Genomic DNA, 57,671 nt, shown 5'->3' on the forward strand with positions numbered 1-57,671 from the left:
GGTTATGATGGCTCGATCACGCTCACGCCGGCGCAGCTCGCGATGCTGATCGAAGGCATCGACTGGCGCGCGCCAGAACGCGTATGGAGGCCTGCGATTGCAGGATGATCCGCCAAAACCGGTGCTGAACTGAGTTGCGATTCTTCTACGAATCAGCGTGTTCGAGTACCATCGGACATGCAGCTCGATCTCGCCAATCTTCCCTCTGATCCTGAGCTTCTGCAGCGCCTGGTGCGCGACATTGCGGCCGCCATCGACCATCGCGACACCGAGATCGAGCGTCTCAAGTCCATCATCAAACAGCTGCAGCGGATGCAGTTCGGTCGTAGCTCCGAGCGCATCGATCCCGATCAGCTTGCACTCGGTCTGGAGGATCTCGACAGCGACATCGGCCGCGTCGAAGAAGCGCAACCGAAGGTCACCCCGGAATCCAAATCTCCGCCGCGACGTCGTGAGCTGCCTGATCATCTGCCACGCGAAGACGTTCTGCTTGACGTACAAGACCGCGTCTGCGTCTGCTGTGGCGGTGCTCTCCATCTGATCGGTGAGAGCGTCAGCGAGATGCTGGATTGGGTACCAGCTCAGCTTCGCGTCCTGCGAACGACCAGACCCAAATACGCTTGCCGAGCCTGCAAAAAGGTCGTGCAAGCCGGTGCGCCCGAGCGGTTGATCGCTGGCGGTCTGGCGACGCCAGCGCTGCTCGCCCACGTGTTGATCAGCAAGTACTGCGATCACCTTCCGCTCTATCGGCAGTCGCAGATCTTCGACCGTCATGGCGTCGATCTCTGCCGCTCGACGCTCGCTGGCTGGGTTGGCGGGGCGTGCTGGTGGCTCGAGGCCTTGCACGAACGGCTGTGCAAGAACGTGTTCGCCTCCAACCATCTCTTTGCCGATGACACGCCGATCCCAGTACTCGATCCTGGCCGCGGACGAACCAAGACGGGACGGCTTTGGGTGTACGCGCGTGAGCAACGGCCCTGGAGCGGCCCCGAACCTCCGGCTGCCATCTATTTGTTCGCTCCGGATCGCAAGGCAGAGCGACCGGTCGCACATCTTGCCGCCTTCAAGGGCATCCTGCATGTCGACGGATATGCTGGCTTCGAGCAGCTGGCCGACAAGGAGGGTATCACGCTCGCAGCTTGTTGGAGCCACTCGCGACGCAAGTTCTACGATGTGGCCGAAGCCACGGCGTCTCCCGTGGCAACAGAAGCCCTGCGCCGGATCGGCGAGCTCTATGCCATCGAGGCGCGCATCCGCGGCCAGTCGCCGGCCACCCGACTTGGCGAACGCAGGACGTTCTCCAAGCCGATCGTCGACGCGCTGAATGTCTGGTTCGATGCCCAGCTCCGCCTGGTCTCCGGCCGCAGCACGCTGGCTGAGGCGATCCGCTATGCGCTCTCGCGCTGGCACGGACTTACACGCTTCCTGAACGACGGCCGGATTGAGCTCGACACCAATCCGGTCGAACGGGCGATCCGTCCTGTCACGCTCGGTCGCAAGAACCACCTGTTCGCCGGCAGCGACGGTGGCGGACATCGTTGGGCGGTCATTAGCTCGCTGATCACGACATGCAAGCTGAATGACGTCGAGCCCTACGGCTACCTGCGAGACGTACTGCAGCGGATGATCGATGGACATCCCGCCAACCGTCTCGACGAATTGCTGCCGTGGAGCTGGAAGCTGACTGATCATGTCAAGCCCTGAGGCATGTGCGGCGGCCGGACGCTTACCCGCCTCTGCTCGGCCATCTGCAATCCCATCCTGAACCGCGCTTACACAACGCCCGATAGCAACGCGAGCAGCGCTTGTCAGGCAGCATCGTTGCGAGATTTTAGATGGAGCCGTCGGCATTCGCGCGCGGCCTCCTGGCGATCAATCTGCATACATCGGAACAGTCGAACAGCATCGGCGATGCTCATTCGTCCGCAAATTCGATGCAGAAGGTCGGACGGCCGGCCAGCATCAGTTCAACATGGATCAAGCGAAAATTGAGCAGAGCCAATGCTCAGGTTAATGCAAGTTTGCAATACGAAAGGCTGAGCCAAGTGGCGGTCGGCGCCAGGTGCTCTGCAACTGTGCGCATTGCGGCTGTGACAGGGCGGGCTGCCGCGTGCAACATCGCACTATTCGGCCGTTCCACTTTGGTCTCGGGCATGCCACCTTCGCGGCACAGTGCGCAGTCCGTGGCCGCGGGGCTTAATCCGTTTTCGCGGGGCAACGGCAGAATGCCCTCCTGTCGGCACCACCGCCTCCGGGCATCTCGCTGTTTCTCTCCAGGTAGGAGTAGGCAGGATGCGCGATTCCAGTCCGGGTAGAAAACTCCTCCTTCCGGCCACTTAGGAAGAATGACCGGCCTTTCGGTCGCCCGTGCTTGAGCGGCGGGAACGCATGGAGCAATGCCTATGATGACCGGGTCCATTCCGCCTCATCCCTTCGATGATATGGAGGCACTCGCCTGGCTACGCTCGCAGCCCGACGGACACGTGACGGTAAGCGCCGCTGAGCTTGGACGCCAATGGGGCTGGAATAGGATGCGGACCAGTCGTCGCCTAAAAGCCTGGGAGCGCGCCGGCCTTATTCGCCGTAACGCTGAAGCGATCATCGTAACGGGGGCAGTAACACAGACCGTTACAGGTCCGGGCGCCGTTACGGAGTTGGCCGGCTTCACGGAGAGGTCCGAAGCGCAGGGAGCTCATCATCCCACGACACGGGTCAAGCTCGCTGCATTCGTTGTGGCTCTCGCCCTGGCGTGTGTCTCGGCTGCCTTTTCCATTGACGGGCTGACGGCGATTTTTGCCGGCGCCTTCTGGCCCGTCATCATTATGGGTGCCGTACTGGAGGCAGGAAAGCTGGTAGCTGCGGCCTGGCTCACCGAACACTGGAGCTCCGCGCCGCCCCTCCTTAGGTTCGTTCTCGTTTCGATGATTGGCCTGCTAATGGGTCTGAACGCCATCGGTGTGTTCGGCTTTCTCACCCGTGCCCACCTCGATCATATGGCATCAGTAGATCTTGCCCTCGCCGACAGAACCGCAGATGTCGAGGCCCGCTTCGGGATGCAGAGCCGAATGGTTGCCGACATTGACCGACGCATTGCCCAGATTGACGCGGCCGTCGACGAGGCAACGCGCAGTGGTCGGCCAGTCGGAGCGATGACGCTTGCCGACCAGAAACGCCGTGAACGTGCGGATATCGTGGCTGAACGCCAGCGCGAGTCCCAAGCACTCGCTAGTCTACAGATCGAAAAGGCCAAAATTGACGCGCAGCGCAGGCGTGCCGAGGCTGAAGTCGGACCGATACGGTATCTCGCCGAGCTGCTCGGTATACCTGCAACGGACTTTGAGCGAGCGGTCCGGCTGCTCACGCTGGCGCTCGTCGCTGTGCTCGATCCGATGGCCGTGGCGCTCCTTCTCGCTGCCGGCGTTCACGCTAGGCGTGTGGGGTCATCTTGACCAAATCCCGGGCCGTGTTGGAGCAAGCTCGGCAGGTCAATATAATCCGGCCGCCCCATAACGCATCGCGCCGGGCGAGCCCATGCATAATCACTTCATCGAGCTTCAACGGCCGGGTGACGGATGCAATGCTGAAAGAGGCGCTATCGCCGCCCAGCCCCGCCATCGCGTCCGATGGTAGCCAAGCCGGTTATAACAACGCTCGGCCACACTCCAGCTGGCTAGAAGACGCCATCTCAATTCGCCAATACCTGAAGTAAGCATGGGGATTAGCCAATGCGCCCGAGGGGTCCGAGCAAGGCCCGCTGCTATAGCGTTCTGTTCATGGTCTCGGTGGGGCTTCTCGAGTAACGGAAGACGTCCGCACACGAACGGTGATGCAGGCATCAGGCAGAAATCGGTCAGTAGACCAGGATATTTATGCTAAGTTGCTCCGTCGCCCAGCTTGGATTGTGACGAGGACATTTTCCACAGGGGTAGGGATGATCGAGGAACTGCGCTATCGCTGGGAACTGAAGAAGTATCTTCAGCAGTATAAAGCAACGAGCAGAGCGTTCGAAGAAATGCCTGAGGACGACCCTGCAAAGCTCGGTGAGGAGCCTCGATACAAGTGGGCGACGGGCCGCGAGCTTCAATGGCAGGAGTTTGCGATCGCCCGGTTTAGATCCAAATGGCTAATCGAACAGGCGCATAGATATCACGTGCCGGTCCCGAAGGACGAGGATAGCTGGGAGCAGGGCGCTCGAACGGATGAGACCGTTTTGACTGCGGCTGCCGCACAGAAGCTGCGCGCCGACATTCGGGCCGAGCAGAAGGCTGATTGGGATTATTGGGCATCTCGGGTAACTCTGGGTCTGGCGCTTATCGGAAGCATCTTCGGCGTTCTAGCATTTTTCAAGAGATAGGCTCCACATGTGCCAGGATTGGTTCTCTGTCGTCGGGCAGATCCTCGATTTGATCGGTTTCTATATCATTGCCTGGGAGTGGTATCACCAACTCAGGCGCGAACATGACCGGCGCATAGGCGATCTGCAAAAAGCTTACGAACAGCAGATTGCAGAATTGGATGGTAGAGAATATTTTGACCCTGATTCGGATAAAGAGAACTGGCGTATTTACCAGCCACTGTTTTTAAAAGAGTGGGCGTGGCGCCGAAAGATGTTCGTTATCGGCGCCACTTGCTTCACTCTGGGCATCGTCGGGCAGGTGATCGGAAGCTGGCCGGGTCTTATTGCGAAGTGCAACTAGACAGGCAAATAAACGTTGTCGCGCTCGCGGCTCGACACAGCGCTGCACTCGGGGGCTCCATAGCGCTCTCAGCGCAAGCGTCTCGGCCTATCTATCTGAGTGTCTTGGCCTTTGAACGAGACGATGTTTTACCATTTCCCAACGTCGGTGTTTAATCATCTGGGAGAGTTGATTTCCCAAGACGATGGTCGTCCCTCAGGTCGGAGGCAAGAGGTCTTTTATACTGGCGCTTAAGTTTGCATTCACGGTGAAGCGATTTATGAGCTTAGAGATCAGGCTCTCGCGGGGCCTATACTTCAGGACCATGCGAGTGGTATGGCCGATGGGAGAAATCTCGACGCCGTGTTCTCCCTCGGCGAGGTATCCCATTTCGCCTAAGGCACCCAGCAAGTCGGGAATCGAGGTGATAGCTGGCACTATTTCGGAGTCGCCTAGAGGATGTCCCATTCTCTGGCACTCGGTGACGGCACGAATGATGTCTTCGCGGACAGTCAGCCCTTTATCCGTGACACCTAGGGCGACTTGGTCAGGGGCAGGGAAGAAATACTGGTAAATATCCAATTCGCGCAAGCGCCGCCGTATCTCGTCTGGTCGGTCGCCCCGCAAAAACAGCTCCCAATCCACAGGGCTGAACTCATAAAGAGGGACGGGGCAGACCCCGTATTCGCGGTCGATCGCCGTATTGTCGATTTGTAGTAGTCGTTCGAAGGAGATCGTTGGATCGTCGTTACCGTTCGTCAAATTTTCAAAGATGCCTGACCAATCGAGGTTGGCGGCTTGCTGAATAACATCCATGATCTGGTTGAGCGTCGGCAATGTTACATGCTTGAATGCCAGGACGGCGGGCTGCACAACTCTGTTGAGTTGACGGTTAACGTAGCGCTGACTGCGGGCCGGCTCGAGCTTTTGGAAGCGTTCCATCCGCGATTTGAACTCATTGATGTTGATCCGGGCGTCTTCAACGTTTCTGAAGACGTTTCTCGCGATCACACCAAGGTCTAAGACCACAGGGCGTGCGACCAGTACCCGCACATCAGGCATGGTACTTTGGACGTCGACCTGCATAAGAGCTGCGACTCTAGCGTTCTGTTCGGCAGAGACGATGAGGACACGCTTGCGTTTGTCATCCACCGCAATGGCTTGAACAGGATGTTCGAGGCCCGAGATGCCGCGAATCGATTTTGCCGGCCGCAATTCCGTGCCTACGGCGACGCTAAACGATGCCCAAAGCCTAGTTTGGTCCTTTTCATTGATCGGCGCGCTCTCTGGCGCGTCTGCAACGTGCAGGTTCATCGGAGTCCCGTCGGTAAGCTGCCCGAATCAGTTCCCAGTAGTTCCTGTATCGGTATAGCTGGTATGTATTTCAAGGTCGGGGAGCGGGAAGCTGATCTGAATGCGGTAATATATTGCAGGTTGTCCCCGACATTCCATGAATCCGTGACGAGGTGAGAACCTCAAGTGGGTCTGGATGGAAGAGCAGTACAATGTGGACGTCCTCGAACAAGTCTCGAAGCCCTCTTAGCCTGCTGGGAGAGACATCATGCCCACACTCAGCCGCGTCGGACTTGCCGTGCAGCCGGCGACGCGACCGTCTAGCCACGCGGTAAGAAGCTCGATCCTCTCGATGCCCGATTTGCGGGTCAAGAAGGACCGTAGGCGCTGTTTTCGGGCGCATTTTGTCCTTCGACGAAAAAGCCGGCTTGGTCTGGGTGCGGCCGATGGCGGAAAGGAAGGCTATCGGACGCTCTTGTAGCGGTCTCGATAAGGTCATCGCCGCCGTCGGTGCCAATGGCTGCGTGGTGGTGACGAACAACGAAACAGTCTTTGCTGGGCTTTAGATCATCAATCCATTGCGAGCAGGCTTTTAGGGGAAAATGCATGACTGGAGGGGCGCCTGAACCCATCGAGTATCAGCTCATCGGTCTGACTGAGGACGGCAATGCAGGCGACCTGCTGCTTGGGCTTGATCAGAAGCAAGGGCGCATTCGCCTCCAGGCCCTGATCTCCGAGTGGTTGCGTATGGAGAACCTAATCGTTCTGACGGGATCCGGCACGTCGGTTTCGGCTGGCGGGAAGACCATGGTGAACCTTGAAACCGCTGTTTTCGAGACGATTGAGGCTCTCTTCGACGCGCCGGCTTCTATCGAGCCTATCATCAAGGCGCGTCGGGATGCCATATCATTGGCCGACTTGCTCGATGAGCCCAGTATGGGGTTCGAGCAGTGGCTATCATTTGTTGCCAATTCCCTTGTTATTGGTAACTCAAAAGACGCACCTTTTTCTGGCGTCACCTGGCCGGGCACGCCAGCTCCAAGTCTTGATGACCTCCAATGGTTTGTTGATCGATTGCGCATGTCCATCTTCTCGGAGTGCGCCCTGTCCTTGCCTGACACCGCCAAAGCGAAGTCGGCAAGCGAGATCGCGCCGCAACTAGCTTTTTTGTCCAAGCTCGTCGCGCGTGACAGCAATCTTGGCCGAACCCATCTCTTCACGCTGAATTATGACACTCTGTTCGAGCAGGCGTTGGAGTTGCTAGGCATCCAATATTTCGACGGCTTCACCGGCCGAGCAAACGCTCGCTTCGATCCATCGGTTTATGGGCTCGATGTCTATTATCCAGGTGAAGTTGCCGAAGGACGGGTGCGGCGATTCGACAAGTTTCTGCACTTTTACAAACTACATGGATCAATTCATTGGTTTGAACAGGATGGTGAGATGCGCGCGCGGCACCCAAACCTTGTCCCGTTCCGAACCTATGCAGGTTTGAAGCCGGACGAGAAGGCAGCTGTGCTGGTCAAATTGACCGACGGAACGCCATCGGTTGGAATCCTGCCGACTGCCAACAAGTTCGCGCAGACTCTGACGATGCCCTATGCTCATCTCTTCCGGTCTTTTCAGGTGCGCCTCAGTGTGCCCCAGACGTTCCTGCTCGTTCTCGGGTACGGTTTTGGCGATGATCACGTTAGCCGTATTATTGAGAATGCACTCATGAATCCGTCGCTTGTGATGCTCGTGGTCGAACCCAATCCTGCCAGCCCGGTCATCGAGCGGGTGCGCCGCTATAAGGACCTCGGCAAGCGCGCCTTCGTGTTGTGCCCGACGGATGCCGCTTTTGCTGCTAGCAAGTTCAAACACGCGACGTTTGACGATTTCGCCCGCTCGATAATGCCCGACGTGCAATGGCTGGACGACTTCCTGCGCCTGCGGCGATTCGAAAAGCAAATAGCTTCGTCCGCATCGCCCGCTGAGCCAGCTTCGGGGGCGTAAGATGGATAATCCACGTCTCATCGGCCATATTGTTTCGGTTCAAGGCTTCCGGGTGAAGGTGGAATTGCTGCCTGAAACCAGATCGGCTCTGCGCGCGACTCTTGACGGGGTTCAGGCTGCGATTGCGATCAACGCGTATCTGACCTTTTCATTGGGGGCGGGCCAAACCGTCATCGGCATCATTACCGATCTTGAGGCACGTGAGAGCTTCGACCCCACCAGTGGCGATGAACTCAACCTGGAGCTCATGAAGCCGCGCCGGACCGCCAGCGTGCAGTTGCTGGGCACCATTGAGCATGCCGACGATGACCCGTCTTTCAGTCCGGGTATATCCATCCTGCCAACACTCGATACACCGGCAGAAATTGGCTCGCCTGCCATCTTGCGCGCCGTGTTCGAAATCCCGCCCCGTCGCAATAGGCCGGAGGGCTATGATTCGAGGGACTTTGACTGCGACTTGAAGATAGGATTTCCGACCGGCCAAGCGCGTAACGTCGTCCGAGCGTCCTACAATGACCTGTTCTCAAGGCCCTTGGCAATTGTAGGCAACACCGGGTCAGGCAAGTCATTCTCGGTGTCTAGCCTTATTCAGAAGGCCATGAAGGTGCTCGACGGCACCTCAGAAGAGCCGCATGTCTTCATTCTCGACATCAATGGCGAATATGCCAAAGCCTTTCCTGCCGGAAAAGCGGCGGTTCGCATGCCGGATCGCATCTATCTCAATGGCACAGAGTTCGGTCTCCCGCTCTGGTTCCTGAACGCGGAGGAGATTTGTGCTTGGCTAAGCGCGGCGGAACAGACACAGGAACCCGTGTTGAAGGACTGGTGGGCGATTGCGAAGGGCGGCAATGCCACAGCTGCGGCCAGTCTCGGTTCATTGCAGAATGCAATGAGTGCGCTCGATCAACTTCTCAGCGAACTTACAAAGATCAAGAAGAAGGCGGCCGGCTCTTATTGCGACGCCATTTCTGGCCATCTCGCGAACACCGATATCGATGTCACGGCGTTCGACAGGCTGTTTACCTCACACCGGTCCGCCAACGACTATAACACCGAGGTCATGAACAATCAGGCTGCGATCGCGGCCGAAGCAGAGAGGCTAAAGGACGCCATCCGATCCAAGATTGTTGGCGGGCGCGATACAGCGGAGGCTGGCGCTCGCACTGCGGACTCTCCACTTCCGATTGCGCGCTCGACATTAACTGATCCATCACTAATTAACCGCGCCGTATCGAAGGAGGACACCTTCCGTGTGGAGGCCCATCTCACCACGCTTAAGCTGCGTTTGAAGACGCGCCTTGATGACCAAAGGTGGCGTGCGTTTCTCAACTATGAAGACGCTGACACTGCTATTGATAGTTTGTTCGCCTGGTTCGCTCGTTTCGGATTGGGGGGCGCGACGGGTCCAAAGGTGTCGGTTCTTGATCTTTCGATGCTGAGCAACGAAGTGTTGCCCTATGCGTGTGCCGTAATCGGGCGTGTGTTGCTGGAGGCGCGGGAACGCTTGCCCGCTGGGTCACGCTACAAACATCCGTGGGTTCTCGTCCTCGAAGAAGCGCATAACTATGCTCGACCGGCTCGTGCGGACGAGGATCGAGGTCATCGGCTGGCGCGACTGACCTTTGAGCGTATCGCAAAGGAAGGGCGCAAATTCGGCCTGTCGCTCATCGTCGCCAGCCAACGTCCGAGCGAGATTAGCCAGACCATTATCAGTCAGTGTGCCAATTTCATCAGCCATCGTCTGCAAAATCCGGACGACATCGATCACTTCCGTCGCATCATCCCGATGCAGGCCAGGCGCTTGCTTGATCAGGTAACGATATTGTCGTCAGGCGAAGCGATAGTCTTCGGCAGCGCGTTCCACATCCCGACGCGAGTGCAATTCGATAGGCCCGATCCTAGCCCTTACAGCCAGACCGCGGCGCCTTTCCATGAGTGGTCGAAGGAGAAAGCCCCGTTTCCGCTCGCACAAGTTATCGATGCTTGGGGAGCCTAGATCAACGTTTCTGGATCCCGTTTACGGAGCTTGTCACATATCGACTATGCAGATCTGTTCTCCGTAGCAGTGATAGTTGAAGTAACGTGTTCGACGCGCTTTCCGTTGGATCTTAAAAGCAACACCTGTCAATCAGTGGCGAAAGTGTTCTATTGGGTCAACAAGCGGGCGGCCCAGATTGGAGCGCGTGGGTCAAGTAGGTCGACTGATCTCACTTGCTGTCGAAGTCTCGCGTCCTTGAGCTGCAAATCTAGCGCGGTCATTTCGACGTCCTTTTGACCCGCTAACACGAGCCTCGACCAGATCCTCGGTGGCGTGAGCGTCGTCGACGGCGGTCCAAATGTCGTACCGCACAGTTCCAAGAATTCGCTGCGAAAATGGTCCGCAGGGAACTGGTCCAGCGCTTCGGCGGCGCAGACCAACGCTTTGGGTGTGTCTCGTTGCCCTCCGCGCGGGCCATTAGCCTCTGGCGCCCTTGCTGATTTCAAGCTCCTCCGGCTTCCGCAGGAGCGCCTCGCGGTTGGTCGACCCGTTTCGATCGGAGTCCGGCGTGCCATTGGAAGTGGGCGGTTCGACAAGCTACTCCTGCATTACGGGATGCTCACAGCATCAGGCGAGGCGTCACCCTTAGCCTCGCAGCCCGGCACAAGTACCTCAGCAAGCCCGCAGACTGCTTCAATTAGCGAACGCATAGCTCGCGCGTCCCATTCGATCTGCTCGATAGGTGCCTCCCAGTAGTGGGACATCACATAGGCCGCATGACGGGCCTTGACGCCCAGTCCCTTGATTGTGCCCGCTGGGGTAGTCATGATTGCTCTCTCAATCGGGTAAAGACGAGCTAAGACGGCCTCCGTCTTTTCCGTTCGGTCTTCGTCATTCGTGTAAGACACGATTCCCACTTGAGCATCGGATCCACCGCGCGACCGGCCGTCGGGATCAATTGCTGTTGTGTCGCTTGCGTTCTGTGCAGCGAGCAATTCTGCGACAAGGCTGTCGAATTGAGCCTCAAGGGCGAGGAGAACTGCGTCGCTGTCCGTCGGCGGGTGGAGCGAACGTTCGGAATGCGGCGAACTGAAGATAATGCCATCTTGAGAGAACTGCTTGTCCTGCATCTTGCCCCCTGGTTCGATAACGCCGCGAAGGCTGGCGTACCGGCATCGTGGTTAAGTCCGTTCACGTTTCGGACCATTCTGCCGGCCATTTTTGTCTGTTTAAAGCGGTGGGTCAATAACAGACATCAATGTCTTCTTAGACATGGATTACCGCCATGTCTTCGCCACGAATCTCCGTCGATTCAGGACTGAGAAAGGATACTCTCAGGAAGCGTTGGCACATGAGGCGGGCGTAAACCGGACCTATATGAGCAAGTTGGAAACGGGCGGTAGTTTCGTGGGTCTCGAACTTATGGTGAAGCTCGCCAAAGTGCTTGAAGTCGAGCCTGCAGACTTCCTACGAGTTCCTTCGCGGAGACCGCGCAGGGGCTAATCCGGCCGACCAAGAAAACCGCTGCATCCGATTGACGTCGCGAGTCTAGAAGTCCGGCAACAATCAACAGGAGTTCTTGCCTAGCCCGCGGAAGCCTACGTGGGGCTGATGGCGTAGGCTGCCTCGAGCGGTCGCGGCAGGCCCATGTCTCTCAACCTCTAGGCTGCCGGGCGGTGCGCTTTTCTCGCGAGCAGCGAGCGGATGAAGCGGTCCCATGTGGCCATACCGGCACGCTTCTCGCGCATATAGTTCCAGCGGTCATAGCTCTTTGAGCTAACATCGTGAAGCGCATGATTCTGAATGCGATCGCGGATCTCTTTGGACACTCCGGCCTTGCCGGCTAGCGTCTTCCAGGTGCGCCTCAAGTCGCGATTGGTGACGATCGGGATTACCTCCCGCTCCCGCTGCCTCCACATGAACGAGTACAGTGTACCCGCACTCACGGGTCTTGTTGGATCCGTCGCGGACGGGAAAAACCAACCGTGTTCATTCGGTTCAATGCTCTCGATAAGATCAGCAGCCACCGAAGGAACGGGGATAGCGTGTGACTTTCCGTTTTTCGTTCTGGACCAATCGATGATGTGTTCCTGTGCGTCCCACTGATGGACATGCAAGCGCGCTATCTCCTCGACGCGCTGTCCGGTAAGCATTATGATGCGGACTGCCTGCGTGTACGGCGGGTGTACTGGCGCGTCAGGACATTCGAGCCAGCGGTAGAGCCGCAAAAATTCATCTTCGTCGAGCCAGCGCGTTCCGGCGACCTTTCGCTCAGTCGGTATGGCGACGGCAGGATTTGACACGAGATTGAACCGGCGCGGAGACGAACTCCGATAGTCGTGCTCCGACTTGAGCGCCCAGGAGAACGAGGCCCGAATATAGCAGCGGACGTGATCAGCCATCGATCGCTTGCCGCGCGCGTAAATCGGGCGGAGTACGGTGAGCACGTCGTCGGGCGTCACCTCGCGGGCCGGCACATGGCGCCCAATAACATCGGCCGCCTTATTGAGCTGCTGCTCCACGTCGGACCACGATGGTTTGTTCTCGCTCTTCAGATACGAAACGTAGCCAGCGAAAAGATCGGCAACGGTACCGGGGCGTTTATCTCTCGCGACCTTGACGCTACGCCCGTCAAGGATGAGTTGAGCATAGTCACGATCGAAGATTGCTCTTGCATCGGCGAGAGACATTGCCGGGTACCGTCCAAGCGTCGTTTTGATCCTGCGGCCATTGCGCCACTGTTGTGCCATCCAGGTTGCTGTGACGCGGGTAGGCATTGGCTTGAGGATGAGAGCCAGGCGGCCAGTGCCGTGGCCCTCGCCATCGACTAGCAGCCGCTGCTTGCCCGCGCTCCGTACTTCCTTCAGCGCACGCCGAATGATGCTCTCGGTGATGTTCGCCATCTCGCGCCGCACGCTCCGACTGGGGACGGTAAGTGGGGACGGTTACGTTCCCGTTCCTTTCTCCGAAGGTACTTCGGCCCAGACCCCGCAATCAAGAAATACACAATGATTTTAGGTGATTAAGCGTGACCGAACATGCACGTGGAAACGTGAGTGGGGTGGTTGTGCACCAGGATGATCGCAGTGGCGGACAATTCAAGCGCGCGCTTGATCACCTCGCGCGGATAGACCGGCGTGTGATCGACGGTGCCGGTCTGCTGCACCTCGTCGGCGATCAGCTGGTTGCGCTTGTCGAGAAATAACAGCCTGAACTGCTCCTTGTCGGCGAACGCCATGCTGGTGCGGCAATAGGTGATGACGTCCTGCCATGACGCCAGCGCGTGCTTCTGCCGCACCTCGCCCTTGGCGATGCGGTGCGCGGCGGCGGCGATCAGCTTGAGCTGGGTGATCGAGGCGTCGCCGACGCCGTCGATCTCGCGCAGCCGCGGCTCCGGCGCGTGGATCACCTCGGCGAACGATCCGAACGTCTTGAGCAGCGCCTTCGCCAGCGGCTTGACGTCGCGCCGCGGCAGCGCGGCGAACAGCACCATCTCCAGCAGCTCGTAGTCGTTGAGCGCGTCGGGACCGGCGCTGTGAAAGCGCTCGCGCAGCCGCTGACGGTGGCCGTGATAGTGCGGCGTGTCCCGCGGCGTATCGTTGGGAGGAGGGGCTTTCTCGGGCATCGGCGTCAGCATGCCGTGACGCCGCATTTTTGCAACCTCGAAGTGCTCGCGCCCCGCAGGGCGCGCCTTGCTAGGCCGCGCGTCCGGTCAGCACGATGGCGAGGCCGACGATGAGAGAAAACGCGGTGGGGTAGAAGGTGAGCGCAAAGCCGAAGGCGCGGCCCGCGCCGCCGCTGGCATAGCCGAGCCAGAACAGCACCCGCCCGAGGCCGAACAGGATCACGAGCGTGAGCAGCACCGGACGACGTCCTTCTCGTCCGTCGGGCGATCCTGCTTATGGCTGCAGACTGCCGATGAAGGCGTCGATGCTGGCGAGGGCCGGCCTCTGGTCGCCGGCGAACATCCAATGGTCGGCGCCGTCGAGCTCGACGAAGCGCGCGTGACGGATATGGCTGGCGAGATGCCGCCCGGCCCCGACGAGCACGGCGCGATCGTGGCGACGGTGCAGCACCAGGGTCGGTGCAGCGACCCGGGCGAGCAGGTGGCGGACGTCCGTATCCCTGAAGGCTTCGAGCAGGCCCTTGATGGCGCCGGGGCTGGATGCCGCGCGAAGCAGTCCGGCCCACCAGGCGCGCGCCTGGGGATCGCCAGCCAGACTCGGTGCGAATGTTTCGATGCCGGCGGGGCCGCCCCATTCGGCCACCAGCTGCCGCAGCCAGATGCCGTACTGGCTGGCCTGCAGCGCATGCGGATAGCCGGGCGCGGCGCTGCCCTTGGCGAGCGAGGCGAACAGGATCAGCCCGGCGACACGTTCGGGATGGTCGGCCGCGAAGGTGATGCAGGCCGGTCCGCCCTCGGAGGCGCCGAGCAGCACCGTGCGCCGGCTGCCGGCGGCGTCGAGCACGGTCGCGATGTCGCGCGCCGTCGCCTCCACGCTGGGGCTGAAACCGACCCGGTCGGAGAGCCCGATGCCGCGGCGATCGAACAGGATCAGGCGGCCGATTCTGGCGAGCGCGGACAGCAAGGCCCGGCAGTGCGGCTCCTCCCAGATCCGCTCGACATGCGAGACGAAGCCGGGCAGCAGCAGAATGTCCTGCGAACCTGTGCCGTAGGTCTGATAGGCGAGATGAACGCCGCCGCCCAGGACATAGCGCGTCGGCGGTGCGCTGTCGCCTTGCGCCGCAACGCCCTGCGCCAGCAGCGCCAGCGTCTCCGCTTCGGGAGCGACACCGAGCTCGTCGCGCAGGCGCTGCGTCAGGGCGTCGAGATGGCGCTGGGCGGCGGCGCGGTCGCCGGCCAGCATCAGGCTGCGGATCAGGGCGCGGCCATAGACCTCGCTGAGCGGGTCGAACGCGACGAGGCGTCCGGCGTGGACCGCAGCCGCGGCATGGTCGCCGGCCGCGCTGCGATCCCGCACCACGCGCTCCAGCGCCTGGACCGCCCGGCCGCGCAAGGCTTCACGCCGGAAGAACGCCCATTCCTCGAACTGCGGACAGTCGCCGGGCGCGAAGCCGTCCAGGAAGTCACTGGAATAGAGGCGGCAGGCCAGCTCGAATTCGCCGTGGTCGCACGCCGTTTCGAACAGCGCCGATTGGACCTCCAGCTCGACCGCTTCCGCCCACCGAATCGTCGCGCGATCGATGGTGAGGCAGCCGTCGCCGAGTGTGAGCTGGAGCCGGTGCAGCAGGCGGCGCAGCCGCGCCCGCGCGACCTCCTCGGAACACTCCGGCCAGAGCATCGTCGCCAGGACGTCCCGCGCGACAGGGCCTTTGGCCTCCGCCAGATAGACCAGCAGAGCGAGGCCCTTGCGCAGCGCCAGCGGGCACGGCTGGCCGTCGCGATGCAGCTCGGGAAAGCCTAATGTCCGGACGCGGAACTGAACCATCGGGGGTGCGACCTGGGTGGCTGCGTCCGGGGGACGCTCGGGGGACGGTCGATTGGTAAGGGCTCAGGCTCGCGCGAGACGCGACCGATCCCAGGATCTGGCGTCTCGATCACGGCCACGCCGTCCTCGCAGCAACAAGGAAACCTTCATGTCCGGGCGTCTCCTCATCATGCTCTACGCCGTCGCGAGCTATGCCGTCTTTCTTGGGTCGTTCGTGTGGGCGGTCGGTTTCGTCGGCAATTACAACTATCTCACGGCCAAGTCGATCGACGTGGGCGTGTCCAGCGCCGTGACCGAGGCCGTCGTCGTCGACGCGCTGCTGCTGGCGCTGTTCGCGATCCAGCACAGCGTGATGGCGCGGCCGGCGTTCAAGCGCGCGTTGACGCGCATCATTCCGGCGGCGGCCGAGCGCAGCACCTATGTGCTGCTGTCCAGCCTGATCCTGCTGCTGCTGTTCTGGCAATGGCGTCCGATCCCGAGTCCGGTCTGGCACGTCGAGGGTGTCGCAGCGGGCGTGCTGACCGGCGTGCATTGGCTCGGCTGGCTGATCGCGCTCTCCTCGACCTACATGATCGATCATTTCGATCTGTTCGGCCTCCGCCAGGCCGTGCTCGCCCTCCGCGGCAGCGCCGGGACGGCGCAGCCTTTCAGAACGCCGCTGCTGTATCGGCTGGTGCGCCACCCGCTGATGCTGGGCTTCCTGCTCGCCTTCTGGGCCACGCCGGAGATGTCGGTCGGCCACCTGCTGTTCGCCGCCCTCAGCACAGCCTACATCCTGGTCGGGCTGCAGCTCGAGGAGCGCGATCTGATCGCCCAGTTCGGCGACACCTACCAGCGCTACCGCCGGCGGGTGCCGATGCTGCTGCCGCGACTGATCGGCGGCCGGCGGACCGCCGAGACGGAGACGGAGGCGGAGGCGCGCGGCGCGCAGTAGCCGGCGCCGGCTCGACGTCCGCAGGGCTCGTCGGGCACGCTCGCTTTTGATCACGGCTTGCCCGGTGCCGCGCCCACGCAGACGTGAATTGGTGCGGGGACCTCAGCACCTATGTCGGGCTTGAATGCTGCGATGCAAAATCACAGCTCGACAGCCTCCGTTCTCATAAGGCCCTATGGCCTGCCTGTTCAGTCCGAGAGAGATCCGCGTTGACCACCATCACGTCCGATTCCGGCGACTCGCTGTCGGCCTGGATCACGCTGTTATTGGCCTTTTCCTGCGGGCTGATCGTCGCCAACATCTATTACGCGCAGCCGCTGATCGGGCCGATCAGCGCCGACCTCGGGCTGCGGCCGGCGCTCGCGGGACTGCTGGTGACGATGAGCCAGATCGGATACGGCGCAGGTCTCTTGTTCGTGGTGCCGCTCGGCGATCTCATCGAGAACCGCAAGCTCGTCATCATGACCATCATCGTCGGCGCGGCCGCGCTCGGTTGTGCGGCCCTGGCGACGAGCCCGTCGACATTCCTGCTCTCGGCGCTGCTGATCGGCTTCGGCTCGGTCGCGGTGCAGATACTGATCCCCTATGCCGGGCATATGGCGCCGGAGGCGATCCGCGGCCGCACCGTCGGCAACGTCACCACCGGCCTGATGCTCGGCATCATGCTGGCACGGCCGCTTGCGAGTTTCGTCGCGGCGCATGCCTCCTGGCACGTGATCTATGCGGCCTCGGCGCTTGCCATGGTGATCCTGGCCGGGGTGTTGCGCCTCGCCCTGCCGCCGCGTGAGCCGCAGGCGCGGCTGAGCTACGGCCAGCTGCTCGGCTCGATGGTCGAGCTCTATCGCGACACGCCGGCGCTGCGCCGCCGCGCGCTCTACCAGGCCGCGCTGTTCGGCGGCTTCAGCGTGTTCTGGACCACGTCCCCGCTGCTGCTGGCCGGGTCCGATTTCCGGATGTCGCAGACCGGCATCGCCCTGTTCGCGCTGGCCGGCGTCGCCGGCGCGATCATGGCGCCGGTCGCCGGCCGCATCGCCGATCGCGGCTGGACGCGACCGGCGACCGTCGCATCGATGCTGATGTGCGCGATCGGCTTCGCGTTGACGCTTTCGGTTCCACTCGGAACGAACGGGTCGCTGGCCACGCTGGTGATCGCCGCCATCGCCATCGATTGCGGCGCGCAGCTCAGTCTCATCCTCGGCTATCGCGTGCTGTTCGTGCTCGGCGCCGGCCAGCGCAGCCGGCTGAACGGGCTCTATATGACCACCTTCTTCGTCGCCGGGGCGGCGGGCTCCGGGATCGGTGCCTGGGCATATGCGCATGGCGGCTGGACGGCCGCCGCCGCGCTCGGCACGGCGCTGCCGCTCGCGGCGCTGGCCTATCAGTTCACCGAGCCGAAATGATCAGAACGGGCTGCGCTTGAGCCCGGGCACCAGCGCCGCCAGCCGGTCCTTGATCCAGGGTGCGGGCGGCAACTTGCCAGTGGGCATCTCGACCGCGGCGGCCGGGTTGCGGCTTACGGCCAACCTGAGGGTCGCCAGATAGTGATCGCGCTCCTCCTTCACCGCGCAATGCGCGCGGTGTTCGGGATCGGCCTCGGTCGCGACGCGGTCGTTGGCATTGATGACGAGCCGTTGCTTCGGCCGTCCCGTGTAGTCGGGCACGTTGGTGTAGATGAACTCGTTCAGCGCCTCGGGAAAGAAGGTTTGTCCGGTCAGCACCGTGGCCTCGTCGACAAACACCCTGAAGTGGATGTGGGTGGCGCGGCCGGCATACCAGCCGGGATAGATGGTCCTGAAGCCGGCCCAGCCGGCGGCGTCGGCCATCTGCGTGCCGCGCAGGAACGTCTTTCCGCTCTGGTCGAGCTTGTGAGTGTCGCTCTGGCCGGGATAGCCCGAATAGATGCCGCGGGCATCGCAGTGCCAGATGTCGACGCGCGCGCCGGGGAGTGGCGCGCAGGAGCCGGCCTCGATGACGCAAAGGCGCAGCCTGAGCGGCACGCCCGGCCGGTCCTCGGCGATCTCGGCGCGCACCAGCTTGGGATCGAGATAATAGGGACCGGATTCCGACTGCGGCGTCAGGATGCAGGCGTCGTCGGCATTCGCCGATGCGGGAGCTGTCTCCGACGCGGCGCGCGCCGGCGGCGTCAGCAGCGCTGCGCCCGCCGAGAGCAGGCCGAGAACGCCACGGCGTGTTGCGTTGGTCAGAGCAGCCTCCCGCAGTCGAATGCGACGGAAGCGGCAGTCGATCAGCCGGGCATGGCAACAATCGGACGCCCGGCGGCCATTCGGCCAGGAGCCCGCTCACACCTGCGTCAGCGGCTTCTCTCCATGGCGCTCCGAGAGCGTGAAGATCTCGACGCCGTCGGCGGTGACGCCGACCGAATGCTCGAACTGCGCCGACAGTGAGCGGTCCCGCGTCACCGCGGTCCAGCCGTCGGACAGGATCTTCACATGCGGCTTGCCGAGATTGATCATCGGCTCGATGGTGAAGAACATGCCGGGCTTGAGCAGCACGCCCTCGCCGGGACGGCCGACATGGATGATGTTCGGCTCGTCATGGAACAGCCGGCCGAGACCATGGCCGCAGAAGTCGCGCACCACGCTCATGCCCTGCGGCTCGACGAAGCTCTGGATCGCATGGCCGATGTCGCCGGTGGTGGCGCCGGGCTTCACCGCGGCGATGCCGCGCATCATCGATTCGTAGGTGACCTCGATCAGCCGCTCGGCCTTGCGCGCGATCGGGCCGATCGCATACATGCGGCTGGAATCGCCGTACCAGCCGTCGACGATGAAGGTGACGTCGACATTGATGATGTCGCCTTCCTTCAGCGGCCGGTCGTTCGGCATGCCGTGGCAGACCACGTGGTTGATCGACGTGCAGGTCGAGTAGCGATAGCCGCGATACATCAGCGTCGCCGGATAGGCGCCGTGGCTGAAGGCGAAGTCCCGGACGAAATCGTCGATCCGCGAGGTCGGCACGCCCGGCTTGACGATGTCGGTGAGCGCATCGAGGCACTTCGACACCAGCGCGCCGGCCTTGCGCATGCCGGCAAAGCCGCTCGGGCCGTGCAGCTTGATCTGGCCGTTCTTGCGCGCAGCGGTGTCGGTCGCTTCGATATAGTTCATGGGCCTGTTTCGTTCTCAGGGGTGTCGCAGGGTGATCGCCTAATTTAATGATCGTGCCGGCCGGTGCAAGCCGGGTGTGCACGGCCGGATCTGCCGCCTAGCCGGTCGGCACCTCCAGCGTGGTCTCCACCGGCAGCGCACCTCCGCGAACGCGAAGCTCTCGCACCGGATACGGCACCCTGATGCCCTCGCGCTTGAAGGCCTCCCACAGCGCCAGCATCACCTCGCTCTTGACGCTGTCCATGTAGCTGGGGTCGGCGATCCATGTGGTCAGCGAGAACTTCATGCCGGCCTCGGTGAACTCGGTCAGCAGGCAGTTCGGCGCCTTCGATTTCAAGGTGCGCGGCGTCTCGGCCGCGATCTCGGTGGCGAGCTTGCAGACGACCCGGGGATCGGCGTCGTAGTTGGTGCCGAAATTGACCTTCACCAGCGTGTTCTTGTCGGTGTAGGTCCAGTTGGTCACCTTCTGGGTGACGAGGTCCTCGTTCGGGATCAGGAACTCGCGGCCGTCGCCGGCGGCGACCGAGATGTAGCGCGTGTTCATCGCGCTGATGCGTCCCGAGCTGTCGCCGATGGTGACGAGATCGCCCGGCTTCACCGATTTGTCGGCCAGCAGGATGATGCCGGCGACGAAATTGGCGACGATGCGCTGCAGGCCGAGGCCGATACCGACACCGGCGGCGCCGGAGAAGATCGCGAGCGCCGACAGGTTGATGCCGACCGCGCTGATCGCAATCGCGACGCCGAGGATCATCAGGCCCATGCGGACCATCTTGATCAGGAGCACCTGGATCGACGGCGTCAGGTCGGTCGAGCGCGTGATGCGGCTCTCGACGAAATTGCTGGCGATGTTGGTCAGCCACAGCACCGCGAGCAGCAGCACGCCGAGCTTGATCACCAGCAGCGGCGTCAGCCTGAGGCCGCCGAGCACGACCGAGATGGAATCGAGCGCGTCGACGACGTTGTCGAGCTGGCCGATGATGCTGAGCGCGGCAACCAGCCAGGCCGAGATCGACACGATCTGCACGATGAAGGTGCTGCGGATCACCGAGGTGATCAGCCGGATCACGAGCCAGGCGAGCGCCAGCTTGAGCGCGACGGCGAGCAGGTAGCTGCGGCTCGGCCAGGTCCACAGCAACATGCCGGTGCGGGCGATCCGCATCAGGATCACGAACACGACCGTGGTGACGCTCTCCAGCAGCACCCGTAGCAGCTGCCGCAGCGGGCCAGGCCAGCCCATCGCCAGCGAAGTCAGGTCGATGCGCGCACGCACGGCGGCGCTCGCCGCAAAGGCGATGCCGGCGCCGCTCAGCACCAGCCCGAGTTGAAGATAGAACCACGGCGAGGTGACCTCGGCGCCGATCGAGCGGCCAACGGTCTGCAGGAAGTCGAGAACGTCTTTCAGGTCGAGGTCCATCAGCGGGGTCTCGGAGGGGAACAGTGGCGCCGGTTTGCCGGATCAGCGGAATTTAGTTCGTTTTCGTCACAGGCGATTGCCGCGAAATATACCCCGAACGCGGGCAAGGATGGAAAAATGGGCATATCGCCGCGATAAGAGCAAATCCGGTTGGCGTGCAAGTGTGGCGACGATAAGGATGTAAAACTCGGATCCATCAACGTTTTTTCATGTCATCCCTCGACGCCGTCAGCATTGCGATCCTCCTCGGTGCGGTCCTCGTCATGGCCGGCATCCTGTCGAGCCTGCTGGCGTTGCGCTTCGGCGCACCGCTGCTGCTGGTGTTCCTGGTGATCGGCATGCTGGCGGGCGATTCCGGCCCTGGTCATATCGAATTTCAGGACGTCCGTACCACCTATCTGGTGGGCTCCGTCGCGCTGGCGCTGATCCTGTTCGACGGCGGTCTGCGTACGCGCTTCCAGAGCATCCGCACCGTGCTGGCGCCCTCGATGGTGCTTGCGACCGTCGGCGTGCTGATGACCGCCTTCATCACCGCGCCCGTGGCGAAATATGCCCTCGACCTCGGCTGGACCGAGGCGATGCTGGTCGGCGCCGTCATCGCCTCGACGGATGCGGCGGCCGTGTTCCTGCTGGTCCACGCCCAGGGCCTGCGGCTGCGCCCGCGTGTCGGTGCCACGCTGGAGGCGGAGTCCGGCAGCAATGATCCGTTCGCGGTGTTCCTCACCCTGATGCTGGTCGAGCTGATCTCGGTCGGTCACGGGTCGTTCGGACATTTCGTGTTCGAGCTGATCCGCGAGGCGGTGCTCGGCACGCTGTTCGGCATCGTCGGCGGCCGCCTCGTCGTCATCGGCCTCAACAAGGTCGCGCTGCCGCAGGGCCTCCACGCGCCGTTCGTGACCACGGCCGCGCTGGTGATCTTCGGCATGGCGCAGATCGCCCACGGCTCCGGCTTCCTCGCGGTCTATCTCGCCGGCCTCATCGTCGGCAACCGGCCGACCCGCGCGCACAACTCTGTCGTCACCTTCCTCGATGCCGCGACGTGGCTCGCCCAGATCGTGATGTTCGTGCTGCTCGGGCTCCTGGTGTCGCCGCAGCGGCTGCTCGACAGCCTGCTGCCGGCGATTGCTGTTGCGCTGATGCTGATGCTGGTGGCGCGACCCGTTGCGGTGTTTGTCTGCCTCTATCCGTTCCGCTTCAACTGGCGGGAGAAGGCGTTCATCGCCTGGACCGGCCTGCGCGGCGCGGTCGCGATCTTCCTCGCCTCGATCCCGCTGCTGGTCGGCCTGTCCAGCGCCTATCTCTATTTCGACGTCGCGTTTGTGGTCGTGATCATCTCGCTGCTGGCGCAGGGCTGGACGCTCGGCGTGGCCGCGCGCAAGCTGCACGTGGCGCTGCCGCGCACCGATCGGGGCCCGCGCCGCATCGAGCTCGATCTGCCCGGCCAGCTCGAGCAGCAGCTGGTCGGCTATTCGATCCGCTCCAAGAGCCTGTACTTCCGCCGCGGCCTGATCCCGTCCTGGTCGAAGCCGACCCTGGTGATCCGCAACGAGCAGATTCTGTCGCCGCCCGAGGCCGAGCCGATCGCGCCGGGGGACTATCTCTATCTGCTGGCGCCGCCGGAAAAGGCCGAGTCGCTCGACCGCTTCTTCGTCGACATGCCGCCGTCGGCCGCGCCCGACCCGCATCTGCTCGGCGACTTCATGGTCTCGGCCGAGCATACGCTCGACGAGGTCGCCGGCATCTACGGCGTCAAGCTCGGCGAGGGCGAGGACAAGCTGACGCTCGCCGACTATTTCGACATCCATCTCGACAACGCGCCGAAGGAAGGCGCGACCGTGGCGCTCGACACCATCGTGCTGGTCGCCCGCTCGATCTCCGGCGGCCGCGTCAACGTGGTCGGACTGCGTCTGCCGGAGGACGAGGAGGATGTGCCGGTGCTGACGCGCAAGGAGCGGATGAAGCGCAAGCTGGCCAGTGTCTGGTCGTCGGTCGCAGGGGTGTGAGCGTCATTCTGCCGCCGGCAGGACGGCGATCGAGATCGCATTCTCCGGCGCGCCGCTGACCTGCAGCACGAAAGGCTTTGATCCCAGCTCGTACTTCATGGTCTTGCGAATGCCGTCGCAATCGGTGGCGCCGCTGAAGCCGGCCGGCTTGAGGATCTTGCCGTCCTGCACCACGTCGATCCAGGCCGCGGCCGACAGGCTGATGGTGTAGACGCCGGCCTTGGGCGCTCCGGCGATCCGCGTGAGGCCGGCGAAGCTGCCGTCCCTGGGCGCGCGCTCCGGCGGCATCGCCAGCTTGGCGTCAGCCGTCGGACGCAGCTCCAGCACAATCCCGGTCGCGGGAATAACGGCCATCTCGGCGCCAGATACGAGCTTCTCGCGGTCGGCTGCGGTCAGCGCGGCGTGCTCGCGCGCGATGTCCCATTTGAACTTGTCGCAGCCGCTCGGTTCGGCGGCAACCGCAGCCGAGCTCGCGGCCACCGTAACGAGGAAGGCGGTCGTGGCGGGACGGATCAGGATCATGACGGACTCGCGACTGTTACGCCGCGCAGCGGCGCGCGGCATCTTGATACCGCGATAACAGGAGGTGGAGGGACCGTCATCCCCTTCGATCGCCGCGCTGACGGCGCGAGCAATATCATCCTATGGCAATCGTCCCGCCGCTGCGACTCCCAATCACGCCAGCGTCGGCCGAATCAATTCTTGGCGTCCGGCGCATGCAGCACCGCTCGGCAGCCAGGCGGCAGTTGCGCCATCGTCAGCGGTTGCGGCGGCTTAGGGGGCTCTTTCGGCGGCAGCGGATGCAGCACCGCATCCGAGAACCAATAGTCGAGGTCGCCGCAGCCATCGCCGCCTTCCTGGTTGGTCTGGCCGTGGCAGTCCGGATTGCCCGGCGGGCACACCATGCGGATGTGGAAGTGATAGTCGTGGCCCCACCACGGCCGCACCTTGGTGAGCCAGCTACGGTCCCCCCTCGCGTCCCGGCACAGCGCCTTCTTGATCGCGGCGTTGACGAAGATGCGCTGCACCGACGGCTCCTGGGCCGCGGCGCGGATCACGGCGACGTGGCCCTTCGTGAACACCCGCGGATCGACATCGAGGCGATCAGGCCGAACCATCATGACCGCCGACATCTCCTCGCGCTCGTTGCGCGACAGCCTGTGGTCGGGCATCGGCGTCAGCCAGATGTCGGCGTCGAGCCCGATTTGATGGCTGGCATGGCCGGACAGCGCTGGTCCGCCGCGCGGCTGGCCGATGTCGCCGACCAGGATGCCGGGCCAGCCGGCATCCTTGTGCGCGCGGGTCGCCAGCCGCTTCAGCAGCGCGATCAGGTTGGGATGGCCGAAATTGCGGTTGCGCGACAGCCGCATCACCTGCCAGCCCTCGCCGTTGACCGGCATTCGCTCGGCTCCGGCGATGCAGCCGCGATTATAGGTGCCGATCACCCTGGTCGGTTGCGCCGACGGCAGGATCCTCCGGGCGAACAGCTCCTTGGCCGGCGTATTCGGATCGTCCGGATGCGCCAATGGCGGCAGAGCCTTTGGCTCGACGCTGCCCTTGTCCTGGGCATGGGCCGGAGCCGCCGCGGCAATGACGGCCGAACTGATGATGGCGACCAGAATCAGGCGGACATGCATGGCGCCAGTGTAGCGTCTGCCGACCGGCCGAGTTGCCCAATTCTACGTCAACAGCGGGTCATTCGAGCCGTTTTAACCTGGCTCTAACCCTGCTGCCGGATTGGCGGAACCGGCTGAACACGGCTCAATTGCGTGAGTTCGTTCGGTAAACGAACAATAAGTGCAGGGCCATTGCACGGTATGCGGGTATTTTCTGGCCCGTGGCAACCGACGTCACTTATCGCTGGTTGTACAGCAGCCCTTGGTTGATCCTCCGCGCAGGTCTCAACTCTCCAAATGCGCGAGTGCATCCACCTGTTCCCGTAACCAGTGGCTGTCGCGCCCTGCATCAAGATACCATTTTTTCAGAAACGTGGCCGAAAACTGCCGTTCGAGAAGGAGAGTGAGGCACGCGATGCGGCCCGTTCGGCCACCCACGGCAAAAAAGCGCAATCGCGTGCCAAGCGCCCGCGATGCAGTTCACCCGGTCAAGCCAAGCCCGAGATTGCGTCGGCCCAGTTTGCGCAAGCTCGCCCCCGTCGATGAGATCGGCGGCAAGTGCGCCGAAGCGGCGATGGCCGAGGCGAAGAAGGCGCATGATCGGCTCATCGAAGCGATCGACATTCTTCCCGAGGGGATCGTGTTCCTCGACGCCGACGGCCGCTACATTCTCTGGAACAAGAAATACGCCGAAATCTACAACCGCAGCTCGGACCTGTTCGAATCCGGCGCCCGGCTGCAGGACACGATCCGGATCGGCGTTGCCCGCGGCGACTATCCGGAAGCCGCGGGCCGCGAGGAGGAGTGGATCGCCGAGCGGCTCGAAAAGCTGTTCCATCCGAGCGGTCGCCACGAGCAGAAGCTGTCGGACGGCCGTACCATCCTGATCGAGGAGCGTCTGACCGGCGATGGCGGCATCGTTGGCCTGCGCGTCGACATCACCGAATTGAAGCAGCGCGAGGAGTCGTTCCGCCTGCTGTTCGACGGCAATCCGGTGCCGATGATCGTCTGCGCGACGGATGATGGGCGCGTGCTCGGCGTCAACGAAGCGGCGGCCCAGCATTACGGCTATAGCCGGGACGCCTTCGAGCGGCTCAGCATCCGCAGCCTGCAGGCCTATGATAGCGAGCCGCCCTGGGCAGGCGAGCAGTCCAGCGAGGAGCAGGCGGCGCGCACCTGGAAGCATGTCCGCGCCGACGGCGCCCTGATCGATCTCGCGATCTATTCGCGCCATCTCGTCCACAATGCCCAGCCCGCGGTGCTGCTGGCGCTGATGGACATCACCGAACGCAAGCGCGCCGAGGCGCGGCTCGCCTTCCTGGCCCAGCACGACGCACTGACCGGCCTGCCGAGCCGCAACCTGCTGCGCCAGAAGATCGATGACAAGCTCACCCAGATGCGGCGCGGCTCCGAGAAGATCGCCGTGCTGGTGCTCGGCCTCGATAATTTCAAGTCGATCAACGATACCCTCGGCCACGCGGTCGGCGACCGGCTGTTGCGCGGGGTCGGCAAGCGGCTGCGCTCGGTCCTGCGTCAGGAGGACATCGTCGCGCGACTGAACTCCGACGAGTTCGCGGTGGTGCAGGGCGGGCAGGCGCGGCCGGAGGATGCGGCCCAGCTCTGCCGCCGGCTGCTGGAGGCGATCGCCGATCCGTATCTCATCGACGGCAGCTCGGTGACGATCGGCGCTACGATCGGAATCGCCATGGCGCCGAACGATGGCGACGACGCCGAAAAGCTGCTCAAGAATGCCGACATGGCGCTGTCGCGCGCGAAGAACGAGACGCGCGGCTCCTTCAGCTATTTCGAATCCGGCATGGATGCGCGGGCGCAGAGCCGGCGTAAGATCGAATCCGAGCTGCGCGAGGCCATCCAGCGCGACGTGCTGCAGCCGCATTATCAGCCGCTGATCGACCTCTCGACCGGACGCATCACCGGTTTCGAGGCGCTGGCGCGCTGGCCGCATCCAGAGCGCGGCATGATCCCGCCGTCGGAGTTCATCCCGGTCGCCGAGGAGACCGGCCTGATTTCGGCGCTCGGCCGCGCGATGTTGCGGCACGCCTGCAACGACGCCGCGAAATGGCCGGACGACGTCCGTGTCGCCGTGAACATGTCGCCGCTGCAGTTCCGCGTCGGCAACGTGCTGTCGCTGGTGATGGACGTGCTGAAGCAGTCGGGCCTGCCGCCGAGCCGGCTCGAGCTCGAGATCACCGAGACGCTGGTGCTGGAGAAGAGCGGCCAGGTGCTGGCCACCCTGCATGCGCTGCGCGCGCTGGGCGTGCGCATCTCGATGGACGATTTCGGCACCGGCTATTCCAGCCTCAGCTATCTGCGCAGCTTTCCGTTCGACAAGATCAAGGTCGATCAGTCCTTCATCCGCGGTCTCGCGGCCAATCGCGAGGCGCAGGCGATCGTCCGCTCGATCGTCAGCCTGGGCAAGGGGCTCGGCGTCATCATCACGGCCGAGGGCGTCGAGACCGAGGCGGAGCTGCGCTGTCTGCGCGCCGAGGGCTGCCATGAAGGGCAGGGCTATCTGTTCAGCCGGCCCCGGCCCAATGTCGACATCGTCCGGCTCTTGCAGGCGCAGCGGGATGCCATGGACGGCACCTCACCCGGCAACGCGCTGGTGGCTTGAGCGAGCGACGTTGGCCGCTGTTGGACGCGCCTCGAAGCGCCGCCGATAGGCCGCGGGCGACGTTCCGACGATGCGCCGGAAAGCGACGCGAAACGTTTCGAGCGACCGGTAGCCGCACTGCGCCGAGATGTCCGCCAGGGAGAGCGTCGCATTCTCCAGCAGCTCCCGCGCCCGCGTCATGCGCTCCTGCTGCAGCCAGGCCGTAGGGCTCGCGCCCGTGCTGTCCTGGAACGCCCGCAGCAAGGTCCGCTCGCTCATCCCGGCGCGTTTTGCCATCGCGCTGACCGCAATCGGCTGCTCCAGTCGCCCCCGTGCCCAATCCATGACGGCGCCGATCGTCCGTCCCGGGCGGGCCTGGACCGGTGCGACGACGTATTGCGCCTGCCCGCCGTCCCGGTGCGGCGGCATCACCAGCCGCCGGGCAACGCTGTTCGCAACCTTGCTGCCGAAATCGCGCCGGACCAGATGCAGGCAGGCGTCGATGCCCGCAGCGCTGCCGGCCGAGGTGATGACATTGCCCTCGTCGACATAGAGCGTGTCCTCTTCGACGCGAATATTCGGATAGAGCCGCTTCAGGTCGGGAATGTGCCGCCAATGCGTGGTGGCGCGCCTGCCGTCGAGCAGGCCAGCGGCGGCCAGAACGAACACGCCGGAGCAGATCGACAAGCACCGCGCGCCGCGCGCGGCCGCCTGCGCGATGGCGCGCAGCAGGCGCTCGGGCGGCCGCTCGGTGCGATCGCGCCATCCTGGAACGATGATCGTGCTGGCTTGCTTCAGGCGTGACAGGGGCGCGCCGGCCTCGACCACGATGCCGCCGGTCGCGCGGGCACGCCGCGCTTCGGCAGAGACCACCGTGAACCGGTACCAAGGGAAGTCGAACTCCGGCCGCGGCAGCCCGAAGACTTCGACCGCGATGCCGAACTCGAACGTGCACAGGCCGTCATAGGTGATGACGGCGACCAATCCCGGATTCGGGTGTGGAGCATGGGTTGCGGCGCGGGGCATTGGCGGAAACTTACCGAACTTTGTCCGATCCGTCACTTGGGTCGCCCCGGGTAGCGCGCGAGATTGGAGGAGCTCACGCAACGTCGCAGGAGAGAGACGATGACGACCCATGTCACCGAGGTGCCCGCAGCCCCGTCAGCCCAGGCGCTCGCCCATTTCGAGGCGATGCTCTCATTCAAGACCGATTGCTGGGACGTGCACGAGAGTCTGCATGCAGCAGCTCCGGACTTCATCCTGGTGGATGTCAGGGGCCCGGCCTCGTTTGCCAAGGGGCACATCACCGGCGCCATCAACATCCCGCACCGGACCATGACCGCGGAGCGGATGGCCGAGTACGCGAGGGACAGGCTGTTCGTGGTCTACTGCGCCGGCCCGCACTGCAACGGCGCCAACCGCGCCGCGATCCGGCTTGCGCGGCTGGGACGGCCCGTGAAGATGATGATCGGCGGCATCACCGGCTGGCTCGACGAGGGCTTTGCACTCGCGACCGGCGATTGAAGCGGAGGCCCGGCTGTTACCTCATCACCAGCGTCGTCCCGCGAACGCGGGGACGACACCGATTTTGGAGCTCGCCGCCTTGGAAGGCTGCGAGCCAAGAGGGCGGGATGGCGAAAGTCGCCCGCTACGCCGCCTTGCGCAGGCCGGCGAGGAAGGTGTCGACGCTCTTGAACAGATCGTTCGCACGCTTGCCGAGGTCGCGCGTGGCGACCATGACGTGGTCGGCGAGCTCGCGTGACTGCTCGGCGGCGTCACTGGCGCCGACGACGTTCTGCGACACCTCGTTGGTCCCGGACGCCGCCTGCTGGACGCTGCGCGCGATCTCGCGCGTCGCCGAGTCTTGCTGCTCGACGGCGGCGGCGATGGTCGCGGCAATGCCACTGATCTCCTGGATCGTTGTGCTGATGCCGCCGATGGCGGTCACGCAGTCCGACGTCGCGGCCTGGATCGAGGTGACCTGGCCGGCGATCTCCTCCGTCGCCTTGGCGGTCTGTCCGGCCAGCTCCTTGACCTCGGCTGCCACGACCGCGAAGCCGCGGCCCGCCTCGCCGGCACGCGCCGCCTCGATGGTCGCGTTGAGCGCCAGCAGGTTGGTCTGGCTCGCGATCGCGTCGATCAGGCGCAACACATCGCCGATCCTCTCGGCGGCTGCGGCGAGGCTGCCGACCATCTCGGTGGTCTGGCGCGCCTTGACGACCGCGGCATCGGCCACCTTGCTGGAATGCGCGACCTGGCGACCGATCTCGGTCACCGAGGAGGCGAGCTCCTCGGAGGCCGCAGCGACGGTCGACACGCCGCTCGAGGCTTCCTCGGACGCGGCCGCGGCGGCCGCTGCGCGCTGCGAGGTGCCGTTGACGCTGACCGTGATCTCGTGGACGACGCGCTCCATGTCCGCCGTGGCCTTGGCAACCGAGGACACCACGCCCTTGACGTCGGCCTCGAACCGGTCGGCCATCTGCCGCTGCAGCGCCTGCTTCTCCTGCTCGGCGCGGTGTTGCGTCGCCTCCTGCGCCTCGCGCAGGCTGGCCGTCTCGATCATGTTGCGGCGGAACACGTCGACCGCCTGCGCCATCGTGCCGAGCTCGTCCTTGCGTTGGCCGCCGGGGATCGCGACCTCGGTGTCGCCGCTCGACAGCCGGTGCATGACGGCGGTGATGGCGACCAGCGGGCGCGAGATGCCGCGAGCGACGAACAGCGCGACGATGACGGCGAGCAGCAGGATTACGACCGTGCCGATGATCAGCTGCTGCTGCGCGCTGGCGGCGGCGGCCTCATAGGCGGTGGTGTCCTTGATCAGCTCCAGCACGGCGATCGGGTCGCCGGCGTAGTTCCTGATCTGCCCGGCATAGACCGCGGCGGGCTTGCCGGCCAGGGTGGCATCGCGCAGCAGCGCCGTGCCCTTGAACACCGCGAGCACCTCGTCCGGGGTGGCGACGGTCTCGTCGCCGAACGTCGAGGACAGCCGCTTCGGCTGGCCGTCGTTGATCCAGTAGACGGCGAGATCGATGCCGAAGCGCTGCTTGGCGCGCTCGACGAATTCCTTGCCGAAGGCGGCGCCGACGTCGACGGTGGCGATCACCTTGCCGTCGCGCACGATCGGGGTCATGCCGAAGATGCCGAGCGACAGTCGGCTCTGCTCGACGCCGGCGATCAGGCGGCCGGTCTGGTTGGCCTGCACCACGGTGATGCGGCGCTTCGAGGTGTCGTCGCCGAACACCTTGGGCTCATGCACGCGATAGAAATTGGTGGCCGGCGGCGCCCATACGTTCACCAGCGGAATGCCCTGCGCCTTCAGCGACGTCATGGCGCCGCCGAGCAGGGCGCCAAGCGCGTCGCGGTCGCCCTTGAGGTAGGCGTCGGCGATCGGGGGCAGCGCCGCCAGGGTGGAGCTGACCGCCAGCGCGGCGCGGCCTTCATAGTCGATGCCGGCCGACACGCTGTCGAACTGCAGCTTGAGCTGCTGCTCCAGCGCCAGTCGGGTCAGAGCGCGCTGCTGGATGACGGAGAAGGTGCCGAGCACGGCACAGGCGATGGCGACGGTCAGCGAGAGCGCGATGATCAGGCGGGCGGAGATCGACCGGAGGCGGGACATTCGGGGCATTCCTTGCTTTGCAGCAAGGGTCCCAGGATACCATTAAGGAACAGATACCGTAGTTGCACGGGAGCGCTGGTTCCGCTTTGGAATCCGGATTTTCTTCAGCCTATCGTGCTGATGAAACCAGGAGAGGGGGCGGGCCCGCGCCTCAGCTATCCACCTTGAGGGCGGCGATGAAGGCTTCCTGCGGGATGTCGACCTTGCCGAACTGCCGCATCTTCTTCTTGCCTTCCTTCTGCTTCTCCAGAAGCTTGCGCTTGCGGGTGATGTCGCCGCCGTAGCACTTCGCGGTGACGTCCTTGCGCAGCGCGCGCACGGTCTCGCGCGCGATCACCTTGCCGCCGATCGCCGCCTGGATCGGGATCTGGAACATGTGCGGCGGGATCAGGTCCTTCATCTTCTCGACCATGGCGCGTCCCCGGCCTTCGGCGCGGGTCCGGTGCACCAGCATCGACAGCGCATCGACCGGCTCGTTGTTGACGAGGATCTGCATCTTCACGAGATCGGCCGGCTTGTAGTCGGTCAAATGATAGTCGAACGAGGCGTAGCCCTTGGAGACCGATTTCAGCCGGTCGTAGAAGTCGAACACCACCTCGTTGAGCGGCAGGTCGTATTTGACCATCGCGCGGCTGCCGACGTAGGTCAGCTCCTTCTGATTGCCGCGGCGGTCCTGGCAGAGCTTGAGCACGCTGCCGAGATATTCGTCCGGCGTCAGGATCGTCGCCTCGATCCAGGGCTCCTGGATCTCGGCGATCTTGACCACGTCGGGCATGTCGACCGGGTTGTGGATCTCGATCTCCTCGCCGTCGGTCAGCTTCATCTTGTAGATGACGCTCGGCGCGGTCGCGATCAGGTTGAGATCGAACTCGCGGGAGAGACGCTCCTGGATGATCTCCAGATGCAAGAGGCCGAGGAAGCCGCAGCGGAAGCCGAAGCCGAGCGCGGCGGACGTCTCCATCTCGAACGAGAAGCTGGCGTCGTTGAGCCGGAGCTTGCCCATTGCGGCGCGCAATGTTTCGAAATCATCGGCATCGACCGGGAACAGGCCGCAGAACACGACCGGGATGGCCGGCTTGAAGCCCGGCAGCATCTCCGAGACCGGCTTGCGGTCGTCGGTGATGGTGTCGCCGACGCGGGTGTCGGCCACCTCCTTGATCGCGGCGGTGATGAAGCCGATCTCGCCGGGCCCGAGCTCGTCGACCTGCGTCATCTTCGGCGTGAAGAAGCCGACGCGCTCGACGTCATAGGCGGCCCCGGTGCCCATCATCCGGACGCGCTGGCCCTTCCTCATCACGCCGTCGACGATGCGCACCAGCACGACGACGCCGAGATAGACGTCGTACCAGCTGTCGACCAGCAGCGCCTTCAGGGTCGCCTCGCGGTCGCCCTTGGGCGGCGGCAGGCGGGTGACGATCGCCTCCAGCACGTCGGGAATGCCGAGGCCGGTCTTGGCCGAGATCATCACCGCGTCGGAGGCGTCGATGCCGATCACGTCCTCGATCTGCTGCTTGATCTTCTCGGGCTCGGCCGCCGGCAGGTCGATCTTGTTGAGGACCGGGACGATCTCGTGATTGTTGTCGAGCGCCTGGTAGACGTTGGCGAGCGTCTGCGCCTCGACGCCCTGGCTGGCGTCGACCACCAGCAGCGAGCCTTCGCAGGCAGCCAGCGACCGGGAGACTTCGTAGGCGAAGTCGACGTGGCCGGGCGTGTCCATCAGGTTGAAGATGTAATCCTTGCCGTCCTTGGCATGGTAACGCAGGCGCACGGTCTGCGCCTTGATGGTGATGCCGCGCTCGCGCTCGATGTCCATCGAATCGAGCACCTGCTCCTTGCCCGCCATCTCGCGGTCCGACAGCCCGCCCGTCATCTGGATCAGGCGGTCGGCCAAAGTGGACTTTCCATGGTCGATATGGGCGACGATGGAGAAGTTGCGGATGTTGGGAATGGGGGCGGTCGTCATGGGTCGCGCAGATAGCACCCCAAGCCCCTCACCAGCAACCATATTGCTGAATTTCCAGGGGCTTTCTTCACGGCAAGCTGATTCCCCGCGCCGCCAAAACAGGCTACCGAGGGCGGATGTCGAGTACCTCTCTTCCGCCTCTCGCGGCGCGCATGCGCGGCCGTCTCGGACCGCGGCGAATCTCCGCCTGGCTGGTGGCGCGCGCCACGGCGCCGGCAACGTCGATCTGGGTCGTCGTCACCTTCGCGATCGTCCATGCCGTGCTGTGGACGGCGATCCTGACCAATCTGAAGGCGGCGCAGGACGTCCATATGGACGTCGCCGAGGCCTATGCCTGGGGCAGCCGCTTCCTGCTCGGCTACGGCAAGCATCCGCCGCTGTCGGGCTGGATCGCCGGGCTGTGGTTCGCGGTGTTTCCGGTCAAGGACTGGGCGACCTATGCGCTGGCGATGGCCGTGAACGGCAGCGGCCTCGTCATCGTCTGGCTCGCGAGCCTCAAGGTGGTCGACCGCCGCCGCGCCTTCTTCGTCGTGGTGATGGTCGCGCTGTACCCGATCTTCAATTTCAAGGGCTTCAAGTACAACGCCGACCTGGTCCAGCTGCTGACCCTGCCGCTGCTGGTGCTGGCCTATCTCAACGCGTTCGAAAAGCGCAGCGCCGCCTCCGGCCTGTGGCTCGGCCTCGCCGGCGCGGCGGCGCTGATGACCAAATACTGGGTGCTGACCATGATCGGCGCCATCGGTCTTGCGGCGCTGCTGCACCCGGAACGGTTGCGCTTCCTGGCGTCGCCCGCGCCGTGGGTCGCGATCGTCACCATGCTGGTGGCGATGATCCCGCATCTGGTGTGGCTGTGGCGGGTCGATTTCGTCGCCATCACCTATGCCGGGGATGTCTATACGCTGTCGGATCGCGGCCGCGCCGCCGAGCTCGTGCTCGGCTATGTCGGCCACAATCTGGCGCTGCTGGCTTTGCCGGTGGCGCTGGCGGCGCTGGTGATGGCCTGGCCGCCGCGATTCGCCTTCCGCAACTGGCGCGGCGGTCCCAATCCTGGCGTGAATGTAAGCCAGGCGATCAATGTTTGGCTGGTGCAGGCGATCGTTGCCGTCGGGCCGCCGCTCGGCGGCCTCGCCTTCACGATCTACATGAAGACCGATTGGGGCATCTCGCTGTTCTTCCTGGTGCCGCTGGCGCTGGTCGCAATTCCCGCGCTGCGGCTGCGATCGGTCATGCTGCCGCGGCTCGCCGCCGTCTGGCTCGTGCTGTCGCTGCTCACGCTGATCGCCTCGCCCTGGATTGCCCGGCGCGAGATGGCCGCCAATCCGAACGGCGCCACCGGCTATGGCGCCCGTTCGGAGCTGGCGCGGGAGCTGACCAAGGCCTGGCATGCCCGATTCGGCTCGCCCTGGCCGCTGGTGGCCGGCTTTGCCGAGATGAACACGCCGATGACCTTCTACAGCCCGGACCACCCAAGGCCGTTCACGGTGCCCACCACGCCCGAGGAGACCTGGAGTTCCGGCCTGAGCGCGCTGGAGGACCTCAAGCGCGAGGGGTTCATCGGCATCTGCGACACCACCGACAACCGGATCGCGGCCTGCGAGGCCTGGATGGCCAAGGAGGCCCCGACAGCCGAGCCGCTGGTTATGACCACGCAGCGCTTCTTCCACGGCCAGGCGGGCCCTGCAATCGTTTGGAAGGTGTATATTCAGGCATCGGGGGGATAGCTCCGCGGTCGTCCCGGCCAAGCGCTCCTGCGCGCGAGGCCTCCCGATCACCGGAGCAGGGAATCGAGCTGGCGGATCAGCTCTCCGACCCGGCCTCCTCCGGGCGGCGGACCAGGATAACGCCTGAGGACGTCCACGACCTCTCGAGAAGCAAGGAGCCGTGATCGCGCGAGGTAGTCAGCGCCGACGGCGGGAACGTCTCCGGCCGAGATTTCGAAAGCTCGCGCCGCGTGGCCGGCAGCTCCGAGGATGTGCTTGACCTGGGAAGGGTTCGCGAGGGGATGAAGGAAGCCCGCGCCCGCCGCGGCAAGGGCAGCGCGAGCGGCCTCATAGGCCGCGCGCAACCCTTCATCGCGGGCTTCGATTGCCGCCCGCTGCGCCGCCCACGCGCTATCCCGTAGGGATTTGCTCCGACTCCCGCCGCTCGCAAAGCTTCGGGCGGCCTGTATTGCGGCTCGTGCACGAAGATCATCCGGTCGGTCGCGTTCGAAGATCGCCAGCGCCGGATGTGCAGAGAGGGCCGCGTATTCAGCCACGGCTCGCAAGTCTGCCTCGCTCAGCCGAATAGTGCTACTGGACATGCCATTCTTACCGCGTCGCGATGCGAGGAAAGGCGCAAATCGGGTAGAATGCCCCATTGCGGCATGGCGAAACGCGTTTCGGGAGGCCCTTACACGCCTTCTTCGTGGAACTTGTCGTTCACCAGGTCGGTGATCGCCTGCAGCGCGGCCTCCGCCTCGGGCCCGGTGGCGGAGACCAGGATCTTGGTTCCCGGCGCCGCCGCCAGCATCATCAGGCCCATGATCGAGCGGCCGCCGACGGTCTCGCCGCCGCGCGTCACCCAGACCTCGGCCTGGAACTTCTCGACCATCTGCACGAATTTCGCCGAGGCCCTCGCATGCAGGCCGCGCTTGTTGGTGATCAGCAGCTCTCGCGAGATGGCTCCGGCAGGGACAGCCGGGCCGGCGACGTTGTCCTGCTGAGCATCCTCGTCGCTCATTTGCCGGCGAGCACCCGGCTGGCGATGGTGACGTATTTGCGTCCCGCCTCCTGCGCCATGGCGATGGCGTCGGGCAGCGAGCGCTCCTCGCGCACCTTGGCGAGCTTCACCAGCATGGGCAGGTTGATGCCCGCGAGCACCTCGACCTTGGGCCGGCTCATGCAGGAGATGGCGAGGTTCGACGGCGTGCCGCCGAACATGTCGGTGAGAATGGCGACACCGTCGCCGGTGTCGACGCGGTTCACGGCTTCGATGATGTCGCTGCGACAGAGATCGGAATCATCGTCGGCGCCAATCGTGACCGCTTCGATTTGTTTTTGAGGACCCATGACGTGTTCCAGCGCCGCCCTGAACTCGTCGGCGAGGCGCCCATGGGTCACCAGTACCAGGCCAATCATCGGATACTCCTCGCGGGCGCCTTGGGTGCACCGCACGAACGCGCCACTTTGACCATCCGGAGCCCTCGCGCAAGAGGGCATATTCGCGAGTCTCCCGGATTCTGGCATACAGAATGGGAGGGGGCGGCGGTCTACTCGGTCGCGATAGTGGGGCTGATATGGTTACCAATTTGCCCCACACAATCGGCCGAAAGATTACCGGAACATGAAAGCTTGAGTGGTAATTAGTTCCGCTACAACCAGCGGGAGGGGTGAGAAACCCGGGCCGACAGGTATCCGTGGCAATTCGATACCGTTGAGATGAATCCGAAGCGATTCGGCGTTCGGCAGGCGGGCAGCGTCCTCGGCCATCAGGTCAACCACAAGCCCAAGTTTCGCCTCCGACACATGGTCGCAGGCGCGGATTCCAAGGCCGCGGATCTCGATCAGCCCGGCCAGAGCGGGCGCGGGGCTCACCCACATTTCCCCGCCGCGTGTGGCGAGATGAACACGGTCGTCGCCCACCAGAACCGTTGGCGGCAGCTGTCCCGCGCGTCCGGCGAGGATCAGATCGAAGGCGAGTCGGGATTTACCGGAACCGGAGGGGCCCCGGATCAGGACGGCCTGCTCCCCAACCTGGACGGCAGACGCATGGATGCTCGCCGTTTCGTTCGTCACGACGCCGGCAACCGGACGACGAAGCGAGCCCCGGCCGAGGTCGGATGTCCGTCGGCGTCAACAGGGCCGGGCCGGTTCTCGGCCCAGATCCGCCCGCCATGGGCGTCGATGATCTGCTTGGAGATCGACAGGCCCAGCCCGGAATTCTGACCAAAGCCCTGGTGCGGCCGGTCGGTATAGAACCGCTCGAAGATGCGCTGCAGGGCGTCCTCGCGAATGCCGGGGCCGTCATCATCGACGGTGATCTCGATCTCCGAGCGCACGCGCCGGCAGGTGATGCGCACCTTGCCGCCGGCCGCGGAGAACGATTGCGCGTTCGACAGAAGGTTGGAGATCACCTGGCCGAGCCGCGAATCATGCCCGGGCACCGAGAAGGTGTCGTTGGCGCCGCGGCCCTCGAAGCGGACCTCGACGGTGACGTCGGTGCCGAGCTTGGTCTCGTTGGCGACCGAGGTCAGCGTGTTCAGCAGCCGGCGCAGATCGACCAGGGTCATGTCCTGGCGCTGCAGCTCGGCATCGAGCCGGCTGGCGTCGGAAATGTCGGAGATCAGCCGGTCGAGCCGCTTCACGTCGTGCTCGATCACGGCGAGCAGGCGGGCGCGGCTGTTGTCGTTGCGCGCCAGCGGCAGCGTCTCGACCGCCGAGCGCAGCGAGGTCAGCGGGTTCTTGAGCTCGTGGGCAACGTCGGCGGCGAACATCTCGATCGCCTCGATGCGGTTGTAGAGCGCGTCCGTCATGTCGCGCAGCGCCCCGGAGAGATGGCCGATCTCGTCGCGGCGGCGGGTGAAGTCGGGAATCTCGACGCGGGTCTTGATGCGGCGGCGGACCCGCTCGGCACTGTCGGCGAGCCGGCGCACGGGTCCGGCGATGGTGCTGGCGAGCAGCAGCGACAGCACGATCATGACGGCGGAGGCGACGCCGCCGACCTTCAGAATGGCAAGACGCTCGGCGGTGACCATCTGGTCGATGTCGTCGCCCTGTGTCGACAGCATCAGGGCGCCGTGGATGGTGCGCGAGCGCTGCACCGACACCGCGACCGAAACGATCACTTCGCCGCGCGAATTGACCCTCACCATGCTGCGCTTCTGGCCCTTCAGCGCGTCCGCGACTTCCTCGTAGCCGTTGCCGTTCTCGGGGCCATATTCGCGGTACAGCGGCAGGTCGCCGCGATTGAGCCAGGTGCGGACCGAGATCAGCGCACGCTCGACGAAGCCGGGCTTCTCGCTCGACGGCGGCGGCAGGTCGAAGCGCAGCACGTTCTCCAGGTTGCGGCTGTCGAGCAGGAGCCCGCCATTCGGATCATAGATGCGCGCGCGCGTCTTGGTCGGCGAGATCAGCGTGCGCAGCACCGGCGCGACGCGTTCCGGATTGATCGGGAAGTCGAGCGGCGAATATTCGTCCGGCGCGCCGTAGCTCTCGCCGGGCTTGAGATCGAGCAGGCGCTCGGGATCGATGGTGATGGTGTTGGTCTGTACCGTGGCCGAGGCGGCGATGGCGCCGGCGATGATCTCGGCCTGCACCAGGAGGCTCTGCGCGCGCGCATCGATCAGGCCGGCGCGGAACTGCGACAGGTACAGGATGCTTGCAACCAGTGCGAGCAGGCCGGCGATGTTCAGCGAGACGATGCGGCGGGTGAGGCTCGAGAACGACAGCGCGAACAGGAACTGTCCGGCGCGGCGCAGCCAGCTCAGCGGACGCTGCCAGCCGGAGACGTGCGGGGTCTCGTCCGCCGCCTCGGACGCGATCGCGGCGGCGGCGTCGTGGGCATTCACGGCTGGGTCAAGCTGCGTGCGATCGAGCAATGTGAGTGCTCCGATTCCGAATTTCGTAGGGGTTGTGCGGCGAATTCCCGCGAGAACTCGACTTGCCGCACCCGAATTCGCCGCAACAATGGCCCCGTTCCGGCATCTGCGCTCGGACAAACGCGCAGGAGGCGTAGCCTATCCAATCGAGACCGCGACGTCAGCGCGCAATTTCGCATGACGTCGCGCAAGGCAATGCTTCAGGTCCCTTGCTGCAGGGCTTCAGGTTTCCTTGAAGCGATAGCCGACGCCGTAGAGGGTCTCGATCATCTCGAACTCCTCGTCGACCATCTTGAACTTCTTGCGCAGCCGCTTGATGTGGCTGTCGATGGTGCGGTCGTCGACATAGACCTGGTCGTCATAGGCCGCGTCCATCAGCGCATTGCGGCTCTTGACCACGCCCGGACGCTGCGCCAGCGCCTGCAGGATCAGGAACTCGGTGACGGTCAGCGTGACCGGCTCGTTCTTCCAGGTGCAGGTGTGACGCTCCGGATCCATGCGCAGCAGGCCGCGATCGAGCGCCTTGGCGTCGTTCTCCTTCGGCAGCGCCGTCGGATCCTTCGGCTGCGAGCGGCGCAGCACGGCCTTGACGCGCTCCACCAGCAGGCGCTGCGAGAACGGTTTGCGGATGAAGTCGTCCGCGCCCATCTTCAGGCCGAACAGCTCGTCGATCTCCTCGTCCTTGGAGGTGAGGAAGATCACCGGCAGGTCGGACTTCTGGCGAAGCCGCCGCAACGTCTCCATGCCGTCCATGCGCGGCATCTTGATGTCGAGGATGGCGAGGTCAGGCTGGCTGGTCCGAAAACCGTCGAGCGCCGACGCACCATCGGTATAGGTCATGATCCGATAACCCTCGGCCTCGAGCGCGATGGAGACGGATGTCAGAATGTTGCGGTCGTCATCGACCAAGGCGATTGTGGGCATGAGCCTGCTTTCAGAGTCTGGTTACGCCGAGACTTCGAGAATCAAGATAAGGGCCGCATATTTGGGCTTCGAACATGGTCAACGAGCAATGCAAGCTGGGCTGAAGTGTGACCGAGTTCCACAAATACCATGGCAAAGTCTTGTGCCGCGCCCAGGTTTGTGGCCCGTTTAGCCGAAAAAAGGCCTTCATTGCAACTGGATGGACGAGGGAAAAGACGATGTCTGCGAGCTTTAACCCTAACCGCGTGACGCAATCCCTGCTGCGCCGAAGCCGGCAGGGCGCACTTGCGACCTTGATGGTTGGTACGGGCGATCCCTACTGCTCCCTCGTCAACGTCGCCACCGCGTCCGATGGTGCTCCGATCATCCTGATCTCGCGATTAGCTGTACACACCAGGAATGTACTTGCCGATTCGCGCGTATCGCTGATGCTCGATGAACGGGCGCCGGGCGATCCGCTGGAGGGAACTCGCATCATGCTGTCGGGCAAGGCCGAGCAGGCCACCGACGACAATCGCGAGATGATGCGCCGTCGGTATCTCAATGCGCATCCGTCCGCTGCGGACTATGCGGATTTCGCCGACTTCTCGTTCTTCGTGATTCGTCCGTCAGGCGCGCATCTCGTCGCCGGATTCGGCCGCATCGTCGATCTCAAGCCCGAGCAGTTTCTCACGGATATCTCCGATGCTGATGAACTGATTCTGGCAGAGCAGGGCGCTGTCGATCACATGAACGAAGATCACCGTGAGGCGCTCGCCCTCTACGCGACGAAGCTGCTCGGCGCCGAAGCCGCGGAGTGGCGGTGTAGCGGCTGTGACCCGGAGGGATTGGATCTGATGGCCGACGGCAAGACGCTACGGCTCGGGTTTCCCGAGCACGTAACCACGCCCGGGGCGTTGCGCAAGATGCTTGTGCGGCTTGCTGACGAGGCACGCGCGAAGTGAGGTGTAGTTCGAGCCCGCTTTGATGGCTGTGCTCATCCTCTCGTGACGAAAGACGACAAAGTTCACGCATGAACGCAGTTGCGGTGAAGCTCGATGAGTACGCTCCCTGTCCAGCGGAGGGTAAGCGCCGCGGGCGCGAGTGAGCTCGTTGACGTCGCGGCCGGGCGAAGTCGGGATTATGTGATCCCGCAAGCGCGAGGCAATCGTGAATGGAAGCTGGCTGATCGGGTGGGCGACGACACGGCTGATCACCGACGCATTCCGTCGGCTCGGCCGGCGTCCCTTGATCGGTTGCAGCGAGGCGGTGCGACGGGCGTTGGCCGGATGCTCGGTCTTCGCCTTGGTCATCGCTTTCCCGCGCGAATTCGTCGATTTGAGCGTCGTTTGTCGTTCTCGTGAAACCCAACCGCGCTGATATATCTGTTGCGTTGCAGCAACTCAGCGGGGCGCAGGCGGCTGCTGCTGGAATGTGCATGGCGCGGCAAAACATGAGCTACGCACATCACGGTTTGCCAATAACCAATTGGGCCGGATCGTCTTGGCAAGACCAGCGTTGATCAGTATTAGGTCGGCGACCGCGCTTCGATAAGGCGATGTAACGGCAACGGTCACCGCGCAACGCGCGCGACTGCGCGCAACAGATGCGGGCTCTCAGGAGGGATCTTCGTGCAAGAGACGGGTATTCGCAACGGCGCCTTCGGTGCCGACAAGTTCGGCTTAAAGAACCTCAAGCAGGTGCACTGGAATCTCGGCGCTCCCCAGCTCTATCAGTATTCGCTGGCGGCAGGCGAGGCGGTGCTGTCGGCCGACGGGGCGCTGTGCGCGGATACTGGCGAGTTCACCGGCCGCAGCCCGAAGGACAAGTTCACGGTGCGCGACGCCTCCACCGAAAAGATGTGGTGGGCGGGCAACCAGGCGATCACGCCCGCGCAGTTCGAGGCGCTGCATCAGGACTTCATCAAGCACGCCGAAGGCAAGACCCTGTTTGCGCAGGATCTCTATGGCGGCGCCGATCCGAGCTTCCGCATCAAGACGCGCGTCTTCACCGAACTCGCCTGGCATTCGCTGTTCATCCGCACGCTTCTGATCCGCCCCGAGAAGATCGAGCTCGACACCTTCGTGCCGGAGCTCACGATCATCGACATGCCGAGCTTCCGTGCCGACCCGAAACGCCACGGCGTGCGCTCGCAGAACGTCGTCGCGATCGATTTCGCCCGCAAGATCGTCCTGATCGGCGGGTCCTATTATGCCGGCGAGATGAAGAAGAGCGTGTTCACCACGCTCAACTACTACCTGCCCGAGCGCGGCGTGATGCCGATGCACTGCTCGGCCAATGTCGGTTCGAACGGCGACACCGCTGTCTTCTTCGGCCTGTCCGGCACCGGCAAGACGACGCTGTCGGCCGATCCGAACCGCACCTTGATCGGCGACGACGAGCATGGCTGGGGACCGTCCGGCGTGTTCAACTTCGAAGGCGGCTGCTACGCCAAGTGCATCAAGCTGTCGCAGGAAGCCGAGCCGCAGATCTATGCGGCGTCGACCCGGTTCGGTGCGGTGCTCGAGAACGTCGTGCTCGATGAGGATACGCGCGTTCCCGATTTCGACGACGGCTCCAAGACGGAGAACACCCGCTCGGCCTATCCGCTCGACTACATCCCGAACGCCTCGCGCACCGGCCGCGCGCCGCATCCGAAGAACGTCGTGATGCTCGCCGCCGACGCCTTCGGCGTGCTGCCGCCGATCGCAAAGCTCTCGCCGGCGCAGGCGATGTACCATTTCCTGTCCGGCTACACCGCCAAGGTCGCGGGCACCGAGCGCGGCTTGGGCTCTGAGCCGCAGCCGGAATTCTCGACCTGCTTCGGCTCGCCGTTCCTGCCGCTCGATCCGTCCGTCTACGGCAACATGCTGCGGCAGCTGATCGCCGAGCACAATGTCGACTGCTGGCTGGTCAACACCGGCTGGACCGGCGGCAAGTATGGCACGGGCTCGCGCATGCCGATCAAGGTGACGCGCGCGCTGCTGACGGCGGCGCTCGACGGCAGCTTGCGCAACGTCGAGTTCCGCACCGACAAATATTTCGGCTTCGCGGTGCCGACCGCGCTGCCGGGCGTGCCGACCGAGATCCTCGACCCGGTCAACACCTGGAAGGACAAGGCCGAGTTCGACAAGACTGCGCGCGCGCTGGTCGGCATGTTCCAGAAGAATTTTGCCAAGTTCGAAGCCCAGGTCGATGCCGAGGTCCGTAACGCCGCGCCGGATCTGAAGCTGGCGGCGGAGTAGGGCTGCAAACGTCAAGGGGGCGGTCGCGTTGCGGCTGACCCCACATTTTCCCGCTCCGCCCCGTTCAATGCACGAGAGGCGCGAGCTCAAGCCATACCCACAGCTGTCGTCCCGGCGAACGCCGGGACCCATAACCACAGGACGGAGTGGTTGAGGCGTGTTGGTCGCTCCAGCCTTCCAAAACTGGCGACGGTGGCTATGGGTCCCGGCTCAAGGCCGGGACGACGCCGTTTTCTTGGCTTGCGTCCCGGCCCTCACGCCTTGAAATACGCAATCTGCGTCGTCGTCGCGAGCAGGCGGCCGGACGGCGACCACAGCTCGCCATGCTGGTCCTGATAGCTGCGGTTGAAGATCTTGGCATCGGCGGTCGCGAGCACATGCGTGATGTCCTCGGCCGCGAGCTCGTCCCGGCTGACGTGGAAATAGGTCGTCAGCGACACCGTGCCGAACGGCACCAGCTCGCCGCGGGCGTGGAAGACGCGGCCGAAGAAGGCGTCCGACATCGACAGCACCGACAGGCAGTCGAGCTTGCGCGGCTTGCGGTCGGAGATCCACAGCCGGGAATAGCTGCTGTGCGGCTCCCCCGACGACGATGCGCCAAACGCTGGACGGCCCTCGATGAAGCGGAAATCGTACTGCTTGGTCCAGGACATGTTCGTGTCGGGATGTCGCTTGACCTGATCGAACGGCGGCGCCTCGGGCTTTGTGGCCGGCTGATGCGACCAGGACGGCCGGCGCTCGGCGAACACGGCGGTGGCGAGCGTCGCCGCGTCAGAGTCGCCCTGGCTCAGCTCGACGCACCAATGCTGCGAGGAGCGGTTGGCCTTCACCAGCCGCACGTCGAGATCGAACGGCCCTTCCGCGATCGGCGCGCAATAGTTCACCGTCATCGCCAGCGGATCGCCCTGAATTTGCGGATGCTGGATCAACGCGCGCAGCACGGTCGCCGCCGTGACGCCGCCAAACGGGCCGACGAACGCCCAGTAATCCGGGCTGGTCCTTCCCTGCCAGCGGCTGTCGCCGGCGGTGACGCCGGTGGCCTCGTCGAACAGGTGAGCTGGCGGTTCGGTCATGCATTCCTCCCGACGGTCATCGTATGATGGCCGTCAGGTGAAACGCAATGGAAGGCCTCTGCAATGACGTCATGGGTCATTGCTGAAGGTGAGGGGAAGGGCCCGTCACGCCCGCTGCGCTTGCACCGGCGCCATCGCCAGCCCGACCGGCACGTTCCAGATGTCGTCGGCATATTCGCGGATGGTGCGGTCGGAGGAGAACCAGGCCATGCGCGCGACGTTGAGGATCGAGGCGCGGGTCCAGGCCGGCACGGTCTGCCAGCGTGCATCGATGCCGCGCTGGGCCTCGTAGTAGGAATCGAAATCGGCCGAAACCATGTAGTGGTCGAGATGGCGCAGCGCATGGGCGATCGGCTCGAACCGGCCGGGTTCGTCCGGCGAGAACGCGCCGGACGCGATCGCATCGATCGCGCGCGCCAGCCTCGGTGACCGGTGGATCACGTCGGACGCGTCCAGTCCCTGCTTGCGGCGGAGCATGACCTCGTCGGCCTCCATGCCGAAGATCGCGATGTTGTCGGCGCCGACATTGTCGCGGATCTCGATATTGGCGCCGTCCAGCGTGCCGATGGTAAGGGCGCCGTTCAGCGCCAGCTTCATGTTGCCGGTGCCGGACGCCTCCATGCCGGCGGTCGAGATCTGCTCGGACAGGTCGGCTGCGGGAATGATCGTTTCCGCCAGGCTGACATTGTAGTCGGCCATGAACACGACCTTCAGCTTGCCGCCGATCGCGGGATCGTTATTGACGACCTCCGCGACGTCGTTGATCAGCTTGATGATCAGCTTGGCATAGCGGTAGCTCGCCGCCGCCTTGCCGGCGAAGATCTTCACCCGCGGCACCCAGTTAGCTTGCTGGTCGTCCTTGATGTCCAGATACAGCGCGACCGCTTCGAGGATGTTCAGGAGCTGGCGCTTGTATTCGTGAATGCGCTTGATCTGCACGTCGAACAGCGCGCCCGGGTCGAGGCGCACGTTCATGCGCTCGCCGATCAGACGCGCCAGCTGCACCTTGTTGTGGTGCTTCACGGCGCGGAACTTCTGGTGGAAGCCGGCGTCGGCGACGTAGCTCTCGAGACTCGAGAGCAAGGTCGGATCGTCGACGACGGCGTCGCCGCAGGCCTCGCGCAAGAGGTTCGTCAGCTTGGGATTGGCGAGCGTCAGCCAGCGGCGGAAAGTGATGCCGTTGGTCTTGTTGGTGATGCGGCCGGGATAGAGATGGTTGAGATCGTGGAACACGGTCTCCTTCATCAGGTCGGAATGCATCGCCGAGACGCCGTTGATGCGGTGCGAGCCGACGAAGGCGAGCTGGCCCATGCGCACGCGGCGGCCGCTCTTCTCGTCAATCAGTGACACCGAGGCGCGGTAGTCGATGTCACCCGGTGCGCGCTGCTCGGCGAGCGCGAGATGCTGCGCATTGATGCGATAGATGATCTCGAGATGGCGCGGCAGCAGCCGCTCGAACAGCTCGACCGGCCAGGTCTCGAGCGCTTCGGGCAGCAGCGTGTGGTTGGTATAGGACAAGGTCGCGATGGTGATCTTCCACGCCTCGTCCCAGCGGAAATTGTGCAGGTCGACCAGGATCCGCATCAGTTCGGCCACGGCGAGCGAGGGGTGCGTGTCGTTGAGCTGCACCGCGGCCTTCTGCGCCAGGCTGCGCAACTGGCCGTCGGAGCCGAGATGGCGCTTGACGAGATCTTGCAGCGAAGCCGAGACGAAGAAATATTCCTGGCGCAGCCGCAGCTCGCGTCCCGCCGGGCTCTCGTCGTTCGGATACAGGAATTTGCAGATCGCCTCGGCGCGCGCTTCTTCTGCCGAGGCGCCGAGATAGTCGCCGGAGTTGAACACGTCGAGCTTCAGCGGATCGGGCGAGCGCGCCGACCATAGCCTGAGCGCATTCACGTGCTGGCCGCGCCAGCCGACGATCGGCGTGTCATAGGCCACCGCCTGCACGGTCTCGCCTGGATGCCAGATCGCGCGAGCCCGGCCCTTGTCGTCGATGTGCTCGACGCCGCCGCCGAAATGAACGTGATAGACCACCTCGGGGCGCTGGAACTCCCAGGGATTGCCGAACGACAGCCAGACGTCGGGATATTCGTGCTGCCAGCCGTCGACGATGACCTGGCGGAACAGGCCGAAATCATAGCGGATGCCGTAGCCGATCGCAGGGATCTGCAAGGTCGACATGCTCTCCATGAAGCACGCCGCGAGCCGTCCGAGGCCGCCATTGCCGAGCGCGGCATCGGGCTCGCATTTGCGCAGGTCCATCAGGCCGACGCCGAGATCGCCGAGCGCGGTCTCGAACACCTTCATCAGGCCCATGTTGTTGAGCGCGTCGGCGAACAGCCGGCCGATCAGGAATTCGAGGCTGAGATAGTAGACCCGCTTGCGCCCGGCGTCGTAGCTCTCCTTGTCCGCGGTCAGCCAGCGATGCACGATGCGGTCGCGCAAGGTCAGCGCCGCGGCGTGGTACCAGTCCTGCTGCGTCGCCTGGCTCGCCTCCTTGCCGATGGCGAGGCGAAGCTTGGCCAGGATGTCGCTCTTGATCTCCGCGACCGCCAATTCGTCGACGGGCTGGCCGGTGCTTACGAAGCTGCGCTGGGACGGCTGATCTGTCACCTTGGAAACCTGTGATGCTACGAGGAACCGGTAAAAGCATACGATGGTTGCGCGCGGTCCGAAACCCGGGGAAAGGCTGGTCCGCACAGCAAGGTGATGGAAAACGATGCAAAAACGGGGCCGGAGTTCCTGGGGCGGAACACGCTAGGATGGTGCAGGTGCGTCGTGGAGTTGAGGGCTCTCCCCATCGTCATCCCGGCGAAAGCCGGGATCCAGACTCACCTTGTGAGGCGAGCGACGAACATCTGCTCGATCCGACGGCGCCAATCCGGCTCGTATTCCGCGTTCATGCCTTCGGCCCGCAGCACGGCCGCGGCGAACGCCTGCGGAGAGGGCGGTTGGCCGTCCAGCATCAGGTCGTCCGCGGTGGGGCGGCTGCAAAAGCCCCAGTCCACGCATAGGTCGCGCAGCAGCCAGTCGAGACGCTTGCGCAGGGCTGCATCGGTTTCGGTGTTGGAATTCTCCATGAGAGCGGCGCGCCTCCTTTGAGAAGGGATGGACAATCGGCTAGGAACAAATTAAGAACAATTTAGCAAGCGATCGTTTATCCTGACAGCGATTCGATCCGCCAGCCCCCGGCATCAGTGCATCCCGCGAGGACACCCATGTCCAATATCGCCTTCGATCCCTTGGCCCTGACCCGCATTGCCGATTTTGCGCGCAGCCTGACGCGGCTGCACAAGACGGCTCGCCGGCGGGCGGTGGACGACGACCAGATCGACCGCGCCTTCAACGCCGTCTGCATGTCGGTCTGGGGCTACACCACCGACGACATTTCCGACGATCTGTTCTCGGCCACCGACCACACCTTCCTCGATGGCCTCGACGAGGCGCGGGCGCGCATCTTCGCCGCCGAGCAGGGCTACGACCTGGTCGACGACGAGGGCATGCTGACCGATTGGTGGGGCTTCTGCTGGATGATCCTGGCCGAGAAACGCGGCCTGCTGACGCCGGACAACCGCGCCGCCGCGCGGGCGGCGATCGAGGAGAAATATCTGGAAGCGCCGAACGTCATCGGCGTGATCGTCGCGCGCTAGGTCAGCATTCCGTCATTGCGAGCGCAGCGAAGCAATCCAGGGTGGTGTGCGGGACTCTGGATTGCTTCGCTGCGCTCGCAATGACGAGTCCGGGCTCAATCCACATCCGCGCGCTTGGCGCGGCCGGTGGCCGGCTTCGGCGCGATCGTCAGCGGCGGCGCGACGCTGACATTGCTGGCGCTGGCCTCCGGCGGCGGCATCGCGGCGAGCGCATCGGCCGCCAGCATCTCGGCGCGCACCGGTGCGACCTTCATCTCGCTCAGCTTGGCCCGCATGTCCGAGTTCAGCCCGGGATAGGAGGCGACCGGCTTGAAATCGGCCGGCTGGCCGCCGCTGCCGCGCGTGCCCGAATAGGCGACGAGGCCGTCGCTGGTGGCGACGACGTCGCCGGGGCGCAGCGAGGTGTCGAGCGACAGGTCGACCGGCGCCAGCCCGGCCGGATCGCGGCCGTTGCAGGTGCAGTCGGCGCGCAGCGCCTGGCGATAGGCGAATGCGTTCTCGCTGTCGGCATAGCGCTCGCCGTTCGCCGCCGTGGCGTAGTCGATGTTGGAGCCGAAATAGATCCTGGTCGGGCTGGCCGGGCAGAACGCTTGGCACATCTGGGCCGGCGAGGCGAGGCCCCGCGTCAGCGGAAAATAGCGGCCGTCGCAGGTGCGCACGCAGAACGCTGCGCCGGATCCACCGCTCGCGGCGCGCGGCTGGGCGGGGGCCTGCGGGTTGGTGCCGAACGGATCGGTGAAGAAGCCGCCTTGCGGGGCCGACCGCTGGGATTGCGGCTTGTTGAAGCCGCCGAACAGGAAGTCGAACAGGCCCTGGGCCGACGCCATTCGCGGCGCCAGCGCGCCGGCCGCGACGAGGCCGACCGTCGCCGCGACAGCGACGTGGCGGGACCTCCGCCGAAACGACAACACGCTACGCAACGCCCGCTCCATCGCCAGGATCTTCACCGCAAAGCCACGCCGTGACGCGGCAACCCGCGTCGCTCGATCATGTGCGATCGAACGCGCCTTGCCCAAGGCATGGCGCCATCAGCTTTGCGGTAACCTTAACGGGCGTTGGTAAATGAGCGGTATGCGCGGGTCGCGAATTGCGCCGCGCGCCAGGCGCCTCAGAGGAATTCGTGCGCCTTGTAGAGCGCCCGGAACGGCAGGCCGGCCTGGGCGAAGGTCTCGGCGGCGCCTTCCTCGCGGTCGACCATGGTGAACACCAGCGCCACCTCGGCGCCGGCCTCGCGCAGGGTTTCCACCGCCTTCATCGCCGAGCCGCCGGTGGTGGTGACGTCCTCGACCACGACGATGCGTTTTCCCGCCAGGGTCTCGTCGCGGGTCAGGCCCTCGATCGCGAGCTTGGCGCCGTGCTCCTTCGGCTTCTTGCGGACGAAGAAGGCCGCGATCGGATGGCCCTTGATCCAGGAGATCTGGGCGATTGCGCCGGCGAGCGGCACCGCGCCCATCTCCAGGCCGCCGATATAATCGAAGCCCTCGTCCTTCAGCGCCTCATAGGTGAGCTCGGCGAGCAAGGTGGCGCCCTCCGGGTCCATCATGGTCGGCTTCAGGTTGAAATAGAAATCGCTCTTGCGGCCGGAGGCCAGCGTGACCTCGCCACGGCCGAACGAGCGCCTGCGGATGATCTCGAGGAGGCGGGCGCGGGAGGCGGATTTGGACACGGCGTTTCCCCTGAGGGTGGATTCTTGGGTGGCGCAATCTATCGGGGGCGGGCGGCGGAGACCAGCCGCCACGATGTCCCATCAACAACGGTACGTTTGAAGCCGGATGCAGTTTCGAGCTAATGGGAGCCCGCGACCAAGCAAGGACGGTTGGGAAGGATGCCCTGCATGACGATCGAGCTGTACACCTGGAACACCCCAAACGGGCGCAAAATCTCGGTCGCGCTGGAGGAGATGGGGCTGCCCTACCGCGTCGTTCCGGTCGACATCACCAAGGGCGCCCAGATGGCGCCGGAATTCCTGGCGATCAGCCCCAACAACAAGATCCCGGCGATCGTCGATCCCGACGGCCCCGACGGCAAGCCGGTCAGCGTGTTCGAATCCGGCGCCATCCTGCTCTACCTGGCTGAGAAGACCGGCCAGTTCCTGCCGAAATCCCTCGCCGAGCGGATCCCGGTCTATGAATGGCTGATGTGGCAGATGGGCGGTTTCGGCCCGATGCCCGGCCAGGTGCACCATTTCATCGCGCTGACCAACGAACAGGACCGTGCCTACGGGCTCAAGCGCTACATGGCCGAGACGGTCCGGCTCTATGGCGTGCTCGACCGCCGGCTGGCGCAGCACGAGTTCGTCGCAGGCGCTCTCTCGATCGCCGACTTCGCCATCGTCGGCTGGGCCTGGCGCCACCCGCGCCACAAGGTGGATCTCGCCGACTTCCCGAACGTCAAGCGCTGGTACGATACCCTGATGGCCCGCCCCGCCGTGAAGCGCGGCATGGAAGCGAAGCTGGACTGAGAAGCTCATCGGCCGTTCCTTGCCGACGATGACTTCCGAGATCTTTCGGCACGCGCGGTGCCCCCTCTCCCGCTCTCGTCCGCCTTTGCCGAGAGGCTTCGGCGGACAAGGCGGGGGAGCCGATGGAAATCACCCCCGCCGCGCCTCCAGCGCCATGCGCACCGCAAGTCCCGCGAGCACCGTGCCCATCAGATAGCGCTGCACGAGCGCCCAGCTCGGCCGTGTCGCCAGGAACAGGGCAATCGATCCTGCCGCCATGGCGATCATGGCGTTGACGCCGATGCTGATCACGATCTGGATCGCGCCAAGCACCATCGACTGCGTCAGCACGCTGCCAACAGCGGGATCGACGAACTGCGGCAGCAGCGCCAGATACAGCATCGCGATCTTCGGGTTCAGCAGATTGGTGACGAGCCCCATTAGGAACAGCCTGCGCGGGCTGTCGATGGCGAGCGTCCTCACCTGGAAGGGCGAGCGTCCACCCGGCTTCACCGCCTGCCACGCCAGATAGAGCAGGTAGGCAGCGCCGGCGAGGCGCAGCGCGTCATAGGCGAACGGCACGGCAAACAGCAGCGCCGTGATGCCGAACGCCGCCGCCAGCATGTAGACCAGAAAGCCGACGGCAACGCCGCCGAGCGAGACCAGGCCCGCGACGTGACCCTGCGTGATCGCGCGCGAGATCAGATAGATCATGTTCGGCCCTGGTGTCAGCACCATGCCGAGCGAGACGAGGGCGAAGGCGAGCAGGGATGATGTGTGCGGCATCACTGGTTCGATGATCGGGATCTCTGCCGCTGCTTTAGCGCGGACGATCACGCATCGTCATCCGGTCAATTGCACCGAGAGCAATCAGCCCGCCGCCGGCGGCGCGACGTCCAGCGCAGGCAGCGGTCTGCCGGAGCGGTCGAACACACCGGCGATGCTCAACGCCAGCAGGATCAGCAGAATGGCCGCCGCGAGCGGCACGGAGTGCCCGATCATGGCGAGCAGGCAGGCTCCCAGCGCAATCACGAGGCCGATCTCCAGCGGCGCGATCGGCTCGCCGGCGTCGCTCCGCGCCTTCCAGTGGATCGCAATCCCCGCCGCCACCATCGGCATGTCATAGATCATCGCATAGGGCGTGGCGATGATGCTGCCGACCGCGACCAGCGCGATCGCCTGCTGCGTTGAGCCGCGTCGCCAGGCATCCCAGACCATCACGACGACGGAGCAGGACAACAGGAGCTGAACCAGGTAGCCGATCGGCGGCGGCGCGCCGAGCGCGTGCAAGCCAGCGATGACCGTCGGCATCATGTGATCGAGGCTGACCTGGTTGGCCTGCAATTGCGCCTGATAGCTCGGAAATTTCACGATCCATTCGAGCCAGATCCACGGATCGAGCGCAGCGCTGGTGACGACCGCGACGATCACGGTCGTGGCGATGGCCGAGAGGATGGCGCGCCAGTTGCGTGACGCCAGCAGCACGACCGGCATCAGCAGCACGAATTGTGGCTTGTAGGCGAGCAGGCCGAGCAGCGTGCCGGCAACGATCGGGTGGCGCGCGAGCAGGCGCAATCCGCCGATCAGCAAGGCCGCCGACAGGAAACCGTTCTGGCCGGTGATCGCGTTGATGAGCGTGGTCGGCGCCGCGAGCAGCGCCAGAGAGGTTAACGAGCGCCAATCGCGCCCCAGCGTCGCCAAGCCATAAAGCGCGAAGGTGACCGAGATCCAGCAGACATAGGCTACCGGCAGCGCCAGCATGCCCAGCGGTATCAGCACCAGCAGGAAGGTCGGCGGATAGGGATAGGGAAAGCCGCCGCCGCCCAGCGTCGGATCCAGCGTCTGCTGATAGCGCGCGAGCGCAACCGGATCGTAGATGCTGGCGCCGGACAGCGCGGCAAATCTGCCGAACGACCATAGCCCGAAGAAGTCGCCAAACGCCGGCTGCGGCGACGACAGCGCCCAGCCGACGAGATAGGCGCCGTTGTAGAGCGCCATCGCGACCAGCAGGATCAGCACCGCGCGCCGGTCGCGCGTCTTGGGGTGAGCTGCGGATGAGGTCGCGGTCATGGAGCTCTTCGTTCTGCGCCCTCGGCGCAGTCGTGGCATGGGGGATGATCGGAGCTGTCAGCGATCGCTCGCGTGCGGTGCCTCTCCAACCTTGCCAGGGTGCGCTGCACGTCGTGTTACCGTCCGTCCATCCGGCCAGGCGCGATCTCATCGTGCCTAACGAGGGGTAAAATCGCCGCGTTCCGAGTGACCGTGAACAGGGGACGGCGTCATCGCTCCGCATCGGGCAACGCGCTCGTCAAGATTTGTATTGCTATTTTTCCGAAGTCATGCTCTATTCAGCCATCCCGTCCTCATGCAGAGGGGCGTACGCGTCGTCACGATACGTTGAGGCGGGGAGCGGTGGCCGCGGGCCTGCCAGGTGCTGATGCGCTGGACGATTGGCAGCTCGCGGACGTTCAAGCCGTGTGGTCCTGGCGCCCCGAAGCTGGCGCCAAGCCTGCGTGACATCACGTGTCGCGCTGGTGACGGGGGCAAACAAGCCGGTCCCCGGGGAGAGCTCGGAGCAGACGTTAAGCCCATCGCGCAGGGAGGGCCGGGTCTGTCCGGCTGAACCTGTGGTACCTGCCGCCTGCATTCTTTTGAGCAGGCGGGCCACGGGCCTCAGCCGAGGCCCGGCCTTCCCTGCGCCCTCTGCAAAATTCAGAGGGCGAACGACATGCATCCCTCGAGCAAAATCATGCTGCGAGAAGGCTGAGGCATGTCTACGGCTCGCGTTGCAGCCAATGATCATCGTATTGGGGAGCATCAAACGGATGCGTATGAGGGCTGCGTTGCGAGGCACGCTGCCCACCCTCCCCTGGAGGGGGAGGGTCGCCTCTCATGAGCGCAGCGAATGGGAGGCGGGGTGGGGTGATCTCTCCACAGGCGCCAGCGCCCGCGGCTCACCCCACCCCGCTCGCCCGCTTCGCGTGCGATCGACCCTCCCCCTCCAGGGGAGGGTGGCATCTCGCTCGTGGACGGATTTCGGCGCTTGCGATGACGAAGCAGAGATCACCGCGATCAGCTCAATGCGCCTCGTCCCAATTGTCGGCGGCCCGCGCGTCGACATGTAGCGGCACCGACAGCAGCACCGCCGGGAAGGGGGCGTCCTGCATGACGTGCTGCACCACCGGCAAGGTCGCGGCGACCTCGTCGTTCGGTACCTCGAAGATCAGTTCGTCATGCACCTGCAGCAGCATCTGAGCCGACAGCTTCTTTTGCGCCAGGGCCTCCTCGACGCGGATCATGGCGCGCCGAATGATGTCGGCCGCGGTGCCCTGCAGCCGCGCATTGATCGCGGCGCGCTCGTTGAAGGCGCGCACCGAGGCGTTGGAGGCCTTGATCTCGGGGTAATGGCACTTGCGGCCGAACAACGTGGTGACATAGCCGTGCTTGCGGCAGAACTCCTTGGTCGCGTCCATGTAGTCGCGAATGCCGGGGAAGCGCTCGAAATAGCGCTTGATGTAGGCCGAGGCCTCCTCGCGGGCGATGCCGAGCTGGTTGGCGAGGCCGAACGCGGAGATGCCGTAGATGATGCCGAAATTGATCGCCTTGGCGCGGCGGCGCACCTCGCTCGGCATGTCCTTGATCGGCACGCCGAACATCTCGGATGCCGTCATCGCGTGGATGTCGAGCCCGTCCTTGAACGCCTGCTTCAGCACGGGGATGTCGGCGATCTCCGCGAGCAGCCGCAACTCGATCTGCGAGTAGTCGGCCGACACCAGCTTATGGCCCGGCGTCGCGATGAAGGCGCGGCGGATCTTGCGGCCATCTTCGGTCCGCACCGGGATGTTCTGCAGATTCGGCTCGTTCGACGACAGCCGGCCGGTGGTGGTCGCCGCCAGCGCGTAAGTGGTGTGCACGCGATGCGTCTGCGGGTTGACATAGGTCGGCAGCGCATCGGTATAGGTCGATTTCAGCTTCGAGACCTGGCGCCATTCCAGGATCTTGCGCGCGAAATCGTTGCCCTGCTCGGCGAGGTCATCGAGGATGGAGGCAGAGGTCGACCAGGCGCCGGTCTTGGTCTTGGTGCCGCCCGACAGGCCCATCTTGCCGAACAGGATGTCGCCGATCTGCTTCGGGCTGCCGACATTGATCGGCTCGCCGGCCAGCTCCTGCAACTCGGCCTCGACGCGCGCCGCGGTCTGGGCGAAGTCGCCGGACAGGCGCGACAGCACCTGGCGGTCGATCGAGATGCCGCGCCGCTCCATGCGCGCCAGCACCGACACCAGCGGCCGCTCCAGGGTCTCGTAGACCGCGGTCATGCGCTCCGCCGTGAGGCGCGGCTTCAGCACGCGCCAGACCCGATGGATGACATCGGCGGCTTCCGCGGAATGCGCGGTCGCGCGATCGATGGCGACCTGCTCGAAGGTCAGCTTGTTCCGGCCGCTCCCGATCAGCTCACCTTCACTGATCATGGCGTGTCCGAGCACGTGCTCGGACAGCGAGTCGAGCTTCTGCGATCCACGTCCGGCGTCCAGCGCGTAGCTCATCAGCTGCACGTCGTCGGTGTTGGTCAGGGTGATGCCGGCCTGCGCCAGCATCACGGCCGTGAACTTGATGTTGAAGCCGATCTTGAGCAGGCCGGCCGATTCCAGGATGGGCGTCAGGGCAGCGAGCGCCTCGCTGTCCCTGATCTGGCCAGGTGCGAGCCCGGCATCGAACAGGCCGCCGCCATCGCCGGCCTGGCGATGCGCCAGCGGGATGTAGCAGGCGTCGTTCGGCGCCAGCGCCAACGCGATGCCGCACAGGCTGGCCTGCATCGGATCGATCGAGCTGGCTTTGACGTCGATGGTGACCCGACCGAAGTCATGGACGCGGGCGAGCCACGCATTCAGCTCCGATACGGTGCGCACGGTCTGATATTTATCGCGATCGATCCGCGCGCTCTTGGCCGCCTCGGCCCTGGACTCGGCGAGGCTGGCGGGTGTGCCTTTGCTCATCGCCGACTTGTCGGTGCGCGGGTCACCGCCTCTAGAGCTCCCTCCCCCCTTGGCTGGGGAAGGGGGGGCTGCGGCGGCACCGTTCGTGGGGCGCCCCCCTCCCTGACCCTCCCCCACAAGGGGGGAGGAAACAGAGGCAGCAGTGCCCGCACCACTCTTCAACTGTTCATCCGCCGACACGTCGGCCGGATCGATGTGCGAATACTCGGCGACGCGGCGCGTCAGCGTGGTGAACTCCATCGCCTTGAGGAAGGCGATCAGCTTGCGCGGATCGGGCTCGTGCACCGCGAGGTCGTCGAGTGGCACATCGAGCACGACCTTGTCGTCGAGCAGCACCAACTGGCGCGAGATCCGCGCCTTCTCGGCGTTCTCGATCAGCGCCTCGCGCCGCTTCGGCTGCTTGATCTCGCTTGCGCGCGTCAGCAGGCCTTCGAGATCGCCATAGTCGGTGATCAACTGCGCGGCGGTCTTGATGCCGATGCCGGGCACGCCCGGCACGTTGTCGGTGGAATCGCCGGCCAGCGCCTGCACCTCGACCACCTTCTCCGGCGGCACGCCGAACTTCTCGATCACCTCGGCGACCCCGATGCGCCGGTCCTTCATCGTGTCGTACATCGTGACGCAGTCGTTGACGAGCTGCATCAAATCCTTGTCCGAGGACACGATGGTGGTGGTGGCGCCGCGCTCGCAGGCAAGCCGCGCATAAGTCGCGATCAGGTCGTCCGCCTCGAAGCCCGATTGCTCCAGGCACGGCAGGTCGAAGGCGCGGACGGCCTCGCGGATCAGCGCGAATTGCGGGATCAGGTCGTCGGGCGCCGGCGGCCGGTGCGCCTTGTAGTCGGCGTAGATCTTGTTGCGGAACGTGACCTCGGACTTGTCGAACACGATGGCCAGATGCGTCGGTCGGTCGGTCTCGGGCATGTCGCGCAGCAGCTTCCACAGCATGTTGCAGAAGCCGAGCACGGCATTGACCTGCAGCCCGTCGGACTTGCGGTTGAGCGGCGGCAGCGCGTGATAGGCGCGGAAGATGTAGGACGAGCCGTCGACCAGGAACACATGGTCGCCGTTGGCCGCGCCCTTCGCCAAATTCTTGGCGGCGGCAGGCACAGGGGCGGCGGGCGTGGCGGCGGCTTTCTGGGGAGCTTTGGGCATGGCCGCAATGTAGGGATTTTCGCTCGCATTGACAGCCGTGACGACGCCATGCGCACCGGATTTTTCCGCCCCTCAGTCCGGTCGGACGCAGCGGGTCAGGAACTCCATGACGGCGCGAATGAGGGGCGTGCGCCTGAGGTCGCGATGAACGATGAGCCAGATGTCCCTGCTGATGGCCGCGCCGGCTTCGAAGCGGGTGAGGTCGGGATCATGATCGCCGACAAAATGCGGCAGGGCGGCGAGCCCCAGCCCTGCGCGCGCCGCTGCGGCCTGGCTCTCGAGATCGCTGCTCCGAAACACGATCGGGCGCTGCCCGGCGACCGCCTTCAGCCATTGCTGCTGGGGTGCCGAGTCCATGCTGGCATCATAGGCGATGAATCCGAGCGCATGCTGCGGCGTCTCCTTGAGATAGTGCGGCGCGCCGTAGAGGTTGAAGCCGAAGCGGCCGATCTTGCGTGCGATCAGGCCGGGCTCGTCGGGACGGGACAGTCGCAGAGCGATGTCGGCTTCCCGTCGGTTGAGCGAGGCGCTGCGCTTCTCGCCGATCAGCTTGATGATGATGGCGGGATGCCGCCGGTGCAGCTCGACCAGCCGTGGCGCGATCAGCCTGTTGGCGAGCGTCGGCGGCGCGCTGACCGAGACCTCACCGGCCAGACCGGGACGCGATGCGACCACGGCGCGCTCGATCGCGAACGCGGCCTGCTCCATCGGGCCGGCGGCCGCGGCGAGGCGGCGGCCGTCCTCGGTCAGCTCATAGGCCCGCGCTCGGCGGTCGACCAGCTTCAGCCCGGTGGCCCGTTCCAGGGCCGCGACCCGGCGGGCCACCGTGACATGATCGACGCCGAGACCACGTGCGGCGGCCGACAGCGTGCCCTCGCGGGCCAGGGTCACGAAGTGGTGAAGGTCGGTCCAGTCGATCCGCATGTTCGAATATTCACAATAGGGGAGCCAAATTGGGCAATTCCGCAGAATGCCAACGCTGACCACACTGTCCGGATCAAGGCAAGATGTGTGGAGACGGGCATGGTTGCTATCGTTCGACTGAAGGCACCGGGTGGCGCGGAGAATCTGGTGCTGGAGAATGTTGAGCTGCCGGCGCCGTGCGCCAACGAGATCCGGCTGCGCCACACCGCGATCGGCGTGAACTTCATCGATATCTATCAGCGCAGCGGCCTCTATCCGCTGCCCGATGGAATTCCTGGGGTCGAAGGGGCGGGGATCGTGACGGCGAAAGGCGCGGACGTGACAGAGTTGTCCGTCGGCGACCGCGTCGCCTATGCCGGCGCCCCGGTCGGCGCCTATGCCTCGGAGCGAAATCTGCCCGCCTGGCGCGCGATGCCGCTGCCCGACGCCGTGTCTGAAGCGAGCGCTGCGTCGACCCTGCTGAAAGGCATCACCGCGGCGATGCTGCTCAATCGTACCTATGCCGTCGGAGCCGGAACGACGCTGTTGGTGCACAGTGCCGCCGGCGGGCTCGGCCAGGTGCTGACGCGAATGGCTCGGCTGCGCGGCGCGACCGTCATCGGCACGGTGAGCTCGGAGGCCAAGGCGGAGCTCGCGCGTGCCGCTGGCGCGCGCCATCTGATCGTCGGCCGGGATGCTGACTTCGTCGATGCCGTGAAGCGATTGACCGACGGGCGCGGCGTCGACGTCGCCTATGATGGCGTCGGCGGCAAGACGCTTGCGCGGACGCTCGCCTGCGTCAGGCCGTTCGGGACGGTCGCCAGCATCGGTCAGTCCGGCGGTCCAATTCCAAGCCTTGCCGTCGAGGAGCTAGGGCCGCGCCGCAGCCTGTCGCTGGCACGCCCGAGCGTGATGGCCCATGTCAACGATGTCGCCGACTATCGCAGGGATGCAGCGACGGTTCTCGCCGCGCTCGCCGATGGCGATCTCGTCGGCCACGGCACCGCGTATCCGCTGGCGCGGGTCGTCGAGGCCCATATCGATCTGGAGAGC

Annotated in this window: 47 protein-coding genes and 1 pseudogene (1 of these 48 running past the window's edge); 19 read left to right on the forward strand and 29 right to left on the reverse strand. The window is 64.5% G+C overall.

Annotated features, from left to right (window positions below; genetic code table 11):
- Window positions 1-177 precede the first annotated feature (177 nt).
- From tnpC to QX048_RS00020, 4 genes are all read left to right on the forward strand, one after another.
- Window positions 178-1,704, forward strand: a complete 1,527-nt coding sequence (gene tnpC, locus QX048_RS00005; protein WP_316200370.1) for an IS66 family transposase — start codon at window positions 178-180, stop codon at window positions 1,702-1,704.
- A 701-nt stretch (window positions 1,705-2,405) separates the two neighbouring features.
- The gene (locus QX048_RS00010) at window positions 2,406-3,449 is read left to right on the forward strand and encodes a hypothetical protein (protein WP_316159352.1); all 1,044 of its coding nucleotides are present in this window, start codon (window positions 2,406-2,408) and stop codon (window positions 3,447-3,449) included.
- Between the two features lie 482 nt (window positions 3,450-3,931).
- Complete coding sequence (locus QX048_RS00015; protein ID WP_315825835.1) at window positions 3,932-4,354, forward strand: hypothetical protein; 423 nt, start codon at window positions 3,932-3,934, stop codon at window positions 4,352-4,354.
- 7 nt (window positions 4,355-4,361) lie between these two features.
- Entirely contained in the window at window positions 4,362-4,697 is a 336-nt protein-coding gene (locus QX048_RS00020; RefSeq protein ID WP_315825836.1) for a hypothetical protein, read from the forward strand.
- Between the two features lie 195 nt (window positions 4,698-4,892).
- Here QX048_RS00020 and QX048_RS00025 read toward each other — a convergent pair whose 3' ends face one another.
- The gene (locus QX048_RS00025; protein ID WP_315825837.1) at window positions 4,893-5,990 is read right to left on the reverse strand and encodes a hypothetical protein; all 1,098 of its coding nucleotides are present in this window, start codon (window positions 5,988-5,990) and stop codon (window positions 4,893-4,895) included.
- 303 nt (window positions 5,991-6,293) lie between these two features.
- On the opposite strand from QX048_RS00025, the pseudogene QX048_RS00030 reads away from it, so the two are divergent.
- The 3 genes and pseudogenes from QX048_RS00030 to QX048_RS00040 all read left to right on the forward strand — a co-directional run.
- Window positions 6,294-6,535: pseudogene (locus tag QX048_RS00030) on the forward strand (VapC toxin family PIN domain ribonuclease); the annotation flags it as partial.
- A 40-nt stretch (window positions 6,536-6,575) separates the two neighbouring features.
- Window positions 6,576-7,964, forward strand: a complete 1,389-nt coding sequence (locus QX048_RS00035) for an SIR2 family protein (RefSeq protein ID WP_315825838.1) — start codon at window positions 6,576-6,578, stop codon at window positions 7,962-7,964.
- Between the two features lies 1 nt (window position 7,965).
- Window positions 7,966-9,960: an ATP-binding protein gene (locus QX048_RS00040; protein ID WP_315825839.1), complete on the forward strand. Its 1,995-nt coding sequence runs from the start codon at window positions 7,966-7,968 to the stop codon at window positions 9,958-9,960.
- Between the two features lie 590 nt (window positions 9,961-10,550).
- Here the strand turns inward: QX048_RS00040 and QX048_RS00045 are convergent.
- A complete protein-coding gene (locus QX048_RS00045; protein ID WP_315825840.1) occupies window positions 10,551-11,072 on the reverse strand; it encodes a hypothetical protein in 522 nt (173 codons plus the stop codon).
- A gap of 142 nt (window positions 11,073-11,214) precedes the next feature.
- Here QX048_RS00045 and QX048_RS00050 point away from each other — a divergent pair, with 142 nt between their 5' ends.
- Window positions 11,215-11,445: a helix-turn-helix transcriptional regulator gene (locus tag QX048_RS00050; protein WP_315825841.1), complete on the forward strand. Its 231-nt coding sequence runs from the start codon at window positions 11,215-11,217 to the stop codon at window positions 11,443-11,445.
- Window positions 11,446-11,603: 158 nt separating this feature from the next.
- Here QX048_RS00050 and QX048_RS00055 read toward each other — a convergent pair whose 3' ends face one another.
- The 4 genes from QX048_RS00055 to QX048_RS00070 form a co-directional block, all read right to left on the reverse strand.
- A complete protein-coding gene (locus QX048_RS00055) occupies window positions 11,604-12,845 on the reverse strand; it encodes a site-specific integrase (RefSeq protein ID WP_315825842.1) in 1,242 nt (413 codons plus the stop codon).
- A 119-nt stretch (window positions 12,846-12,964) separates the two neighbouring features.
- Window positions 12,965-13,567 (reverse strand): RadC family protein, encoded by a 603-nt coding sequence (locus QX048_RS00060; protein WP_315826180.1) that lies wholly within the window; start codon window positions 13,565-13,567, stop codon window positions 12,965-12,967.
- 70 nt (window positions 13,568-13,637) lie between these two features.
- Complete coding sequence (locus QX048_RS00065; protein WP_315715306.1) at window positions 13,638-13,805, reverse strand: hypothetical protein; 168 nt, start codon at window positions 13,803-13,805, stop codon at window positions 13,638-13,640.
- A 36-nt stretch (window positions 13,806-13,841) separates the two neighbouring features.
- Window positions 13,842-15,392, reverse strand: coding sequence for an alpha/beta fold hydrolase (locus tag QX048_RS00070; protein ID WP_315825843.1), 1,551 nt, complete (start codon window positions 15,390-15,392; stop codon window positions 13,842-13,844).
- 148 nt (window positions 15,393-15,540) lie between these two features.
- Between QX048_RS00070 and mddA the strand changes: the two genes are divergently transcribed.
- Both mddA and QX048_RS00080 read left to right on the forward strand, forming a co-directional pair.
- The gene (mddA, locus tag QX048_RS00075) at window positions 15,541-16,326 is read left to right on the forward strand and encodes a methanethiol S-methyltransferase (RefSeq protein WP_315825844.1); all 786 of its coding nucleotides are present in this window, start codon (window positions 15,541-15,543) and stop codon (window positions 16,324-16,326) included.
- A 209-nt stretch (window positions 16,327-16,535) separates the two neighbouring features.
- Window positions 16,536-17,726 carry an MFS transporter gene (locus tag QX048_RS00080; RefSeq protein WP_315825845.1) on the forward strand — a complete coding sequence of 397 codons (1,191 nt, stop codon included), beginning with the start codon at window positions 16,536-16,538 and terminating at the stop codon, window positions 17,724-17,726.
- On the opposite strand, the gene QX048_RS00085 is transcribed toward QX048_RS00080, so the two are convergent.
- From QX048_RS00085 to QX048_RS00095, 3 genes are all read right to left on the reverse strand, one after another.
- Complete coding sequence (locus QX048_RS00085) at window positions 17,727-18,530, reverse strand: intradiol ring-cleavage dioxygenase (RefSeq protein WP_315826181.1); 804 nt, start codon at window positions 18,528-18,530, stop codon at window positions 17,727-17,729.
- Window positions 18,531-18,626: 96 nt separating this feature from the next.
- Window positions 18,627-19,451, reverse strand: coding sequence for a type I methionyl aminopeptidase (gene map / locus QX048_RS00090; RefSeq protein ID WP_315715310.1), 825 nt, complete (start codon window positions 19,449-19,451; stop codon window positions 18,627-18,629).
- 97 nt (window positions 19,452-19,548) lie between these two features.
- Window positions 19,549-20,868, reverse strand: a complete 1,320-nt coding sequence (locus tag QX048_RS00095; RefSeq protein WP_315715311.1) for a mechanosensitive ion channel family protein — start codon at window positions 20,866-20,868, stop codon at window positions 19,549-19,551.
- A 209-nt stretch (window positions 20,869-21,077) separates the two neighbouring features.
- Here QX048_RS00095 and QX048_RS00100 point away from each other — a divergent pair, with 209 nt between their 5' ends.
- Window positions 21,078-22,871 carry a potassium/proton antiporter gene (locus QX048_RS00100; protein WP_315715312.1) on the forward strand — a complete coding sequence of 598 codons (1,794 nt, stop codon included), beginning with the start codon at window positions 21,078-21,080 and terminating at the stop codon, window positions 22,869-22,871.
- Between the two features lie 3 nt (window positions 22,872-22,874).
- Here QX048_RS00100 and QX048_RS00105 read toward each other — a convergent pair whose 3' ends face one another.
- A complete protein-coding gene (locus QX048_RS00105) occupies window positions 22,875-23,393 on the reverse strand; it encodes a hypothetical protein (RefSeq protein WP_315825846.1) in 519 nt (172 codons plus the stop codon).
- 173 nt (window positions 23,394-23,566) lie between these two features.
- Window positions 23,567-24,508: a penicillin-insensitive murein endopeptidase gene (mepA, locus tag QX048_RS00110; RefSeq protein WP_315825847.1), complete on the reverse strand. Its 942-nt coding sequence runs from the start codon at window positions 24,506-24,508 to the stop codon at window positions 23,567-23,569.
- Between the two features lie 394 nt (window positions 24,509-24,902).
- Between mepA and QX048_RS00115 the strand changes: the two genes are divergently transcribed.
- Window positions 24,903-27,122: a putative bifunctional diguanylate cyclase/phosphodiesterase gene (locus QX048_RS00115; protein ID WP_315826182.1), complete on the forward strand. Its 2,220-nt coding sequence runs from the start codon at window positions 24,903-24,905 to the stop codon at window positions 27,120-27,122.
- On the opposite strand, the gene ftrA is transcribed toward QX048_RS00115, so the two are convergent.
- Window positions 27,096-28,127, reverse strand: a complete 1,032-nt coding sequence (gene ftrA, locus QX048_RS00120) for a transcriptional regulator FtrA (protein ID WP_315825848.1) — start codon at window positions 28,125-28,127, stop codon at window positions 27,096-27,098. The genes QX048_RS00115 and ftrA overlap by 27 nt on opposite strands.
- A gap of 99 nt (window positions 28,128-28,226) precedes the next feature.
- Here ftrA and QX048_RS00125 point away from each other — a divergent pair, with 99 nt between their 5' ends.
- The gene (locus QX048_RS00125) at window positions 28,227-28,625 is read left to right on the forward strand and encodes a rhodanese-like domain-containing protein (protein ID WP_315825849.1); all 399 of its coding nucleotides are present in this window, start codon (window positions 28,227-28,229) and stop codon (window positions 28,623-28,625) included.
- A 124-nt stretch (window positions 28,626-28,749) separates the two neighbouring features.
- Here QX048_RS00125 and QX048_RS00130 read toward each other — a convergent pair whose 3' ends face one another.
- Together QX048_RS00130 and lepA are read right to left on the reverse strand one after the other, a co-directional pair.
- The gene (locus QX048_RS00130; protein WP_315752234.1) at window positions 28,750-30,717 is read right to left on the reverse strand and encodes a methyl-accepting chemotaxis protein; all 1,968 of its coding nucleotides are present in this window, start codon (window positions 30,715-30,717) and stop codon (window positions 28,750-28,752) included.
- A gap of 151 nt (window positions 30,718-30,868) precedes the next feature.
- Window positions 30,869-32,680: a translation elongation factor 4 gene (lepA, locus tag QX048_RS00135; protein WP_315825850.1), complete on the reverse strand. Its 1,812-nt coding sequence runs from the start codon at window positions 32,678-32,680 to the stop codon at window positions 30,869-30,871.
- A 116-nt stretch (window positions 32,681-32,796) separates the two neighbouring features.
- Between lepA and QX048_RS00140 the strand changes: the two genes are divergently transcribed.
- Window positions 32,797-34,401: a glycosyltransferase family 39 protein gene (locus QX048_RS00140; RefSeq protein WP_316169612.1), complete on the forward strand. Its 1,605-nt coding sequence runs from the start codon at window positions 32,797-32,799 to the stop codon at window positions 34,399-34,401.
- Between the two features lie 47 nt (window positions 34,402-34,448).
- Here QX048_RS00140 and QX048_RS35185 read toward each other — a convergent pair whose 3' ends face one another.
- The 6 genes from QX048_RS35185 to QX048_RS00165 all read right to left on the reverse strand — a co-directional run bounded on the left by QX048_RS35185 (window position 34,449) and on the right by QX048_RS00165 (window position 39,182).
- Window positions 34,449-35,039, reverse strand: a complete 591-nt coding sequence (locus QX048_RS35185) for a putative immunity protein (protein ID WP_410052463.1) — start codon at window positions 35,037-35,039, stop codon at window positions 34,449-34,451.
- Window positions 35,040-35,071: 32 nt separating this feature from the next.
- Window positions 35,072-35,401: an HPr family phosphocarrier protein gene (locus QX048_RS00145; protein WP_315715321.1), complete on the reverse strand. Its 330-nt coding sequence runs from the start codon at window positions 35,399-35,401 to the stop codon at window positions 35,072-35,074.
- A complete protein-coding gene (locus QX048_RS00150; protein WP_006611446.1) occupies window positions 35,398-35,799 on the reverse strand; it encodes a PTS sugar transporter subunit IIA in 402 nt (133 codons plus the stop codon). The genes QX048_RS00145 and QX048_RS00150 overlap by 4 nt, the downstream gene beginning before the upstream one ends.
- A 195-nt stretch (window positions 35,800-35,994) precedes the next feature.
- Window positions 35,995-36,456 carry an HPr kinase/phosphatase C-terminal domain-containing protein gene (locus QX048_RS00155; protein ID WP_316169611.1) on the reverse strand — a complete coding sequence of 154 codons (462 nt, stop codon included), beginning with the start codon at window positions 36,454-36,456 and terminating at the stop codon, window positions 35,995-35,997.
- Window positions 36,453-38,258: a sensor histidine kinase gene (locus tag QX048_RS00160; protein ID WP_316174523.1), complete on the reverse strand. Its 1,806-nt coding sequence runs from the start codon at window positions 38,256-38,258 to the stop codon at window positions 36,453-36,455. Before QX048_RS00160 ends, QX048_RS00155 begins: the two co-directional genes overlap by 4 nt.
- A gap of 222 nt (window positions 38,259-38,480) precedes the next feature.
- A complete protein-coding gene (locus QX048_RS00165; RefSeq protein ID WP_006611449.1) occupies window positions 38,481-39,182 on the reverse strand; it encodes a response regulator transcription factor in 702 nt (233 codons plus the stop codon).
- A 218-nt stretch (window positions 39,183-39,400) separates the two neighbouring features.
- On the opposite strand from QX048_RS00165, the gene QX048_RS00170 reads away from it, so the two are divergent.
- Complete coding sequence (locus tag QX048_RS00170; RefSeq protein WP_316200369.1) at window positions 39,401-40,126, forward strand: HugZ family protein; 726 nt, start codon at window positions 39,401-39,403, stop codon at window positions 40,124-40,126.
- A 666-nt stretch (window positions 40,127-40,792) separates the two neighbouring features.
- Complete coding sequence (locus QX048_RS00175; RefSeq protein ID WP_316167255.1) at window positions 40,793-42,406, forward strand: phosphoenolpyruvate carboxykinase; 1,614 nt, start codon at window positions 40,793-40,795, stop codon at window positions 42,404-42,406.
- A gap of 254 nt (window positions 42,407-42,660) precedes the next feature.
- Here QX048_RS00175 and QX048_RS00180 read toward each other — a convergent pair whose 3' ends face one another.
- From QX048_RS00180 to QX048_RS00190, 3 genes are all read right to left on the reverse strand, one after another.
- The gene (locus QX048_RS00180; protein ID WP_316200368.1) at window positions 42,661-43,479 is read right to left on the reverse strand and encodes a thioesterase family protein; all 819 of its coding nucleotides are present in this window, start codon (window positions 43,477-43,479) and stop codon (window positions 42,661-42,663) included.
- Window positions 43,480-43,584: 105 nt separating this feature from the next.
- A complete protein-coding gene (locus tag QX048_RS00185; protein WP_316200367.1) occupies window positions 43,585-46,092 on the reverse strand; it encodes a glycogen/starch/alpha-glucan phosphorylase in 2,508 nt (835 codons plus the stop codon).
- Window positions 46,093-46,310: 218 nt separating this feature from the next.
- The gene (locus QX048_RS00190) at window positions 46,311-46,559 is read right to left on the reverse strand and encodes a hypothetical protein (protein WP_316200366.1); all 249 of its coding nucleotides are present in this window, start codon (window positions 46,557-46,559) and stop codon (window positions 46,311-46,313) included.
- A gap of 138 nt (window positions 46,560-46,697) precedes the next feature.
- Here QX048_RS00190 and QX048_RS00195 point away from each other — a divergent pair, with 138 nt between their 5' ends.
- Window positions 46,698-47,129: a hypothetical protein gene (locus QX048_RS00195; RefSeq protein ID WP_316193312.1), complete on the forward strand. Its 432-nt coding sequence runs from the start codon at window positions 46,698-46,700 to the stop codon at window positions 47,127-47,129.
- 95 nt (window positions 47,130-47,224) lie between these two features.
- On the opposite strand, the gene QX048_RS00200 is transcribed toward QX048_RS00195, so the two are convergent.
- Together QX048_RS00200 and pyrE are read right to left on the reverse strand one after the other, a co-directional pair.
- A complete protein-coding gene (locus QX048_RS00200) occupies window positions 47,225-48,049 on the reverse strand; it encodes a DUF2865 domain-containing protein (RefSeq protein WP_316200376.1) in 825 nt (274 codons plus the stop codon).
- A 188-nt stretch (window positions 48,050-48,237) separates the two neighbouring features.
- Window positions 48,238-48,795: an orotate phosphoribosyltransferase gene (gene pyrE, locus QX048_RS00205; RefSeq protein ID WP_316200365.1), complete on the reverse strand. Its 558-nt coding sequence runs from the start codon at window positions 48,793-48,795 to the stop codon at window positions 48,238-48,240.
- A 168-nt stretch (window positions 48,796-48,963) separates the two neighbouring features.
- Between pyrE and QX048_RS00210 the strand changes: the two genes are divergently transcribed.
- Window positions 48,964-49,590: a glutathione S-transferase family protein gene (locus tag QX048_RS00210; protein ID WP_315715332.1), complete on the forward strand. Its 627-nt coding sequence runs from the start codon at window positions 48,964-48,966 to the stop codon at window positions 49,588-49,590.
- A gap of 129 nt (window positions 49,591-49,719) precedes the next feature.
- Here the strand turns inward: QX048_RS00210 and QX048_RS00215 are convergent, their stop codons facing one another.
- From QX048_RS00215 to QX048_RS00230, 4 genes are all read right to left on the reverse strand, one after another.
- Window positions 49,720-50,355 carry a LysE family translocator gene (locus tag QX048_RS00215; RefSeq protein WP_315752222.1) on the reverse strand — a complete coding sequence of 212 codons (636 nt, stop codon included), beginning with the start codon at window positions 50,353-50,355 and terminating at the stop codon, window positions 49,720-49,722.
- 84 nt (window positions 50,356-50,439) lie between these two features.
- Window positions 50,440-51,639 carry a glycosyltransferase family 87 protein gene (locus tag QX048_RS00220; protein WP_316200364.1) on the reverse strand — a complete coding sequence of 400 codons (1,200 nt, stop codon included), beginning with the start codon at window positions 51,637-51,639 and terminating at the stop codon, window positions 50,440-50,442.
- Between the two features lie 1,007 nt (window positions 51,640-52,646).
- Window positions 52,647-55,715 carry a DNA polymerase I gene (gene polA / locus QX048_RS00225; protein WP_316200363.1) on the reverse strand — a complete coding sequence of 1,023 codons (3,069 nt, stop codon included), beginning with the start codon at window positions 55,713-55,715 and terminating at the stop codon, window positions 52,647-52,649.
- Window positions 55,716-55,787: 72 nt separating this feature from the next.
- Complete coding sequence (locus QX048_RS00230) at window positions 55,788-56,639, reverse strand: LysR family transcriptional regulator (protein WP_316192246.1); 852 nt, start codon at window positions 56,637-56,639, stop codon at window positions 55,788-55,790.
- Window positions 56,640-56,738: 99 nt separating this feature from the next.
- On the opposite strand from QX048_RS00230, the gene QX048_RS00235 reads away from it, so the two are divergent.
- Window positions 56,739-57,671 carry the 5' portion of a quinone oxidoreductase gene (locus QX048_RS00235; protein WP_316192248.1) on the forward strand. It continues 36 nt past the right edge of the window, so only the first 933 of its 969 coding nucleotides appear in the window; the start codon lies at window positions 56,739-56,741; the stop codon falls past the right edge of the window.

This window comes from Bradyrhizobium sp. SZCCHNS30572 (assembly GCF_032484415.1).
GTDB lineage: Bacteria > Pseudomonadota > Alphaproteobacteria > Rhizobiales > Xanthobacteraceae > Bradyrhizobium.

Excerpts from the sequence above, each read along its gene's own strand:
- tnpC (WP_316200370.1), top strand. The coding sequence starts at position 178 with ATGCAGCTCGATCTCGCCAATCTTCCCTCTGATCCTGAGCTTCTGCAG.
- QX048_RS00010 (WP_316159352.1), top strand. The coding sequence starts at position 2,406 with ATGACCGGGTCCATTCCGCCTCATCCCTTCGATGATATGGAGGCACTC.
- QX048_RS00015 (WP_315825835.1), top strand. The coding sequence starts at position 3,932 with ATGATCGAGGAACTGCGCTATCGCTGGGAACTGAAGAAGTATCTTCAG.
- QX048_RS00020 (WP_315825836.1), top strand. The coding sequence starts at position 4,362 with ATGTGCCAGGATTGGTTCTCTGTCGTCGGGCAGATCCTCGATTTGATC.
- QX048_RS00025 (WP_315825837.1), bottom strand. The coding sequence starts at position 5,990 with ATGAACCTGCACGTTGCAGACGCGCCAGAGAGCGCGCCGATCAATGAA.
- QX048_RS00035 (WP_315825838.1), top strand. The coding sequence starts at position 6,576 with ATGACTGGAGGGGCGCCTGAACCCATCGAGTATCAGCTCATCGGTCTG.
- QX048_RS00040 (WP_315825839.1), top strand. The coding sequence starts at position 7,966 with ATGGATAATCCACGTCTCATCGGCCATATTGTTTCGGTTCAAGGCTTC.
- QX048_RS00045 (WP_315825840.1), bottom strand. The coding sequence starts at position 11,072 with ATGCAGGACAAGCAGTTCTCTCAAGATGGCATTATCTTCAGTTCGCCG.
- QX048_RS00050 (WP_315825841.1), top strand. The coding sequence starts at position 11,215 with ATGGATTACCGCCATGTCTTCGCCACGAATCTCCGTCGATTCAGGACT.
- QX048_RS00055 (WP_315825842.1), bottom strand. The coding sequence starts at position 12,845 with ATGGCGAACATCACCGAGAGCATCATTCGGCGTGCGCTGAAGGAAGTA.
- QX048_RS00060 (WP_315826180.1), bottom strand. The coding sequence starts at position 13,567 with ATGCCCGAGAAAGCCCCTCCTCCCAACGATACGCCGCGGGACACGCCG.
- QX048_RS00070 (WP_315825843.1), bottom strand. The coding sequence starts at position 15,392 with ATGGTTCAGTTCCGCGTCCGGACATTAGGCTTTCCCGAGCTGCATCGC.
- mddA (WP_315825844.1), top strand. The coding sequence starts at position 15,541 with ATGTCCGGGCGTCTCCTCATCATGCTCTACGCCGTCGCGAGCTATGCC.
- map (WP_315715310.1), bottom strand. The coding sequence starts at position 19,451 with ATGAACTATATCGAAGCGACCGACACCGCTGCGCGCAAGAACGGCCAG.
- QX048_RS00095 (WP_315715311.1), bottom strand. The coding sequence starts at position 20,868 with ATGGACCTCGACCTGAAAGACGTTCTCGACTTCCTGCAGACCGTTGGC.
- QX048_RS00100 (WP_315715312.1), top strand. The coding sequence starts at position 21,078 with ATGTCATCCCTCGACGCCGTCAGCATTGCGATCCTCCTCGGTGCGGTC.
- QX048_RS00105 (WP_315825846.1), bottom strand. The coding sequence starts at position 23,393 with ATGATCCTGATCCGTCCCGCCACGACCGCCTTCCTCGTTACGGTGGCC.
- mepA (WP_315825847.1), bottom strand. The coding sequence starts at position 24,508 with ATGCATGTCCGCCTGATTCTGGTCGCCATCATCAGTTCGGCCGTCATT.
- QX048_RS00115 (WP_315826182.1), top strand. The coding sequence starts at position 24,903 with ATGCGGCCCGTTCGGCCACCCACGGCAAAAAAGCGCAATCGCGTGCCA.
- ftrA (WP_315825848.1), bottom strand. The coding sequence starts at position 28,127 with ATGCCCCGCGCCGCAACCCATGCTCCACACCCGAATCCGGGATTGGTC.
- QX048_RS00125 (WP_315825849.1), top strand. The coding sequence starts at position 28,227 with ATGACGACCCATGTCACCGAGGTGCCCGCAGCCCCGTCAGCCCAGGCG.
- QX048_RS00130 (WP_315752234.1), bottom strand. The coding sequence starts at position 30,717 with ATGTCCCGCCTCCGGTCGATCTCCGCCCGCCTGATCATCGCGCTCTCG.
- lepA (WP_315825850.1), bottom strand. The coding sequence starts at position 32,680 with ATGACGACCGCCCCCATTCCCAACATCCGCAACTTCTCCATCGTCGCC.
- QX048_RS00140 (WP_316169612.1), top strand. The coding sequence starts at position 32,797 with ATGTCGAGTACCTCTCTTCCGCCTCTCGCGGCGCGCATGCGCGGCCGT.
- QX048_RS35185 (WP_410052463.1), bottom strand. The coding sequence starts at position 35,039 with ATGGGGCATTCTACCCGATTTGCGCCTTTCCTCGCATCGCGACGCGGT.
- QX048_RS00145 (WP_315715321.1), bottom strand. The coding sequence starts at position 35,401 with ATGAGCGACGAGGATGCTCAGCAGGACAACGTCGCCGGCCCGGCTGTC.
- QX048_RS00150 (WP_006611446.1), bottom strand. The coding sequence starts at position 35,799 with ATGATTGGCCTGGTACTGGTGACCCATGGGCGCCTCGCCGACGAGTTC.
- QX048_RS00165 (WP_006611449.1), bottom strand. The coding sequence starts at position 39,182 with ATGCCCACAATCGCCTTGGTCGATGACGACCGCAACATTCTGACATCC.
- QX048_RS00170 (WP_316200369.1), top strand. The coding sequence starts at position 39,401 with ATGTCTGCGAGCTTTAACCCTAACCGCGTGACGCAATCCCTGCTGCGC.
- QX048_RS00180 (WP_316200368.1), bottom strand. The coding sequence starts at position 43,479 with ATGACCGAACCGCCAGCTCACCTGTTCGACGAGGCCACCGGCGTCACC.
- QX048_RS00190 (WP_316200366.1), bottom strand. The coding sequence starts at position 46,559 with ATGGAGAATTCCAACACCGAAACCGATGCAGCCCTGCGCAAGCGTCTC.
- QX048_RS00195 (WP_316193312.1), top strand. The coding sequence starts at position 46,698 with ATGTCCAATATCGCCTTCGATCCCTTGGCCCTGACCCGCATTGCCGAT.
- QX048_RS00210 (WP_315715332.1), top strand. The coding sequence starts at position 48,964 with ATGACGATCGAGCTGTACACCTGGAACACCCCAAACGGGCGCAAAATC.
- QX048_RS00215 (WP_315752222.1), bottom strand. The coding sequence starts at position 50,355 with ATGCCGCACACATCATCCCTGCTCGCCTTCGCCCTCGTCTCGCTCGGC.
- QX048_RS00220 (WP_316200364.1), bottom strand. The coding sequence starts at position 51,639 with ATGACCGCGACCTCATCCGCAGCTCACCCCAAGACGCGCGACCGGCGC.
- polA (WP_316200363.1), bottom strand. The coding sequence starts at position 55,715 with ATGCCCAAAGCTCCCCAGAAAGCCGCCGCCACGCCCGCCGCCCCTGTG.
- QX048_RS00230 (WP_316192246.1), bottom strand. The coding sequence starts at position 56,639 with ATGCGGATCGACTGGACCGACCTTCACCACTTCGTGACCCTGGCCCGC.